Here is a 57,671-nt window from a genome sequence, read left to right as displayed (position 1 = left end):
GCCTCTGAAATGAAAAGTTCGGATTTCGGTGTGACTTTAGCAACCGCAGCCCCCGGGAATGCTTTTTTGATTGCCTGCACTGCAGGGAGTATTTCAACAGCATCTTTCTTTTGTTGTTCCCTTTGTTGAAACTGCTGTTCCAATGTTGACTCACCTTGTTCCTGCGAGATGCTTACGATCCACCGTGTGCCAGTCCAATCACTGAGTTGTGCCGCCGTACGGCTTGCTAAATCACGAGGGGCATGAGTGTTCGGGCGAATTTCGATGCGGCCCGGCTCGAAATGAACCAAATGAACATTTCTGCGCAGATTGCTGCAAATTGACGCCTCTTTTCTTGAATCGAATAGGGCTACAACTTCCTCGAAATTTTTTGGAGAGGCTGATATACGCAACTCATTATTTGCTTTTTTGTCTGGAGCGGGTCCCACAGCCTCTCCCCTAGCTATTGGAAGATTTGGGTTCACATTACTGGTAGGGCTTGCCTTTTCCGCATTAGTTAATGCTGCTCGAGAATCGCCCTCTATCGTCTTTATCAGGGTAGTAGCTGGGGGTAGTTCAGCCGCGTAGGCTAAACGGACCAATACCATTTCAGCGGCTTGTCGGGGCGCCGGGGCATTACTCGCTTCTTTCAGACCTTTAAGTATCATTTGCCAATTCCGTGTGAGCGTTGGCATCTCAACTTTGTTGGCCAGATGGTCGCCACGTAACTGCTCAATTTCAGGTACAGAAGCTGTTTTGCTGATATTCGGATCAATCTTAACCCGTGTGACCCAATAGGTTATGTCGAGAAGGTTTTGCAACACTATTATAGGATCTGCACCATTTTCATGCATTAATGAAAAAGTTTCGAGCGCTATTTTTATTTCGCCTTTCATTAAGGCTTCATATAGATCGTAAATATTGCTGCGATCTACTAAGCCAAGCATTGATTTAACAATATTCCCGGTAAGGACCCCATCGCTAAGCGATATAGCTTGATCAAGAAGTGATAAACTGTCACGGACCGATCCATCCGCTGCATTGGAAATTAATTGCAGGGCAATTGCGTCAGTTTTTATGTTTTCTTTTTTTATAATAATCTGCAGATGCGCATTTAAATCTTCTATGGTTATGCGCTTCAGATCAAACCTTTGGCAGCGTGACAGGACTGTTATTGGTACTTTTCTGATTTCGGTCGTTGCAAATATAAACTTCACATGTTCGGGGGGCTCCTCAAGAGTTTTGAGGAGTGCATTGAAAGCATTTTTTGACAGCATGTGTACTTCATCGATTATATAAATTTTAAATCGGGCTCCGCTTGGCCGGTAGCGAACTCCCTCTATCAACTCGCGAATATCATCAACTCCAGTTCGGCTAGCAGCATCCATCTCTATGACGTCGATATGTCGGTCTTCGGCTATGGCTCTACATGGCTCGCAAACACCACAAGGATCCGCGGTTTCTTTGCCTCCTCCTTCGGGTCTAACGCAATTGAGTGCTTTTGCAATTATGCGTGCCGTGGTGGTTTTGCCAACGCCGCGTACTCCCGTTAACATAAAGGCATGTGCGACGCGTCCAGAAACTATGGAATTTTTTAGGGTTTGCACCATCCCATCCTGGCCGACGAGTTCTTTGAAATTCGATGGCCGGTATTTTCTTGCTAGAACGCGATAGCCTGCGGATTCTTTATTTTCGGAGTTTGTAGGCATTTTGTAAGAACTGCTTCAGATAAGACTTAGTTTCGGTGAAAAAGTGGGAGACCGGACCGATGACCCGAGTCAAACTAGCTACGGCTGCTTCCTTTCGGACCTGACCGGATTGACAAGAGACCCGTCCAACGGCCGGCCACCCACCGCTACTATAGCAGTATACGTCAAGAGTGGAACATACGATCATGCAAAATCTTGAAACATAATCGTTGGCATGTCAGTTTGCTGTTCATGAAGTCTTGGAATTTTTATGATAGGCCTGGTTTTGATAAAGCTGGTCATTTGCGTACTGACAAAGTGTGGCTTGAACGCCAGATTGCTTCGGATTCAAGCCAAATTGTACCAATTTGGCGAAGCCGGAACTTTGTTGCTGACATTGAGAATCCAAGGCTGACTACCGTACCGATGAATAAAAGGATCGTTGATGATAGCCCGGTTATAGTTTTCCTTGGCCTATTTAATGACACGGCGCATTTTGCCGTTGATTTGTCTCATTACGAGAAACCCCCGTTTCGTGACGAGGGTAGATTTGCAGATTTACGGGCTATTGGAACACTTTTACCTCGCGATGAGAGCTCTCTTATGGCATTTGCGCGAGCCCATATGACTTGGCACAAACGTAATAAGTTTTGTGGGTGCTGTGGAGCGGCGACAAAAAGCAAAAATGGAGGGCACGTGCGCGTTTGCACCAACGAAAATTGTAAGACAAGCTGTTTTCCCCGCATTGATCCGGCAGTAATTATGCTGATACATGACGGAGATGACCGTATTGTTTTAGGGCGAAAGAAGACAATGTTGCCCGGTCAGCATTCAATTCTTGCAGGTTTTGTGGAGCCTGGAGAGAGCTTAGAGAATGCAGTTGCACGAGAGGTCTTTGAGGAGGTAGGGATTGAAATTACAGATGTAAATTACCACTCCTCACAACCATGGCCGTTCCCGGCAAATATAATGCTTGGATTCACCGCGCGTGCCACCACTTTCGAGCTGAATGTGGACTATAATGAATTAGAGGGAGGAGCGCGATGGTTCTCTAAAGAATACCTTCGGAATTCGCCAGAGAATGATACCTTCCGTTTGCCAAGAAAGGACTCAATATCCCACCGTTTGATGAGGGAGTGGATGGAGACTTGAACCGATTTTTAAATAATTTAAATGGTTGAGCGAATTTGATACTACCATGTGTATTAAGAGCTCATAAACCGATCAATCAATCCTATTGGAACGGGTTTCCAGCAAAATGGCATTTTAATGTATTAAGTAGGATTTCCCTGATTCTCTCTATATGCAGCTCCGGGATAAACCCCTAAAATTTTTACCTCTCGGCTGAAAAAACTTAATTCTTCCATAGCGAGCCTTACCTTGTCGTCGTCAGGGTGTCCCTCTATGTCTATATAAAACTGAGTGGCAGTGAACTGGCCTCGTACCATATACGACTCTAATTTGGTTACATTAATGTTGTTGGTAGCAAATCCGCCCAGTGCCTTATAGAGTGCTGCTGGAACATTGCGCACTCGGAAGAGGAATGAGGTAACAATAGTTCCCATGCTTGGATCTGGGTCTATTGGAACTTTTGCCATCACGACAAATCGAGTGGTGTTATGCGTTTCATCCTCAATATTATTCTTTAGGATATCTAGTTCATAGATTTCGGCCGCTAGCGCTGATGCTATCACGCCCATGTCAGCTTTTTTAAATTTAGCCAAGTCCATCGCGGCGCCGGCAGTGTCAGCATGAATGACCGTCGTTAGGCCTAGTTCTCGGATTACTTTCCGACATTGGGATAGCGCGTGCACGTGTGAATGTATGGTTTTTATCTGGTCAATTTTTGCCCCCCTGATTGCGAGCAGGTGATGCTGAACACGATGGAAATTCTCAGCAATGATGTGGAGCCCTGAATTGGGGAGGATTTGATGGATATCAGCTACTCTACCGGCGACAGTATTTTCAATCGGTATCATTGCGAGCTTTGCTTGTCCCTCATAAACCGCTTGGAAAGTATCTTCAAATGTTGGACAAGGTAACGGTGTCATATCAGGAAAATTGGCGCGACACGACATGTCGGAAAAAGCACCAGGCGATCCCTGAAAAGCGATCTTATTCTCGGTTTTCATTTTTTTCATCCTGAAAAACTCTACACAGCCATCTCTACAGCTGCAATAAACTGGCTGCACGGTCTAGGTCACTAGGAGTATCGACACCGATGGGGACCGTGTCAACGAGCGCTATATCAATTCGCAAGCCAGCTTCAAGCGCACGTAGTTGCTCCAATGCCTCGCGTTCCTCCAGCACTCCTGAAGGTAGTGTTACGAATTGCTCGAGCGCGGCGCGACGGTAGGCATAGAGCCCTATGTGATGAATGAGAGGGCCATCACCGGCGGGTGCTGTGGCACGGGTGAAATATAAACAACGGCCCACTTTCTTGCCTTTCGGAACAGATGCAATAGCCTTGACAACATTTGGATCGGAGAACTCTGCCTTTCTCTTTATGACAGCGCCAATGGTGGCGATGTCGACTTCTTCATTTGCCAAAGGTAGGAGGCAGGTTTGTATTGCTTTAGTATCTATAGTCGGAAGATCTCCTTGGACATTTATGACAACGTCGTATTTAAGGGCGCGATCATATTCACACAAAGCCGCATGGATTCGATCTGACCCAGACGGAAGCCCAGGGTCTGTGAGTAATGCCTTGCCCCCAGCTCGACATATTACATCAACAATTTCTTGGTCTCCAGCCGCTACTATGACGGGGCCTATTCCAGTTTCTACCGCTCGTTTCCAGACGTGGGTAATCATTGGTTCTCCATGCATTGGAGCAAGCGGTTTGTTAGGAAACCGAGTTGCTGCTAATCGCGCTGGAATTAAAATAATAGGTTTCGTTGTTACCTCCATTTGAATGTTATTGTGTCTAATTTTGTATGAACGGACTATTCAGCAAAATGGATTTGTGTGGCATTATGACGCGAGGTTGACCGAAAGCACCAACTTTGGCATTTAGTCTAATTGATATAAACTAGTGTAGTAAGATTACATCGTTTCGTTAACTAATAATTAAATCACTGCATTTGCAGAAGTTTCATCAATAATGAAGGTTTGAGGTCGATAATGTTTAACGATCCTTTATTCTTTAACAAATTGGCTGCAGCAATAATAGGGGCCGCTCTTATTGCCATGACAGCGGCATTTATCACCAGCTTTATTTACCAGCCCAAGATGCTTGAAAAACAGGCCTACTCAATAGATGGGGGCACAGTCGTAGCCAATATTCCCAAAGGAACCTCAATACCGGCCGGCCCTGAACCAATCATTCCATTACTCGCAAAAGCTAGTGTGAGTTCCGGTCAAAAAGTTGCTAAGAAGTGTACTGCCTGTCACACCTTTGCTAAGGGTGGCAAAAACCGCATTGGACCTAATTTGTGGCAAACCATTGGTAAAAAGCAGGCTGCGGCTACTGGGTATGGTTACTCAAGTGCATTTAAAAAACTTAAGGGTGAGTGGACATACGCTGAGCTAAACAAGTTCCTATGGAAACCAAAAAAATACGTCAAAGGTACTAAGATGAGCTTTGTGGGTTTGAAAAAAGCAAAAGATCGTGCCTCGCTAATAGCCTACATGAGGTCACTGAGTGATAACCCACAGCCGCTCCCGTGATCTGAAACATGCCTCGGTGTCCTTAGCCATGGATGGTTATGAAGAATGACCTCATAAGCCTTGCCGAAGTAGCGTCGGCACTCGCGGATGTGAGTGGTGCTATTCTGCGTAAGTACTTTCGGGCGCCTTTAACCGTTGATCTAAAAGGTGATGAAAGTCCGGTTACAATTGCTGATAGAAGTGCGGAGGAAGCCATAACACAGCGCATTGAAAAAATTTTTCCCGAACACGGTATAATTGGGGAAGAATTTGGAGCAGTTCGCGAGGATGCTTCACACATCTGGGTATTGGACCCTATTGATGGTACGCAATCGTTTATTACGGGCATGCCAATCTTTGGTACATTGATAGCGTTGGTGGTAGAGGGGATTCCTAAGATCGGGGTCATCGACCAGCCTATAATTGGTGAACGTTGGCTTGGCATCAGTGGTATAGGGTCAACTTTTAACGGCAACACGGTAGCTACCAAAACCTTTTCAGAGCTGAGCGAATCCTCCATGTACTCTACACACCCGTCCATGTTTGACGGTACAACTGACGAAGTAAAATTTTCTCGATTGAGCTCAGCGGTTAGGCAAGCGCGGTTTGGTGGGGATTGCTATGCCTACGGGCTGCTTGCGTCTGGATTTGTTGATCTTGTCGTTGAGGCCAAGATGAAACCATACGATTACATGGCTTTAGTTCCGGTGATAGAAGGTGCCGGCGGCACTGTCTGTGATTGGACGGGCAAACCATTGGGAATTGCTTCAGACGGGCACGTCCTCGCGGCAGCGAATATAGAAACCAGAGATGAAGCTCTGCAGTATTTGAACCCATAATTGGATGAAATGATGTTGCTTGAATTCATATCTCCACCCGCTTAAGTCACTGCCATGAAATTTTTTGAATCTGTATCTATCTATCTAATCTCTGCTCTGTTTTTATTTTCGAACTACGGTGTGGGTAATGCATCTGATCACTTGTATCGTGGACACGGCATTGCGATGCACGGAAAATTGAAATACCCAGATAATTTCAGGAATTTTGAATATGTGAATCCAGGAGCTCCAAAAGGGGGTACAGTGCGTCTTGGCTCTATCGGTGGATACGATACTTTTAATACCTTCATTATAAAAGGTCGGAAGGCGGCAGGTTTAAATAGAATATATGATACTTTGATGGAAAGCTCAGCTGACGAACCATTTTCTATGTATGGGTTGTTAGCTGAGTCTATTGAAGTCCCAAAAGATAGGTCTTGGGCTATTTTTACTTTGCGTAAGGGAGCCTATTGGCACGATGGGCGTCCTATCTCTGCGGCTGACTTGATTTGGAGTTTCAACTTCCTTTTGACTAAAGGGCACCCCTATTATCGGTTTTACTATGGCAACGTTTCAAAGGTAGAAAAAATTGGCAAACGGCGAGTTAAATTTTCGTTTGAGCCAGGAAAGAACAGAGAGTTGCCCTTGATTTTGGGACAGTTACAGGTTTTCCCAAAGCATTATTGGGAAAATCGTGACCCAACCAAAACAACGCTGAGTCCGCCACTCGGCAGTGGTCCATATAAAATTAAAAGTTACGAGCCTAATCGTTCAATTACCTACGAAAGAGTAGAGAATTATTGGGGGCGGGAATTGCCCGTAAACCGAGGTCGTCACAATTTCAGGCAGATTGTTTATGAATATTTTCGAGACGGCACGGTCGCATTAGAGGCGTTCAAAGCGGGTCGGTTTGACTTTCGGCAAGAAAATTCATCAAAGGCTTGGGCAACCGGTTATAAGATCCCTGCGTTGAGGAAAGGTTTTTTAATGAAGCGTTCCTTTAAGCATGAACGTACACAAGGAATGCAGGGATTTGTTTTCAATACGCGCCGTCAAGTCTTCAATGACCGCAGGGTTCGAGAAGCTCTAAGCTATGCCTTCGATTTTGAATGGTCCAACAAAACCCTGTTTTACGGTCAATATAAGCGTACACAGAGCTTTTTCGCTAATTCTGAGTTGTCTGCGTTAGGCACGCCCTCGGCAGAAGAACTTGTTATACTAGAACCATATCGTACGGAATTACCCCAGGAAGTTTTTAGTTCTTCCTACACTGCTCCTGAAACCGATGGATCAGGGAACAACCGCGATAATCTTCGAAAGGCTCGCAATCTATTAAAAAGGGCGGGTTGGAAATTTGATAGGGGTCTGCGGAGACTTGTTCACCAAGAGTCTGGCCAACCACTCGAATTTGAGATCCTTCTGGTAAGCCCCCTATTTGAAAGGATAGCTCTGCCGTTCAAGAAAAACTTAAAAAAGCTCGGTATAGTCGCGCATGTGCGAACTGTGGACTCAGCGCAGTATCAGAAACGCACCCAGAGTTTCGATTTTGATATGGTTGTCACAACTTGGGGGCAGAGCTCTTCGCCTGGCAACGAGCAGCGGATGTATTGGACATCTAACGCTGCAGGCAGAATTGGCAGTCGTAACCTTTCTGGGCTTAAGAATAATGTTGTAGATGAGTTGGTCGAAGGATTGATTGCAGCGTCAGACCGAAAAAAACTTGTCGCTCATAGCCACGCCTTGGATAGGGTTTTACTCTGGCAGCATTTAGTAATACCGCACTGGCACACTGATAACGACCGGATCGTCTATTGGAACAGGTTTGGTATGCCGGTAAGAACACCTAAGAACGGCATAGTTTTTTCTGCATGGTGGATTGATCCGAAGAAGGATTTGACACTACGCCGCGCAGGCTATGGTGCTACGATGAGGGAGGGGCGCTAGGAAGCGCTTATTCGTAGTGATGCTAGGCTACATCATTCGCCGACTTCTCCTAATCATCCCAACCCTTTTTGGAATAATGCTTATCAATTTTGCAATCGTGCATGTAGCTCCGGGCGGCCCGGTGGAGCAGATGATAGCTGAAATACAGGGAACAGCAGTCTCGGCCACAGCTAAGTTTGCAGGTGATACATCGCCAGAATCAGGAAGAGACATGCAAGGGGCCACGGGCCAAACTGGTTCAATTGAGAATAAATATCGGGGTGCACAGGGGCTTGATCCAGCTTTCATAAAACAGCTTGAAAAGCAGTTTGGCTTTGATAGACCGGCGTACGAGCGGTTTCTTTTTATGATAGGGAATTATATTACCTTCGACTTCGGCAATAGCTACTTCCTTGACCAGAGCGTCACGTCTTTGGTGATTGAAAAGATGCCGGTATCAATTTCTCTGGGCTTATGGAGCGCACTTCTAATTTATTTGATATCAATCCCGCTTGGTATAGCCAAGGCTGTACGGGATGGCAGTCGTTTCGATGTTTTGTCCAGTACTGCGGTAATCGTTGGGAATGCTGTGCCAGGTTTTTTGTTTGCAATCTTACTTGTCGTGCTATTTGCGGGTGGTCGTTACCTCGACTGGTTTCCGCTACGTGGTCTTGTTTCAACTGATTGGCGTGAGCTTTCGACTCTTGCTTTAATAGGCGATTACCTCTGGCACATGGCACTCCCTATATTTTCTCTCGTCATCGGTGGTTTTGCGGGGCTCACAATGTTGACGAAGAATTCTTTTCTAGATCAAATAAATCAACAATATGTAATCACAGCGCGGGCAAAGGGGTTGACAGAAAAACATGTTCTTTATGGTCATATTTTTCGGAATGCTATGTTGATTGTCATTGCTGGTTTTCCAAGCGCTTTTATAGGAATCCTTTTCACCGGCTCTTTGCTTATAGAAGTAATATTTTCACTTGATGGGCTCGGGCTATTAGGGTTTGAGGCAGCTGTTAACCGAGACTATCCAGTCCTCTTCGGCACGCTTTATTTCTTTACTTTGATAGGTCTCGTTCTTCAGTTGGTAAGCGACCTCGTTTACACCGTTGTTGACCCTCGTATTGACTTCGAAGGTAGAAAGATATGAGTGGCTGAAATGGCGAACTCTTTAGAAGTATCGGAGGTTAGGAATTTAAGAGTCACACCTCTTATGCAACGGCGATTGAATAATTTTCGCAAAAACAAGAGGGGTTTCTGGTCTCTGTGGATATTCCTCTTTTTATTTGTGGTTTCATTATTTGCTGAATTTATTGCAAATGACCGACCGGTAGTTATTTGGTTTAAGAGTGATGTTTATTTTCCTATTTTTGAATTCTATTCGGAGACAGATTTTGGTGGCGATTTTGAGACCGAGGCCGATTATACGGATGTGCATGTACAGAAGTTAATAGAGGCTCATGGTTGGATGATTTGGCCTCCTGTCCGCTACAGTTACGATAGCCATATCACAGATTTGGCTGGCCCTGCACCTTCTCCACCTTCCACACAAAATTGGTTAGGAACGGACGATCAGGCACGAGATGTCTTTTCTAGAATGATTTATGGGTTTCGAATATCAGTGCTATTCGGGTTGGCTCTTACGATTTTCAGCTCCTTGATTGGAATAGCTGTTGGAGCGATACAGGGCTATTTTGGAGGATTGATAGATCTCATAGGCCAACGGGTGATAGAAATTTGGGTCGGATTACCTATGCTTTACATGTTAATTATATTAGCGAGTGTTGTGCAGCCAAATTTCTGGTGGCTATTAGGGTTGATGCTTTTATTCAGTTGGCCTGGGCTTGTGGGTGTAGTACGAGCAGAGTTTCTTAGAGGGCGTAATTTCGAATATGTAAAAGCAGCACGGGCTCTTGGTCAGTCGAACCGGGTAATTATAACACAGCATGTGATGCCTAACGCTATGGTTGCAACTTTAACATTCTTGCCGTTTATTACTTCGGGCTCGGTAATCACATTGACATCTCTGGACTTTCTTGGATTTGGTTTGCCGCCAGGGTCACCTTCATTGGGCGAACTGCTTAAGCAAGGTAAAGATAATCTTTTTGCCCCATGGTTAGGTATCACGGCCTTCATCGTTATTTCGGTTATGTTATCTTTATTAGTCTTTATCGGTGAGGCAGTGCGCGACGCCTTCGATCCTAGAAAAGGTTGATACTGTGTGCCAGAGAACACTCCTTCACGTAAGCAACTTAGCAGTATCCTTCCGATCTCCAGACGGCGATATACAAGCGGTGAAGGGGGTTTCTTTTAGTGTCAACAAAGGGGAAACCGTTGCGCTAGTTGGGGAATCGGGATCTGGAAAATCTGTGATTGCGCTCTCAATTTTACAACTACTTTCCTATACAACGGCATATCATCCGGCAGGTTCTATTAAATTCAAGGGTGATGAGCTTCTTGGTGCCGGTAGTAACATATTGGAGCGGGTTCGTGGCAACAGAATAACAATGATCTTCCAAGAGCCGATGACAGCACTTAACCCACTCCATACCATCGAAAAACAGATAGCAGAGTCCTTAATTCAACATAAATATTATCTCAAGAATCAGCTTCGCAAACGTGTGATTGAGTTGCTTAATGAGGTAGGTATTCAGAACGCGGATCAGCGGCTGGGTGCTTTTCCGCACGAACTATCAGGAGGCCAGCGGCAGCGAGTAATGATTGCAATGGCACTCGCGAACGAACCCGATCTATTAATCGCAGATGAGCCAACCACTGCGTTAGATGTTACATTACAGGCCCAAATTCTCGAATTACTAAAAAACTTGCAGCGCAAGTTTGGGATGGCGCTCCTTTTCATCACCCATGACCTCGGTGTTGTTGAGAAAATTTCCGACAGGGTTTGCGTAATGGAGAAGGGGTCGATTGTAGAGTCCGGCAACACACAAAAAGTTTTTTCGACTCCGGCACATGCTTACACCAAACGATTGCTCGATGCCGAACCCAAGGGGTCCAAGCCTGCAGTGGACGCTAAAGCGCCAGTGTTATTGGAATGCAAAGAGATTAAGGTTTGGTTTCCGATAAGAAAGGGTTTGTTACGCGGCATTGTGGATTATGTGCGCGCTGTTGATGGTATGAACATCAAGATTCATGAAGGGGAGACAGTTGGTATTGTTGGTGAATCAGGGTCTGGGAAGACCACTCTGGGTATGGCCCTGCTTAAGTTGCAGGATAGTGAGGGCATTCTTAGATTTGATGGGGAAGACTTGCAAAATCTTAAAGCGAATGGGATGCGTCCCTACAGACGGCAGATGCAAGTTGTTTTTCAAGATCCATTCGGTAGCTTGAGCCCGCGGATGACCGTTGGCCAGATTGTTGAGGAAGGCTTGCGCATCCATGAAATTGGGAAAAATAAACGCGACCGTGACGACTTAGTCGTTAACGTTCTGAAAGAAGTGGGTATTCAACCGGGAAATCGAAATCGTTATCCCCACGAATTTTCTGGAGGCCAGCGTCAGCGTATTGCTATCGCGCGGGCATTGGTCTTAAGGCCGCGGTTTATCGTATTAGATGAACCTACATCGGCTCTTGACCGTTCGGTCCAGGCTCAAATTGTAAACCTTCTTCGTACGTTACAAGTCAGACATAAACTCGCCTATCTATTTATAAGTCACGACCTTAAAGTAGTAAAAGCTCTTGCTGACAGAGTGATAGTCATGCGGCACGGAAAATTAGTGGAAGAAGGTCATTCATCCCGTATGTTTGAGGCTCCGCGAGATCCTTACACTCGAAAACTTATCATGGCAGCTTTTCAAAATAAAAACAGTAGCGAGTTTTTGGAAACAAACCTAAAGAAATAGGCTGGTAGTAATGGCATTAATATTTTTCTCAAAGGATGACGTTGATAGATACGAGCCTTGGAAAAAAGCCCTTAAGGAAGTGCTGCCCGATCTTGACGTGCGGCCTTGGCAACAGCCCGGTAATATCGGTGAAATTGAATTTGCGTTAGTTTGGAAGCCACCTCCAGGGATGTTGGCGACATTCCCGAACCTTAGGGCTGTGTTCTCTGTTGGTGCCGGAGTTGATTCTCTCCTTAATGATCCAGAATTACCGGCAGAAGTTCCTGTATGTCGAATGGTGGATGAGTCGCTTACCCAAGGAATGGTTGAATATTCAATCCTTCATGTATTGAGGCATCATCGAAACCAGACACTTTTGGAAACAAATCAGCGCGCAGCCAAATGGATTACCTTTCCTTCGCCACTTGCTTCAGAGCGTAGGGTTGGGATTATGGGACTTGGTGCCATCGGAGGGCCAACTGCTAAAGCAATATCGGGGTTGGGTTTCGAGACCATAGGGTGGTCTCGAAACCCAAAAGAATTAGTCGGCGTAGAGTGTATGCATGGAGAAGAGGGTATTAAAGACTTTCTGAGCGGCACTGAGATTGTAGTTTGCTTGCTTCCACTCACGTCTGAGACTGAGGATATCCTTAATAAGGATTTATTCGCGCAATTACCAATGGGAGCATCTCTAATAAATGCGGGCCGCGGAGGTCAACAGATTGAGGAGGATATACTGGAGGCACTCGATAATGGCCAACTGAGCCACGTAACGCTTGACGTATTTCGCAATGAACCGTTGCCTCCTGATCATCCATTTTGGAATCATCCAAAGGTTACTGTCACGCCACATAACGCAGCGGTTACTCAACCAAAAACAGCAGCCAAACTTCTGGCTATCAATATCAACCGTTTAAATGCATCTCAACCACTTATAAATGTTGTTGATACGTCGGTTGGTTATTAATAGACGTCAGGATAAGGTGATTTTTAGCTATCGATGCGAAAATAAGAGTCTAGGAAATTTTATTTGAGGGCTTTTTTAAAGCCCCTTTGTGTAACATTCTGGTCTACTTCATTCCGCCACTAGAGGAAGAAACTTACTTCGAGTATTTCTTCTCAAGCATTGCATACACCGCACGTAAACCCATTGCCTCACCACCAACTGGCCTTCCGATACGTTTGATAGGGTTCCATCCATAAATATCAAAATGTGCCCAAGCGATATTTTCGCTTACAAATTCCTCTAAAAAAAGTGCTGCGGTTATGGCGCCAGCGAAGCGACTTTGCCCCGCATTATTTATGTCAGCAATTTTGCTGTCAAGGAAACGTCGATATGGTTTCCAAAGGGGAAGCCGCCAAACCGGATCATCACATTGATCTGCTCCGGCTTCTATATCCTTAGCAAGTGTATCATTGTTACTAAACATAACAGCTAGGTCTGGGCCAAGTGCAATGCGGGCAGCGCCAGTGAGAGTAGCAAAATTTATCACAATATCCGGTTTTTCAGCACTTGCTTCAGTTAGTGCGTCTCCAAGAATCAGTCTCCCCTCTGCATCAGTGTTTCCAATCTCAACGGACATGCCGTCGCGTGTTTTGAGCACATCCATAGGCCGAAATGCATCACCGGAGACGCTATTTTCTACTGCCGGAATTAGGATGCGCAGGCGAATATTTAATCGGTTAGCCATTATAAGTTGACCAAGGCCGAGTGCATGAGCCGCCCCTCCCATGTCCTTTTTCATCATGAGCATTCCACTCGAAGGCTTGAGATCAAGACCTCCAGTATCGAAACATACCCCTTTACCAACAAGCGTAACCTTTGGCCAGTCTGGCTTCCCCCACGTAATATCGATAAGCCTTGGTGCACGCGTTGATGCTCGGCCAACCGCGTGAACCATTGGATAATTATCCCTCAAAAGATCGTTTCCTGTGATTACCTTGCATACGGCATTAAAACGATCAGCTGTATCTTTTGCACAAGCTGCCAACTCGCCCGGTCCCATATCAGATGCTGGTGTATTGATGAGATCTCTTGTCAGATAAATGGCCTGCGCCGTATTTGAAATGGTCGTCAATGTCGGTGAGGCTGCAACGGCTAACTTGGATATAGGTTTCTTTGATTGTCTGTAGCGATTGAATGCGTAGCTGCCTAGGGCCCAACCAAGAGTTGCATTATCTAGGTCGGTATCATTTGGTTTCCCGCCAATAGAGTAGGTAGCAGACGCTAAATGTTCTGCGGCCTCACCCCAAGACCAAATATCATTTTTCCCTTCAGTCCCCAAAAGTGCACCTAACGGTTTACCTCCGTCCTCAGGTGGAAGTATGAGAGACTTACCAAGGTCAGCATAAAATCCGGTCTTTTTTACCCAATTTGCCAATTGGCCAGATTGAGAGGCCAGCCAATCACTGAAAGTGTCCTTAGTGACGGGGGTTATTTCAACCGGTTGTTCTTGCGCCTCAGTTGTAAAACAATCTAAAAAAACCAATCTAACCTCGTTAAATTTAAAAAATTCATTTGCTCTTTTTATAATTTACTCGTGCTGAGAGCTTACGGCAATAATGAGCTAGCCGTGCCATGCAGAAACTATATCATTAACTTTTTGTGCGGGATCATCCGCCCGCATAACACTTCCCATAACAGCAACCCCCGCAGCGCCTCCCTTGCGAAGTTGGGCAACGTTTGAGGGTTTTATTCCACCAAGAGCTAGTGTAGGCATTGGCAGTGAACGCGCGATTTCCTTGAAACCTTTCACACCTATTGCAGGTCCGTATCCGGGCTTGCTGGCTGTATTAAATACGGGGCTTACAGTGACATAGTCGGCCCCTATTGCGGCTTTCCCTTCGATAATATTGTGAACAGAAACTCCGATTAATGATTGCTGGCCCACCTGTAGTCGAAGGGAACGGAAATCATATTTTTTTTGCGGCAGGTGGACGCCTGCCGCATCCTCCAAATTAGCGGCCTTTACGTCGGCATTGATTGTAACCACCGCGCCGAAAGGCTTTGCTTGCCGATTAATATCAGACAATAATTTTTGGCAAGTTTTTGGGCCAATATTTTTCTCTCGAATCATAACCCATCGACAGCCACCTTCAAAAGCAGCAGCGACCACGTCAACCAGTGGGCAAGTGGCCTGACTCTGATCGGTGATTAGTAACAAAGGTGGAGAAGGCAAATTCACGTACTTATTAAGCCATCTTCGGGGCTGGAAGCCTGGGCATAACGTTTTCTCGGTATCCTCCCAGCGCTGTATGCTAAACGCCCGGCACTAACTGCTTGCCTCATAGCCTTGGCCATCATTATGGGATTATGAGCTCGCGAAATGGCCGAAGCGAGCAGCACGCCGTCGCAGCCGAGTTCCATTGCCAAAGCTGCGTCAGAGGCAGTCCCGATGCCGGCGTCCACGATCACCGGGATGGAGACTGAGCTACGAATTATCTCAATATTATAGGGATTTAAGATCCCCATTCCTGATCCTATAGGTGCACCAAGAGGCATAACAGCGGCACACCCAAGATCCGCAAGTTTTTTGCAAGTGACCGGATCATCGGTGCAATAAGGCAGCACCGTAAAATCAGCGCGAATTAAATCTGATGCTGCGGTCAACAGATGTTCAGCATCAGGATACAGCGTGTCTCGATCGCCTATTACCTCGAGTTTAACCCAATTTGTACCAAGCGCTTCCCGGGCCAGTTCAGCGGTGAGCACTGCGTCTTTTGCAGTGTAGCAACCTGCGGTATTGGGTAGTATAGAATAATCATCTTCGAGAAGATCCAGTATATTTTCTCCTGCACCACTAAGGTCGACCCTGCGAATTGCAACAGTGACAATATCTGCACCACTACCCTCAATTGATTCGAGCATTACCTGGTTATTGGGGAAACCAGAACTGCCAATAAGTAATCGTGAAGAGAAATCTCTTCCTGCAATCTTAAATTTTTCATGATCATGCGTACCCATTATTTAACCTCCGGGCGCAGGTTGGACGATTTCGACGGAGTCACCGGTCTTGACTTTTGTGACAGACCAGCTTTGGCGGGGGATAACACTTCCATTTATGGCAACTGCTACAAATTTTGCCGTAGGATTTATCGATTCAGTCATAAGAAGATCGACCACAGTGGCTGCCCCAATCTTCCGTTTTTCTCCATTTATAGTTATTTTTTTACTCATCTTAGGCACCTCATGCAGCATGCGGGGTTCTGTTTTTAGCTTTTCTGAATCGTTCAATCCCAAAGGGTTCAATCTCTTTCGGCAAGTCCCCCGTCAATATCAACTGGCTTATAGTTTTAGCTGTAATTGGTGCGAGTAAAATTCCATTACGATGATGGCCCGTAGCAATAATTAGTCCCTCAACCGACGTTGGGCCGAGTATAGGTGCGTCGTCGCGGCTAGTAGGCCGATGGCCGGTCCACATTTCGTCAATCTCGAGTTCGTCTATTCCTGGCAAAGCCTCCCAGCTTTCTCTTAGGAGATGCAGAATACCTCCTGCGGTAAGTTCCGCATTAAAATCTTTTTCTTCCACCGTTGCGCCAATCAGTAGCCTTCCATCGTTTCGTGGAACCATATAGATACCCTTAGGTGCCCAAAGGACATGCCTTAAAAGTGGTTTATTGGGATCCATTCTTAATGCAAGCATCTGGCCTTTTAGCGGTCTGACAGGGGGCAGATCCGCTTTCGCTAACCCTCGAATTGTACGCGACCAAGCACCAGCAGCCAATACAACATATTGGGCTGGTATTTCCTCACCATTTGAGTGAACACCGCGAACGCTTCCATTTTCCGTTACAATCGAATCTACTTCACTGTAAATCTTTAGATCTCCCCCTGCCCTGACGAAGGCTATCCTAAGCGCATTAACGAGATCTCTGTTATCTACTTGATGATCTAAGGGGCTGAATATTGCACTATTTATTTTGGGTGAGAGAAAAGGCTCTTTTTCCCGGGCTTCAGAGCCACTCAACCAATTCGTATCTAAACCGAGGCCAGCCTGTAATTTATAATTGAACTCTAGGTCTGCAGCGTCATCACGGTCAAGCGCTACTATGATTGTACCTTCATCACGATAGCCAATGGACACCCCGGTTGCTTCTTCCAACCTATTTCTAAATTCGGGCCAATATTCTTGGGATTTTAAATTGAGGCTGAGAAGCGCTTGTTCGCCTGGCTCGGCTTCTGCGCGCGCAGCCAACATGCCAGCGGCCGCCCAAGTGGCCCCCCTGCCAGGCTCAGATTTTTCAAAAATAGTTACTTTCGCTCCTGCTTCAGCAAGTTGCCAACCGATGCTGAGGCCACACACACCTGCGCCAATTATGACTACCGTGTTTCTCAAGCTGTTTTCACAATTTATATTAGACACAACAACTCCCTGCACTGGCATTAGGCCACATCAGGTTGTATGGGTATGCTCTCAGCCGACGCAAGTTTACGCCAGCACCCCAGTAAGAGACATTAAGATTTTAGAATAGCGCTTGGGGACGGTGAATTTCAAGACTCTATATCTAATGGGTTCCTAAGTCGAAATCATTCTTCGTAAATAGAGATATGAGCGTAAGTCCTTCTGCTGCTAAGGTGTGCTCAGCGCCTGCTAACCTATCAACAATAGTTATAACTGTTTCCACAAATGCGCCGTTTTTACGCACTGCTTCTACTGCTTGCAAAGCAGAGCCGCCCGTGGTGGTAACGTCTTCAAACACGATAGCTGTATTACCTTCACTTAGATACCCATCTACTTTTTGGTCGGTTCCATGCCCCTTTGCTTTTTTTCGGACGAAGAAGCTGGGTATTGGTTTTTCCGGATAACTTCTCAAACTGAGCTGTGAAACGATTGGCACTGCGCCCATCTCCAGCCCACCGATGCAGTCTAGTTTGTGGTTTCTGATTTCTTTCCACAATGTATCAGTTAACAGGGTTGCTCCTTCAGGATCTAGCATCGTTTTCTTCATGTCAAAGAAGGTGTTACTCTTATGTCCCGAGGCGAGTGTAAAGTTTCCCGATGTAAGCAATGATTTTTTTGCGATAATATCGCGCAACCTATTTTTTTCGGGATTCTCTAACGACATACCGTTTAGCTCCTTGCTAATCTGTGAGTATAGTAATTTTAGCTCGTTTTAAATTTCTGTGCAGCCTTCTATTAACCCGGAATTTCAATCACGAGGTGTGCGTCGATAAGAGATAATAGAAGTATCATGCGGCTTTAACAAATTATGCGTAATGAGCATTAAGTGCCTCTGAAGCACCATAGATTGGAGTGTGTCCTCTTAACAAAATCTGAGTTGAACGTTCATAGGCTGCGCTGGGCATATTTATAGTTCCATCATTGGAGATGCTGCCTTCAATAGTGGCTTTCAGAATACCGGCAGGGTTGGCCATTTTAATTTCATGAAGACTATTGTCGTTTGTGAGTGGCTTTACTCCATGCACAATTTTATTAGCAACAGTCCCCGGAATTAAACATCCGGCAGCGAGGCACGCTCCGCCGGTTACCGCGAGCGATTTGTGGCAGGCCTGCGGAGTAAAGTACCGGACACTCAGACTTGCTCCGCGATCACTTTCATGCGTGTTAGCATGACCTATAATACAAGCTTTTGGTATTGTTTCACTGACTGCTAGCTCTTCCGGTTTGAGGGTAACGCCGTCTGCATTCTTTAATTTCATTGCTAGACCTGCAGCTACCCAAAGGTCTTGCATCTTGTCCATAAATATTTTGTCGGCATCCAGTTCGGCTGGATCTTCCTGAGCTGTTTTGCCAAAATCAGATGCACTGGCTATCACCATTGGTACTGCTAAGTCGACACAGGATACTTCTAGGCCATTAAAAACATCTATGGCATTACCCGTTGGCAGTAAAGCTCCGGTTTTTGAGCCTGCAGGCTTGAGCAAGGCCAGCTGCACCCCCGGCCATTTTCCCATAACACCGGGGATCTCCGCATCTGTTGCCATTGGTTGTCCTGGTTCGGGCATGTCAATCAAGGCATGGGTAACTACACCGGTGTTTGTATTGTATATGCGAACACGCGATCGCCCCGATTGAACTTTAATCAATCCAATTTCCTGAGCGAATATTGGCAATGTTGAAGACATATTTCCGCAATTGACACTCCAGTCTATAGCTGCTTTTCCTGGCGCGAGTTGAGCTAAGGTGCTATCGATGTCAGCATCATCGCGATCTGAGCGTCCGACTATGAACACTTTACAACTTTGCGGAATGCCTCTTCCAAGGCCGGTTATTTGCCTGTCGCCATGCACCTCCCCTTTTTGTGGTACGCCCATAAGGTGGCGTATTAATTCTTCGCGTAGCGGCTGACTCTCAGGAAGATGATCTTTGAAAAGAACGATGCCTGTCGAGGTGCCGCCCCTCATATGGTAAACAGGAATTTCTAGAACCCCAGCGAGAAAACGAGGCGCCATACCCAGACAATGTACCTTTTCATTAAACATCTAATTCTCCATCTCTCAAGGGATTTGTTTAGTAAAGTTAGCTTGTGAATCGAGGCATGTCCAAGCCAACACCTACCAAGTGTCCAAATAGATCGTAGATTTTGTCGACGGTGAGCTGAGGAAGAGGTGGCGATAAGATTGATGACAGATTAGCTCTGAGATGCTCTATGTTGCCAGTACCGAAGAGCAATACATCCACGCCTGGTTCGTGGCGGACAAACCTATACGCTGCGTCTATGATGCTTTTCGCGCCGCCTTCAACCATTAGGAAATCCAGTGGTTCGCCCAAAGCGAGGGCCGGGTCAATCTTCCCCTCTGCAGCAAGTGTTTTAAGTGTTTCCTTTAAATATTCTCTATCCGAAAAAATACTTCTAACAGCGTACATAAGAAGTGTTCCAACACCTTTTTTTTGTGTCAGGGGAAAGATTGTATTTCGTGCTTGTTGACACATTAAATGGTAGGCCACCATACAAACTTCCCAAATATCTTCCTCCAGCGCTTTTTCGATCACTGTGTGGTGGGGATCACAGGTTGCCGATTCAGTTAGCCCAAGGTGTTTGATTTTACCTTTTTCTTTTTCTTTGAGCAGTGCAGGAGCAAGTTCATTTAAGCTGTAGTCGTACTCCTCTGGTCTAACGCCATGTAAATTTAGCACGTCAACGTAATCTGTGTTGAGTCGTTTAAGAGAAGAATTAAGCCTGAAAATAACTTCGTCGGCAGTGAGACAGCCATCGGAATTCCTAATTGTGGACTTGGTGGCAAGTACAATTTTATCCCGTGAAAACGATTTTATTGCTTCACCTACGATTTGGTCGGAACCATAGTTTTCAGCTGTATCTATAAAATTGATGCCAAGATCAATTGCTTCGTGAAGGATCGCGATCGATTGCCCGGTCGTTCTACCAGTCTTGATTCCCAAGCGACTATTTCCGCCGGTGCCGATACCCGCAACACTTACCTTGAGTCCGGTTTTTCCAAGATTAGTATATTCCATGGCAAAGTGTTCCTAGGCCGAATTTAGGATGCATAAATATTTTCAATTTGTTATCTCAAGCGTCAGGACGAGATGTTGTGGCAAATGATTGATGCTGTTCGATTTCCTTCATCCAGACATCTAAGCGCGGGTGTTTAACTCGCCAATTATCCTCTGCACCACGCCAATCAGCATAGGAAAGAGCACAGGCGACAGTTAATGCACCCATATGTTTTTTACCTTCAAGCTCAGAAACAATCTGATCCAATGCTCTATATAATCGATTCGAGCGGTCGGTCTCCTTTTTGAGAATAGTGGGCGATTGCTCAGACGCATCCAGTCTATTCTGACTGCTGCGAGCAAACAAAGAGTCCATCAAAACGGATCCTATTGACTCCATTGTTTGACAAGAAAGGCGTTCTGCAGGATCTTTTGGATATAGCATTCCGTCCGAGATATCATTCATGTGCTGAGCAATCAATATGCATTCCGAAAGCCCAATACCATTATCTAACAAAAGAGTTGGAGCCTTGCCCGATGGGTGTGCAGATAAAAGAGTGTCTAGATTTTCGGGGATAGGCGACACATCAATTTCCTCGCACTGATTACGGTACCCTGCTTCAATAATTGCTATTCTTGCACGTCGACTATACGGGGATGTTGGTGTCATAAATAACTTCATATCAGATATCACCTTGCTAATTTAAAATTAAAAATTTTATCACGTTAAGGTATTCGTTTTCGATTAGACTTTAATTGATCTATGAATCAAACCCGTACAAAACCCCGGCATTAGTCGATAAAACCAGTTGGCGCGTCTCTCTATCTTTTATCCAATCAAAAATTGGATCTATGCAGTCGGCACTCTCTGGCACGCCAGGAAATGGGAACTTGGGATGTGGCCAATTAAGGGCAAAAAGCAAGCGGTCAGGTCGGGTTTTCGTTAGTTTTTTTGCTCTCGCCTTAAGATCTTCATAGAATGGTGGGCCGGATAATGAATTCAGATAAAGGGCCGAGAGACGTACCCATATGTTTTCACAAACCTGCAAAAGTTTCAGTAATTCGCAGAAATTTTTCCCGGCGTCACCTTCTTTGGGATCGGTTCTGCCAAAATGATCGAATATAATAGGGCATGGAAGCCGGGAGAGCATTTTGCCGTAGTCCAGAATAAAGTTGGGGTTTTTATCTTGCAGTTGTAATACCCATCCAAATGGTGCGATTTTTTTTGCAATCCCCTGCACCTGATCTAAGGTTATGTCATTATTAGAGCTTGATACTCGCACCCCTCTTATGCCTTTCACGTGTAGGCGTCGAATCTCCGCATGCTCAATCTCGGGAGAAACTACAGCAGTCCCACGTGCGAATTTCTGGCCCAGCAATTCTATGGCATCCAAAGTTATCGAGTTGTCTGTGCCATACATGGAAGAATGCACAATAACACAGCGTTCAATCCCTAGCCTTTTAAGCATTGCCTTATAGGCATCGACCGTTGCCATCCGTTTATTTTCTACCGTCCTTGGATACTGCTCAAGCGGCCCGTAAATGTGTGAATGGGTATCGCATGTTTTTGACGGTGTTTTAAAAAGAGGTGCTCTACCAGTATCTTCTGTAAAATCAATATCAGTCACCCGATTATTCCTGTTTTGATGAACTCGTCTTTGAGCGCTTCTTTGACTGTGAACCGCGGTTCGAATCCTAGATCATCCCGAAGTCTTTTGGTTACCACATGTCCGCCTCCCCTGAGGGAGGGGCCAGTGAAATTTACGGCGCCCGGGTTTGGCGCAAGGCACCTAATCATTTGGGAGTACTCTTTGTAGCTTAAGCAATTTTCATCGGGACCAGCGACATTATAGACAGGGAAAGAAGGTTTTGGGTGGCGCAGAGCAGCGATTGTGGCACCGACTGCATCATCAATGTAAGTATATTGTGTACATTCTTCACCTGAAAGAAAGTCTATGTCTATGTCTTCCCCTGATACAATTTTTTTAATACGATCGCGAGCAGCGGCCATTCCTTCGCCTTTTACCTTGGAGGGGCCTATAACGCCCGAGTATCTCAGAGCAAGAAAAGATAAATTATTTTGTTTTGCGAAACGATTTCCTAATATTTCACAATAGTATTTTCCAGCTCCATAGACTGATTTTGCGCCAGGGTCCATTGTTTCCTCGAACGGACCTATACCACCACCATACACCGCAATTGAGCTAGCAAAAATAAAACGGTCAACGCCTGCTACAACTGCCTCTTCTAAAATATTTATAGTAGCCGCTATGTTGACGGCATTAGCTTGTAGGGGGTTTTTTTCACAATCTCCTATTAACATCGCTGCAAGATGTACAATTTGGGTAGGTTTCGCTGACACAATCGTTGCCCTCACATGATTCGGGTTCGTTATATCGCAGCAATAATAATCGATTTTATTCTCTAGATTATATAAATCATTAGACGTAGGGGGATGCCTCGCAGCGATAGCCACAGGCTCACCTTGATCAAAAAGGTTTTTTGCCAACCCGGTTCCAATAGAGCCTGTCCCACCGAAAATGAGAATAGTCATAATAACTTTTATCATATCTATTGTTAAAGATTATACTTAACGAACTGGTTCCCAAACTATCGCAAGCCTCTATACTCAGCAAACCAAAATACGAGACACATAGGAGCAAATATAATGGCAATTAAACCGATACGTGTTGGTCTGATCGGCGCTGGTGGTAATATGAAGAGCCGCCATATTCCGGGTTTTAAAAAAATTGATGGTGTCATCCTCGCTGCCGTTTCAAATCGGTCGTATGCCTCTGGGAAGAAAATTGCTGATGAGTTTGACATACAGAAAGTTTGTCATGATTGGATTGAAATAATCGAGGATGAAACGATTGATGCGGTTTGCATTGGCACCTGGCCGTATATGCATGAGACACTCACGGTTGGGGCGTTGGATCATGGTAAGCATGTTTTATGCGAGGCGCGAATGGCAATGAATTCGGCTGAAGCACATCGGATGCTTAAAGTGTCTATGGATTATCCACGCCAAGTGGCGCAAATCGTACCATCACCGCGTACCTTCGCCATTGATCGAACCATTATCGAAATGATGGGCAAGGGATACATCGGGGATTTGATTTCTGTAGACGCGAGGGTTAACACCGGTAGCACGTTTCCCAAAGATGACTCACCAATGCATTGGCGTTTCTCGCGAGAGTTCTCCGGCAACAATATCATGGCCATGGGGATTCTGTATGAGGCAATGATGCGTTGGGTCGGCACAGCAAGATCTGTTCAGGCGCTTGGCCAATCGGTGATCAAGCATCGCATCGGCTCCGATAAGAGTCGCGTGCAAATGACCATACCTGACCATGTGGATTGCATCTGCGAAATGGAGCAGGGCGGTACCATGCGTTACAGCATTTCATCCGTGCTCGGCCATTCGCCTATGAGTATCGAATGCCATATCTTCGGCACCGAAGGTACAATCTCCGTGCTTGAAAAACATGGTGGCAAGCTGGAGGTCTATGCTGGCAAGCGAAAGGATAAAACTGTCAAGCGGGTAAATATCCCCAAATCGAAGCAAGGTTATTGGCGCGTCGAAGAAGAATTCATCAATGCAATTCGCGGCAAGGAAGAAGTCAAACTCACCGACTTTACAACGGCGACTAAATATATGGAATGGACTGACGCGGTCACACTTTCCATGCGTCGCGGCGAGAAAATCTATTTGCCGCTGGCAGATCGGGACTAAACAAAAAAGGTCAATGACGGGAATACCTGGGGTGCATAAATGCCCCTCCTGCACTATATCTAGAAAAGCATGGGTCCTAGGCGACAGCTGTGGCGTTCGTGAGTAAAGGAGAGTCACTGCCCGGTATTAGGATCATCCCGTGACGGTAATGACGCATCCCGGTTTGCCATATGTAAGCACTGAGTTGTCTGATCTATGTTCAAATGCCGGGTTAATTTTGCCCAGAAATATTGAGGCTTGTTTAGGCTCTAAGTTAGGGCAGTAGCGGCTAGTCTTAATAAATGTTCAGGTTTCAAGGGCACCATGACCATAAAAAGATTAGATGATAAAAATGAAAGTTTATTGAATTGACTATTATTAGATTTTGCGATGATCTAGTACATTTAAGCAGACCAATTGCGTGGAGAATGTTATGAGCGATACCTTGCCGCTTTCGGGCGTCCGCGTTGTCGATTTCACCCATGTCATCTCTGGGCCGTTTTGCACTATGATGTTGGCTCATATGGGTGCCGACGTGGTTAAAGTAGAGCGTCCCGATATAGGTGATTCGCTTCGAAATATACCGGGATATGAAGGCCGAGAGGAGCACCCGGATTATTTTAATTCAGTAAATAATACCAAGCGTAGTGTCGCGCTCGATTTGAAAAACCCGGATCAGCATGCAGCTGCCGTTGATTTGATATGTAATGCGGATGTGGTGGTGGAAAATTTCAAGCCCGGAACGGCGGACCGGATAGGTCTCGGCTACGAAGTGCTGAAAAAGATCAACTCAAAGCTGATTTATTGTTCCATTTCCGGTTTTGGGCAAACCGGCCCCTATGCCCAGAGGCCTGCTATCGATCCCATTATTCAGGCAGTCTCCGGTGTGATGAGTGTGACAGGTGAGCAAGATGGTCCACCCATGATGACGGGCTATCCTCTTACTGATACGGTGGCCGGAATGTATGGGGCTTTTGCGGTAGTATCTGCCTTGATAAAGGCGCGCGCGAGTGGGGTTGGCGAGCACCTGGATGTGAGTATGCAGGGTGCTATGCTTTATGTTCTGGGCTGTCGAATGGCAGAAACTTTGCAAGCTGGAGTCGTCACCGAACGCTCCGGTAACCAAAATCCTTTTCGCGTGCCGTCAGAAGTCTTCCTCTCCAGAGACAGGAGGCCAACTATTCTCCACTGCAGTAATAACAAGCGTTGGGAAGCTTTATGCCGCGCATTGGAAGTCCCCGAATGGGCAGAGAATCCAAAATACGGCACAATGCAGAAACGTCAGAAACATAGAGAGGAAATTCATGCAATGGTGGAGGCCAGATTTGCAGAGCGTGATCAGGCGGACTGGATGGTACGTTTTGATGCTGAGGAGGCTACTTGCATGCATGTACATGATTATCAAGAGGCGCTAGATCACGAGCAGGTAAAGTATCGGTCTCAGTTGACATCACGAGACCATCCTTTAGACGGTAAGGTATGGACTGTCGGAGTACCGTTAATGGATTCTGCTTATAATGAGGCGATTACACGGCCACCGACTTTGGGGGAAAACACCGTTGAAATTTTACAAGAATGGCTGGGTTGGGATGAAACCAAGAGCAAGAATATGCTGCAAAAAAACGGATAAGGGAGGTCACCATGTCAAAACCTAGTAAGGTCCGTATGGCGGAAGATGCTACTGGCAAGCGCACAACCTACGAAGAAATTAAAGTGGGTAAAGATTTGGGCTCGTTTGAATGGAGTGTTACCAAGGCCGATATTGAGCGGCAATGTTTGTTGGATGAGCATTGGCATGAGTGGTTTGTCAGTGACTCCCCATGGGGAGGAGCAGTCGCCCCGCCGCAGATACAGTCTCGTCCGCCACGCTGGCTATTGGGCCGTACGTATAATATTCGTGGTGTCAGTTATAAGCATGATTTTGAATATTTGAAGCCTATCAAGGCGGGCCAGACGCTCACTATTTCGGGTAAAGTTTCCGACAAATATATTAAGCGCAATCGAGAGTTTATGCGTTGGGATACTTTCGCCCATGATGAAGACGGCCAGTTGGTATTTTACGCGTCACGGGTTCAATGCATGGATATTATTGAGCGCGACGCCCCGCGTGAAGGCGTTGGTGTAGATGGCGGCCCAAAGCCGGAACGGATATAGAGGAATCTAATGGCGATTATTACGGAAGATACACCGATCGGATATGCATTACCGCAGGTTTCGCGTAAGCTTGACGTAGGTCTTAACCAAATTAAAACTAACGATGGTCAGTTAGACACTATACACACCGATGCTGAGGCAGCTGCTCGCGAAGGATTAAGTGAGCCGATAGCTATTGGCTCAAGGATTTTCGGTGTTATTCCAAGAATGATGATGATTTGTTTTGATGAAGGTTGGATTGTCGGTGGCAAAGGCTCCGTAGTTACTCGACGCCCTGCTGGTATAAATGATCTTATTACTGCGAAGGGTTATGTAAAAAGTAAAACAGTCGAAACTGAAGAAAAATTGCGTATTGAGTGTGAAGTTTGGGTTGAGACTGACAAGGGGGTCAAGGTTATGGTTGGTCAGTGCAGTGGACTGGTTGCGCGCACTGCACCTTAAAACCCGCGCGACCTCGCTCCGGCGAAGGTTTGTCAGAAGACTAGCGATTATTCTTATTGTTATGGCAAGCACCAACATTTTGCCGGCTGTGAGCCGAATGCTGATGTTGAAGAGTAACGCAAGCGGACAGTTCAATGCCGCGCCCTGGAGCATTTAACATTTGATGTCGCAACCAACAGTGCGTCGAAGGTACCCCCATTAACAATCAACAAAGAAAGATCGTAGTTTTTTGAGCCGCCCAGTATAAAAAATAAACCTCGGCTACTTTTTTAAATCTATGTAATCCAAATCAGTCCTTTGGTGCTGGGACTGTGCGAATGTAGGGTAGAGGCCCGCCCCAGCCATCGGGGTATTTCTTTTTTGCCTCAGCGTCGGAAAGCGCCGGTACTATAATCACATCTTCACCTTGACTCCAGTTAACGGGTGTTGCGACTTGGTGCTTTGCAGTGAGCTGTATTGAGTCAAGGGCGCGAAGGATTTCATCAAAATTTCGTCCAGTACTCATCGGATAGGTCAAGGCAAGTTTAATAATTTTATCTGGTCCTATAACGAATACTGTGCGCACTGTCTGGTTGTCGGCGGCAGTCCGTCCCTCTGAAGTTGCTCCTGTGTCACTTGGGAGCATGCCAAATGCTTTTGCCACCTTAAGCTCTTTGTCTCCAATCAATGGGTAGTTTGGAGCATGGCCGGTTGCAGTTTTAATGTCTTTTGACCATGTGATATGATCATCAATTGGATCAATGCTCAAACCGATAATTTTACAGTTACGCTTATCAAACTCCGGTTTGAGACCAGCCATATATCCAAGCTCTGTTGTACAAACTGGGGTAAAATCTTTCGGGTGAGAAAATATAACAGCATATCCATCCCCAATCCATTCATGGAAATGGATAACTCCCTCTGTAGTCTCGATTTCAAAATCGGGTGCAATATCACCAATCGTTAATAACGCCATAAAAATTACCTCTAGAGCAATAAAAGACCATCGTAATTAAGCAGGATGTTATTAAAGTATAAGGTTACCCTAAATTTAGCAAAAATAAAGTGGTATCAATATAAAATAACATAATAACTTTCCGGTTTATTAAAGGGTTTATTTTATTTGTAAGGCCAGATTAAAAGTTTGCCACGGGTCAATAAGAAATGATCTTTTGGTGTGAAAAGAAAAACATGGGTGAGGATTATGGGGGCTATGTTTCTGTATTTTGCGGGTTATTGCCATCCCGTGGAAAAGGAGTGAGGCAATGGAAGCCGTATCGCTGAATATAAATTTAGGAACAACATTAAATGCATCAATCAAGTTTCTTAGTGATTTTGATAGAAAACCAAAGGTGATTATACCAGAAGAGGGACATGGTGTGGTTGAGCGCACCGGGGATTTCGAGGAGCGTTTGACCTTACTCACCGATGGTAGAGACGTTGCAGAACAATTTACGCTCGACCGAAATGGATTCTCATTTCATCGATTTAAGACTAAAATAGAAGACTTTTTAAACGAAACACAAGTACGTGAAGTTTACTATCGAGAGGTCCAATCATTTATAAGATCAATTACTGGAGCAAAAAAAGTACACGTATTTGACCACACCATTCGAATTGAAGAAGAAAACAAGCGCAATTCGCAATCGGTGAGGGCACCGGTAGAGGTTGCCCACAACGATTATACGGAAAAGTCCGGCCCGCAGCGTGTGCGAGATTTATTCGAAAAAGAAGAAGCGGAAGATTGGTTGCAACAGCGTTATGCTGTGATAAATGTTTGGCGGTCAATAAATGAGCCGGTAATCACCAAGCCGCTCGCGCTTTCCGATGCATCTACAATGCCGTCGGGTGATTTCATTGCGACTGACCTCGTTTACGCAGACCGTTTGGGTGAAATTTTCCAATTAAGATATAGTGCTGAACAACGTTGGTATTATTTTTCCAACATGACCCGCGACGAGGCTCTCTTGATTAAATGCTTTGATTCTGCAATTGACGGCCGTGCTCGCTTTACTGCTCACACCGCATTCACTAATCCAAACGCTCAGGAAAATAGCCCACCTCGTGAGAGTATTGAAGTGCGAACCCTAGTCGCATTTTAGGCTATCAAGCTAATATTCTTTGGTATGTTTAAACGGTGCCTGTCGAATTAAAAACTATTAATGCTTTATCTTAAAAAGTATCCTAATTATCCGAAGAGGTGATAATTAAACCGTCAGCTATTGTGACGCCATGCCCTTCTTCGTGCACAATTACCGGATTAAGATCAATTTCTGCAATAATGTCAGAAAAGTCGGAACCGAAGTGGCTCAATTTGACCATTAATTCGGCGAGCGCAATTTTATCAGAAGCCAACCGACCTCGCACGCCGTCTAGGATTGCGCTGCCCTTGAGTTGCGAAAGTGCTCTAAGCGCTTCATTTATCGAAATTGGCGTCGGTAAAATAACTCTATCTCGGAGCACTTCAACAAAAAGACCCCCTAGCCCAACCAACATCATCATTCCGAAAACGTCATCGTGTTTAAGGCCTAAGATGAACTCGACTCCATCGTTTGCCATCGGTCTTACAAGAACCCCATCCAGATCTGCACGTGGGCAATGTTGCTTGGCAGATGCGAGGATTTTACAAAAAGCATCCTCAATTTCGTTTTTTGTTTCAAGGTTTAAGATAACTCCACCCACATCCGACTTATGTGGGATGTTGGGTGACTGCAATTTCAATGCAACGGGCCCTGAGATTCCTTCGGCAATTGCAACAGCATCTTCAGTGGACTTTGCTAAACCTCCACCTCCGAGGTCTATGTCATAATGGCCTAGTATTTTACCGGTTTTGTACTCTGTCAAGACTCCACATTGATCAGCGCATGCTTTTCGAACGGCGTGCTCCCGAGCAGCGTCTGAAGTCCGGATGTCTGGAACCGCGAGGAATGCCTCCCGCAAAATCTTATAGTCTGCCATCTCTCTGACAGTTCTTGCACAGTTCGGCATATTCGTAAAAAAGGGATAGCCTGCTTTATTAAACATTATGGTGGACTCGGAAGACGGCAGTGTATAAGAGCACACCATAATTGGTTTTTTTGCCTCCTGTGCTACTCTTGCCAAATCATCGCCTTCACTTGAGAAAGAATGGGCATGCCGAGCTGAAGTGACGATGATTATAGAATCAACTTCTGGAGACTGTGAAACCCACTCTCCTAAAACACTGTAGCCGATTTTACGAATAGACCCCGCAGTTGCATCTACTGGATTTTGTGAGGTGGCGTAATGAGGTAAATGGGAGTCAATTCGATTACGCGTTGCATCATCGAGTAACGGAACTTCAAGGCCTATAGCGGTGCATGTCTCCGCCATCCAACCAGCCGATCCGCCAGACCCGGAACAAATACCTACTCTTTTGCCTAGCGGTAGACGATTGCCAAAATGAGAGAACCCTGCCGCAATATCGCACATCTCTTCGCGGTCTTTGCCTTCTATAATACCGTATCGTTGGAACATCGCTTTGTAAGCATCATAAGCTCCAGTCATTGCTCCGGTGTGAGATTGGGCCGCTCGGCGGCCGGCCTCTGATTTTCCAATTTTTGTCAGTATAATTGGCTTGCCGGCGCGAAGAGCCTTCTCTGCGGTTTGTTTGAATAGATCAGGTGTTTTCACATCCTCAAGGAACAACAAGAAAGCATCAGTCTTCCCCTCATCGAGAAGGTAATCCACAAAATGAAAGGTCTCAAGCGCGGCTTCATTTCCTGTGGTAATCACGTAGCTGAAAGGAAGCTCTTTTGGGCGACCCTGATCATAGAGACCAAACCCTGAGCCACCACTCTGAGCAATGGCAGCTACAAATCCACTTTTTCGATAATCAGGGGTCAAACTGATACTAGGTTCCGCGACTGCAGGGCTAAAGGTGGGACAAAGAGATTTTAATGTGTTGGCAAAACCCTCGGAGTTCGGGCCGCTTATAGCCATGTCGAACTTAATTGCTATTTCGTTTATTTTTTTTTGGAGGTTTTTACCCTTACGGTCTCCACCTTCAGCAAAACCTGATGTTATAATTTGTGCTGCTTTTACACCAGAATTGCCGCAACGTTCCAATTCCTCCAGAATGAACTCTGCTGGAATGATTATAAGAGCAAGATCAATCTGTTCGGGCACTGATTCTACTGAACTGAAGGCCTTTAACCCTTGGACTTGCTGGGCACTTCTACTAATCGGATAAATCTTCCCTCTGTAGGGGTGACTCAGTAAAACTTCCATAGCACGTCCGCGAATAATAGACTTATCATTCGAAGCCCCAATCACAGCTACGGTTGTTGGATTGAGTAGAGCATTTATATCGGGCATCGTTCTCGCTTAACGAAGTCCTAAACCACGAGCGATGATCCCCCGCAGCACCTCAGTTGTGCCGCCCTGTATGGTGAGTTTTGGAGCAACCTGAATGCCGTAGTTCAGCAATGCGTCGAATGAGGCGCGATTGCCATCTCCTGGGGGCACGAAGGTTGCCAAGTCACGCGCTTTTGCTGGGAGCTCCTGTTCCCAAATTGTACCGAGGTCTTTTACAAGAGAACCTTGGATCGTAGGTTCTTCGCCAGCTTGCAACATACCATTAACCGAAACTGACATGCGCCTAAGTGTATGTAGTCCGGCAACCAAACGACCCAGACCCTCGGCCGCTCGAGCGTCTGGCTGTTTCCCGAGTACCTGCGCTAATTCAAATAAAACATATGATGTTTCTAGAAACCGCTCGGGGCCGCTGCGCTCGTAGGCAAGTTCACTCGTTGCTTGCTTCCAAGCTCCGTCAATCTCGCCCAAAACATATTGGTCCGGGATAAAGGTATCTTCAAAAACTACCTCATTAAATTCGTGTTGGCCACGGAGATTTACCACCGGGTTAATTTTGATATTGTTGAAGTTTTTTAAATCAACAAGGAAGTTTGTTAAGCCATGGCGACGGTTTTCTTTCGTGCACGGTGAAGTTCGAAATAATGCAATCATATAGTCTGCCAAGTGAGCGTAACTGGTCCAAATCTTACTCCCATTGATAAGCCACCCACCGTCGGTTTTGGTTGCTTTCACTCGTGCAGCAAAAAGATCTGAACCATTTGATGGCTCACTCATACCGATGCAAAAGGTACATTCTCCTGCGGCTATCCGGGGTAAAATGTCTGCTTTAATATCCTCGTCTGCTAACTTTAGGATAATAGGCCCACTCTGACGGTCTGCGGTGAAATGCCCACGTACAGGCGCATTGGCAACCCGCATTTCTTCTGTGACCACGTAACGTTCAAGGAAGGTGCGCTCATGGCCGCCATATTTTTTGGGCCATGACATTCCAATCCAGCCTTTAGCTCCAACTTTACGGCTAAATTCTTTATTAAAAATTCCTCCCATTGCATTTTCTCGTCGATCAAATGTGCCGGCTGCTTCCTCCTTGTGAAGAAAGTCGCGCACCTCATGGCGCAAATCCTGACATATTTTTGGAAGTCGAATAGGATCGAATCGTATATTCACAGACATAGCATGTTCCTCACAATCATTATTTAGCGGGCGGCGATGGTGGGCCATAACTGATCAGCCCCATTTGCCGCTACAAATTCTCCGAGGGCGACAGCCCAGACACTTTCACCACCAAAGTCATCACGCCAACTCCAAAGTCTTTGGGTGTAGCGGTGTAAAATATGTTCAGTTGTGTATCCGATAGCGCCGTGGACTTGATGCCCAATGGCTGCCCCCTTTCCTGCTGCTTCTCCAGCCCGTATTTTGGCACTTGCAATTTCAAGAAAACCTGCATCATTAAAACCGTCCCCACTATTTATCGTGTCCGCTGCAGAAGAAGCTGCTGAAACTGCTGCGGCCGCCTCTCCAGCAAGCTGGGCCAGATTATGCTGCACCGCTTGAAACTTTGATATGGGGCGCCCGAAGGCTTCTCTATCTTTTGAATATTGAACGGCAATATTGAGAATATGTTGCAGGGCTCCCCCCATTTCCGAACATCGGATCGCTGCACCCATGCGTAATAAATGATCTCGTGTGAGTTTTGTTTCCGCGCATTGGACCGGCGTTACTCGATTGAAGTCAATTGTGTCGCGAGGTTCTGAAGCATGGCTGTCATGTTGTTGAAGGATGCAGTCTTCGCGATTCACTAATGCTAAGAAGGACTGGCCATTTCTTTCCGCAAGCACAACAACTTGTGCAACATCGCGCCCAAATGGAATCTGATGGGTGATACCTGTAAGTGTATCGTTGTCATTGAGTGTGACAGTGTCGTGTTGGTTGACTGGAGCAATGCTCAACATGCCATCAGGAACATTAAGGCCTGTCTCCGATAATAGCCAACCGGCCAATAGCGTTTCGGCGATTGGCACGGGAATGGCAAACTGCCCTGCAATACGAAGTATCTCAAATCCGTCAGCTACATTAGCTCCCACACCATTAAATTGCTCCGGAACCCATGCTCGGGTTAAGCCATTTCCTTCCAACGCACTCCATAGAGTTGCCTTCCATTTTTCGTCTTTCGAGTTATTGATAGTTTGAGGGTCGCAAAGATCGTTAAGAATTTTTGCGGTGGTATTGATGATAATATTATCCGATCCGGTCATTGCGTTGGATTTCCCTTTTTGCTACCGCCCACACAACAAGGGCGGTGCGACTGAAGACCAAAGTTATATACAAACTACATTTAACAACTTTTTCATAAATTTACGCAAATCGATATTTTTCTGCAATGGTGTGTCTTAGAATTCATGTCAGTCGTTCTGGCAGAAAAATTCTGCATCTCTGTAGATCAAAAAAAGCATCAGGAACAGACAGATATATAAAATTGTTGACAATAATGCACCATAAGCTTAGCTAGGCTAAATCCGATGAAAGTAAATTCGAAACTCAAGTTAATCAGGCCGACGTCACTGGCCAGTGTGGTGCAGGCGGAAATCGAGCGTCGCATTGTAGACGGTGAAGTTGCTCCTGGTGACCGCATAAATGAAAATTCAATGGCCGCTGAAATGGGTATTAGTCGCGGACCGATCAGGGAAGCTTGTAGCGCACTTGTTAAAGCTGGATTGCTCGAATTCATTGTTAATCGCGGTTGTTTTGTGCGCGTCGTATCAACGCATGAAGCAAGAGATCTTTATGTCTTAAGAGCCTCATTGATGAGGTTAGCGGGTCAATTGCTTGCCGCGCGCATTACCGACCAAGAGATTAAAGTGCTAAGTAAAATGGTGGAGGAAATGGCAATAGCGGCCGCTATTGAAGACTTTCAGGGGTACTATAGTGTTAACCGAACTTTTCATGATTCAATTGTTGAATTCGTCAACAATAAGCGTCTACGCGAAATATGTAACGGCCTCGACAAGGAGCTACACCTCTATCGTACTCAAAGTATTTCCCGCAGTTTGAAGGAGTCCGATCGGGAGCATAAAGAAATAATGGCAGCTCTCGCATCCCGTGACTCAGAGAAAGCTGGAGAAGCTTTAGCGTCTCATATCCATAATAGTATGGCTAGATTTTTTTCGGTCACTACCTCTGGCCGTGTGGCAACAATATCTGCAGCTGTAACAGGAGCAAAAATATGAAATTTGGCAATTTTCTTTTTCCTCAATGCCCAGACCCAGAAAGTGACGAGCGTGTCATTGACGAAACTGTAATGGAAGCGAAGCTCTGTGACGAATTGGGTATGGACTCAGTTTGGTTAGCAGAACACCACTTTGATGGTAACTGCGCATATGTGGATCCAATAAGCTTTGCTGCTGCGATTGCGGCAACTACAGAACAAATTAAAATAGGGTTTGCTGTTGCTCAGATGTCATTGCATCATCCTATACGGCTAGCTGAGCAGATTTCTATGATCGATAACCTGAGTAAAGGCCGATTAATTGTTGGTCTGGGGCGTGGCACAGCATACAATATTTATGATTATCTAGGGTTTGGGATAGATCCTGATGAAGCCTATGAGCGCTTGTTGGAGGCAGAAGAAATCATGGTCAAGGCCTGGACAACTGAAGATTTTAGTTTCAAAGGAAAATATTGGGATATTTGGTTGCCCGCACTTAGACCGAGGGTTTATTCTAAGCCTCATCCTTTCATGATACGTGCATGTTCCGGTGAAGAGGCGATGCTAGGCCAAGCCCGTGAGGGCAAGCCTTTCCTCATGAATGTACAATCTGTCGATGTTATCCAGCAGCGCATGGATCTTTACAGATCAACCATGGCGGAGGCAGGTTATGATGATGCCCGTATACAAACTTGCGTTGATCAAACGTGGATTTGGAAAAATATTTTCGTTGCCGATACAGATGAGGAAGCCGAGCGAATTGGCCTTCCTCTATTTGAAGGACAGCGCGATCACCGTATGGCTATGCGGAAAGAGGTATATGAGGCTCGTGGCCTAACTCTCGATAAAAGCATGGAAACAGGTGCAGCACCCAAAAAGGCTGCTGCCCGTAATGTTACTAAACACAGTTTACTTTGTGGTTCGCCGGCCACAGTAGCAGAGCAAGTCGCAGAAATTGATGCTGTCGGTGTTGGGGGCCTTATTCTGCAGTTCCGTTTGGGGGCAGCGTCACATGATGTTGTTGAGAATAGCATTCGACTATTCATGGATAAGGTTGCTCCTGAAATAGGACAAAAAAAGGCGGCCTAATAATGGTTGATCTTGGTGCGAAAGGTGCCGGAGAAAGGTTCGACCCAATAACACTTGAAATATTTTGGAGTAGGCTCATTTCAATTGCAGATGAGTCCGCGGCAGCCTTACTTAGAACATCTTTTTCAACCATCGTTCGAGAATCAAATGACTTTGGCACCGTTTTGATGGACGCCAATGGCGATTCACTCAGCGAAAATACGGGGGGTATACCGTCTTTCGCTGGAATTCTTCCTGTAACACTTAAACATTTCCTTGCCAAATTTCCCCAGGCAACATGGAAACCCGGAGATTGTGTGATAACCAATGACCCTTGGTTGGCCACTGGTCACTTGCCCGATATTACAATGGTAATGCCAGTCTTTTGGAATGGTCAGTTGGTTGGTTTCTCGGGTTCAATTGCTCATTCTCCTGATATTGGAGGTTCGTTATGGTCTGCAGATTGTCGCGAACTTTTCGAAGAGGGTCTTTGTATCCCACCACTTAAGTTTTTGAAAGAAGGAGAGCTTAATAAGGACGTTGAAGAGATGATTGTTTGCAACGTGCGGCTGCCCGAGCAAGTACTGGGCGATCTCAACGCACAGGTCACAGCGAACCAGGTCTGTGGGCGCCGTCTCATAGAATTTTTGGAGGATTCCGGACTGGATGATCTTTCCCTTCTTTCAAAATCTTTGCTTACCCGAGCAGAAACGGCTATGCGAAACGCTATTGAAGAAGTGCCGGATGGAAGCTACCACGCTTCCCTTGATGCGGATGGGTTTGACGAGGATGAAACTCACATCGAGTGCGCAGTTACTGTGAAGGGCTCTAGTATCGAGATTGATTACAGCGGAACATCAAAACAAATCAATCGCGGCCTCAACACAGTTATGAATTACACACACGCATATTCTGCATATCCAATCAAATGTGCACTTGACCCACTCACGCCTAGAAATGAGGGATCATACCGTCCAATTAGCGTTGTGGCTCCAGAGGGATCGATTCTAAACCCTACTCGTCCTGCACCATGTAATGCTCGCCAACTTACCGGCCATATGTTGGCCGGAGTGATTTACGCAGCATTGGCACAAGCTGTTCCATCCAAAGTTATTGCGGACAGTGGCAGCGCACCGAGTATGCGTGCAATTTTTAGTGGTCTGAACCCGAAGGGTAATAGGTTCACACAAATTTTATTTGCTAGCGGCGGGATGGGCGCACGTCCAACAAAAGATGGAATTTCAACAATTGCATTTCCAACAAATGCAGGTGCTGGCAGTATTGAGGCGTTTGAAAGTGTGGCTCCCTTGATTGTTTGGCAGAAAGAGTTTCGTGCAGACTCAGGAGGTGCTGGCACGTATCGTGGTGGTTTGGGGCAAGTGTGTGAAATAGAATCGCGCGCACTCGAGCCATTGCAGCTCTCTTTATTATCAGATCGATGGCGCCATCCAGCAGTCGGCATTTTGGGTGGGCTGGAGGGGGCAAAAAGCCATATAAGCTTTAGTGATGGAACGGTACCTCATCAAAAATCACGCACAGTAATAGAGCCGGGCATAAGACTAAAAATGATATACGCTGGCGGTGGAGGCTACGGAGATCCCACGCAACGTGAACGTGGACGAGTGTGTGAAGACGTAAAAAATGGTTATGTCACTGCTGCGGCAGCTAGGCGTCTTTATGGGGAAGGCGGATGAAAAAACGCATTCGCATCGGTGTTGATGTTGGGGGCACCTTTACTGATTTCGTTCTTGTTGATGAGGAACGCGATCAGATTTTTACAGGCAAGCAGTTGACCACACCTTCAGATCCTAGCGCTGCAATCCTAGATGGTGTGGGCCGTCTGCTATCAGACGCAGGAGTGTCTCCAGCGGCCGTAGACAATATCGTGCATGGAACTACCTTAATCACAAATACGATTATTGAGCGGACCGGTGCAAAAGTTGGGTTGGTAAGTACCCTTGGGCATCGTGACACTCTCGAAATGGCCAAAGAGATCCGTTACGACCTGTATGATCTGTTCATTGAGTCACCACCTTCGCTAGTGCCAAGGTTTCTCCGGGAGAGTGTTGCGGAACGTATTTCGGCAGATGGAGAAATTCTGCTTGAGTTTGATGAAGAGGGATTTAAGAATTCCTTGAGAAAACTTGTGCAGGAAGAAAACATAGAGGCATTAGCTATTTGCCTCATGCACTCGTATCGCAATCCAGTCCATGAGCGGTTAGCAAAGAAGATTGTCAGTAAACTGTACAAAGATTTGCCTATCACACTTTCGTCCGATGTGGCGCCGGAGATTCGTGAATTTGAGCGGGCGAGTACTGCGTGTGCTAACGCATATGTACAACCGTTAATGCAGAGTTACCTAAAGAAGCTTGAGAAGAGATTAAATGCGCTAGGACATGATGGCACCCTCTATATCATGTTGTCTGGGGGAGGGATTACTACAGTAAGGGATGCTGAGGCATACCCCATTCGGTTGATTGAATCAGGTCCTGCTGCAGGTGCAATGGCAGCATCGTATTACAGTACACTAACAGATACTAAGAATCTGATATCGTATGATATGGGTGGTACCACTGCCAAAATGTGCCTCATTGATAACAACAGGCCTGACCGAAAATATGACTTTGAGGCCGGCCGAGTTCGTCGTTTTGCTAAAGGGTCGGGTTTACCACTGAAAGTGTCAGTGGTGGATATGATTGAAATTGGTGCAGGAGGGGGTAGTTTGGCATCTGTAGATCAGATGGGATTACTGAAGGTAGGGCCACGTAGTGCCGGTTCCCAGCCAGGTCCAGTTTGTTATGGGCTAGGTGGCAAAGATCCTGCAGTGACTGATGCGGATTTATACTTAGGCTATTTAAATCCGGACTATTTTTTGGGTGGTCAGATGACACTCAATTTGGAGAGAGTAGAAAAATCAATAGAAGAAACATTAGCAAAGCCGTTAGGACTAACTGTTTTGGAGGCGGCTGTTGGTATTCATAATGTTGTAAATGAAAATATGGCTGCCGCAACACGAATGCACCTTGCTGAAAAAGGCCGTGACCCACGTAAATACGATATGATCGCATTCGGTGGTGCCGGACCTGTTCACGCTTGCCATATGGCGCGTTTGCTCAAATTAGATAATGTTATTGTGCCATTGGGGGCGGGCGTTACGTCCGCTTTAGGGTTTTTAGTAGCTGCACCCGCTGTTGATTATGTTCGCAGCTACGTAGCGCGATTAGAACAAATAAACTGGGAATATTTAAATCAGTTGTTCTGCGATATGGAGGATGAGGCGAGGTCACTCCTAATAGAAGCTGGCGCAGCTAACGAAGATATTACGTTCGAACGTAACGCCGACATGCGGCATGTGGGGCAAGGTTTTGAAATTCCAGTTCCAGTTCCAGACGGTAAATTATCTGGGTCACATATCGACGAATTGCGTCTTAATTTTTTTGATAGTTATAGGAACCTTTTTGAGCGAACTGTCACCGATATTGCGATCGAAACTATGAGTTGGAGGCTTGCGGCGACTGCGTCAATACCAAAAATTGCTCTCAACTTTAAGGGGCAGAAAGGGTCCGTGGATAACAAACTAAAGGGCCAGCGGTCAGTTTTCTTCTCTGAAACGGGTTTTGCTCCTTGTAACGTTTATAATCGGTATGCTTTTTTTGAAGGGGATACTGTAGAGGGGCCTGCGATTATTGAAGAGCGAGAGTCCACGACTGTTATGCCGCCTGGAACACGAGCTAGAATTGATGAGAGTTTAAATTTACGGATAGAGTTAAATGCTTGAAGTTAAGCGCCATTTAATTCATGAAATAGCAAAATTCAAAATAGTTTGGAGCGTTAAAAGAGCTCAAAGAAAATATGGTGGCGCCCATGCAAAGCCTGGATGAAGGTGCATTGAATTTATTATTTTACGGGGCCCGAACGGCCCGAAATTGGCAAAAAAAAGAGGTCGCCAAAGAGGTTTTATATAAACTGCACAGCCTTTTCGTAATGGGGCCAACCTCAAATAATGCACAACCGGCGCGAGTACTTTACATTAAAAGTAAAGAAGCCAAGTCTCGCCTCTGGCCTTGCCTCTCAAAAGGAAATTTGGAAAAAAGTATGGCTGCTCCTGTAACTGCAATTATCGGATATGACCTTAAATTTTATACCAAATTAGATGAACTATCAGGTTTACCGGGGAGCGGTGCCCGGTTTGTAAAAAATCCATCCACAGTGGAGCCTTTCGCATTTCGTAATTGTTCACTACAAGGAGGGTATTTCATCATAGCAGCTCGCGCCCTTGGTCTAGATGTGGGACCAATGTCAGGGTTTGATAACTTGGCGGTTGATAGTGAATTTTTTGCTGGAACAAACATTAAATCTAATTTTCTTTGTAACATTGGATTTGGGGATTTTACCAAAACCCAGCCTCGGCCGCGTCGAGTAAGTTTCGAGGAAATATCGGACGTCATTTGAGGATCGATATTTTTGGAGGCTTGCGTTGGTGTCTGAGCTTCATTAGCGTAGAGAATCATCAAGAAAATTTGTTTTAGGGAGTAATTTAAAATGCACTGGACTAAACGCCGCGAAAAATTTCGCGCTTACCTTGAGGGAGATAAATGTTATCACCCTGGTTCTGTTTATGATGCCATTTCTGCGCGTATGGCTGAAGACATAGGATTTGAAGTTGGCATGTTTGCTGGCTCGGTAGGGTCATTATCGGTTTTAGGGTTGCCGGATGATATAGTCCTCACACTGAGTGAATTTGCCGGCCAGGCTTATCGTATAAATCGCGCAGGGCAACTGCCTCTTATAGTTGATGCAGATCACGGTTATGGGAATGCGCTTAATGTTAAACGCACTGTGGAAGAGCTCGAAACGGCCGGAGTTGCCATGCTTACTATTGAGGATACAGAGCTTCCTAAAGCTTTTGGCACAGTAGGAACTACGAAACTAATTTCTGTTGAGGAGGGTGTCGGCAAAATGAGGGCTGCCTTAGAGGGAAGGCAAGATCCGTTGTTGGTCGTTGCAGGACGCTCTAGTGCTGCCGGTGTAAATGGCATTGAAGACGCGATCAAACGCACCAAGGCCTATGAGGAAGCGGGTGTTGATTGTATGTTTCTCGCTGGAATTGAGACGCGAAGCGAGGTAGAAGCCATTTCAGCGGAAGTAAGCATACCGCTTATGCTTGGCAGTACGCCAGACGAAATACGTGATCTAGAATTTTTGGGAAGTCAAAGAGTACGCTTTGCTCTTCAGGGCCATAAACCAATCATGGCATCCATTAAGGCGACCTTTGAGACACTTAAACAGCTTAGAAACGGTGTTGATCCAAAGGATTTAGATGGAGCGTCGGCTGAACTCTTAGCCAAATTTACTTGTGCAGACAATTTCAAGCGCTTGAAAAAAGAGTATCTCGGTTAGGTTTTAAGCATCCTCCACGCTGCGTTCGATACTTGTTTTAAGTTAGGATGGGGAGACACCTAGACGGCATTTCGTGCCTTCTCTCCGAGGTTCACGTATTATCTTCATGCAAAGTGGTTAATTGACAGTCGCTAGTGATTGATCGCCTTATACCTTCGCAGCATGGGTGGTAGATTTCTGCAACTGATGTTTATTCGTCTATTTTGCCATATAGCTATAAGCAAGAAAAAACGCTCTTCGGAAGGCTAGTATGAAAAAAGATGTTGCAAACGACGATAGTGACAGATTACCCCAACTTATTTTTTCGATGGTGAGCCGGGGGCTGCTTTTATTTCCAAGTCATTTGATGAGAAATCGGCCCTCAAATAAAAGTAAAAGCGAACAACAAATGTTTTAATTAACTGCCACTATCTGGTAAAAAACGCACGTTCTAAGGATACATTTCCTAAAATAACTGGGTACTACTGGCACTATGAGCAAATTTATTTTCGTGTAAATGCAAGGCAATTAAACCTTTATGTGATTTTTGCTAACACCAGGTAATGGCACGGCCGTAGGATAAAAGGGGCTAAAAGATAACTTCGACTAACGAGGGTCCATCTACATCTATTGCACGTTCAAAAGCCTGACAAAGGTCTTGAGAATCCTCCACCCTTGTGGCTTCAACACCTAAACTGTGGGCAAACCCAACCCAATCGATCACGGGTCGGTTAAGACTTAGCATACCAGTAGCAGTAGGGCCTGGTGTGCCTGCGCCAACACCGGCCAGTTCACCGACTAGGATATTGTAAGAGCGGTTAGCAAAAATCAGAGTTGTTATATCCAGTCCCTCTCGTGCTTGGGTCCACAGGGCTTGGGGGCAGTACATGCCGCTTCCGTCGCTTTCAAGACAAATAACTTTTCGATCAGGACAAGCAACCGCGGCGCCTATGGCCATAGGCAAACCTAATCCAATTGAGCCCCCACAATTTTGAAGCCAGTCATGTGGGTGTGCCCCAGAGGTGTAAGGGAAAAAATTTCGCCCCGTAGTGATACTTTCATCCACAACAATAGCATTTTCAGGCAGTAGTGCACCTATTGCGGCTGCAATGGTGTCAATGGTTATTGGACCCCTTGGTTTTTGTGGCTTATCAAGACATTGTAATTCCGGTTGTACATGATCGGCATCCAGTGCATTGGCAAGCGCCACGAGTGCCCCCAAACAATCTTGTCCAGGGGATGCTAAAGTTTCTATTTGGCAGTTTTCAGGGGTTAGTTGGCTAGGCAAGTGGGGGTAGGCAAAGAAGCCGACAGGTTCAGAGGCTCCCACGAGCAGGACTTGACTAAAAATGCTTAAAGTTTCGAGCGCTTGGGGTACTGGGTATGGGATGCGATCTACCGACAGTCGGCCAGCTCCTCGTTGTATTCTTGCATTCATGCCTTCGGCCATCACGCTTACCCCAGTCTTCGCTTTAATTTTTGCAACTGTTTGTAGCGGGGCCTCTCTCAATGCATCGGCTCCAAGTAGAATAAGTGTTCTATGATCCCCACCGATAAATTTTGCGGCATTCTCTATTACGGCATCCTCTACTTGTTCTGGTGCAGAAATTTTTGGGAGTATGCCGACGACGCCATCTCCATTCCAGGCGGTGTCGGCCGGTAAAATCAAAGTGGCAACCTGCCCTGGTGGCGCGCTCGCAGCTGCAATTGCTTCAGCGCCGTCCGGTCCGACTGTTCTAGATGTGGTTGCAGCTTTAACCCAAGCTGAGACTGGTTTGGCCAACCCCACAATATCAGAGGTAAGAGGCGCATTGTGCTTGAGGTGGTGTATTGCGTGGTCGCCTACTATGTTAACAACCGAGGAACGGGCCTTTTTCGCATTATGAAGGTTCGCAATTCCATTGGCGAGACCTGGCCCAAGATGAAGCAAGGTAGCTGCCGGTTTTTCAGCCATGCGCGCGTATCCGTCAGCGGCACCTGTAGCAACACCTTCAAAGAGGCATAAGACGCATCGCATGCCTTCTATTTTATCAAGCGCAGCCACGTAATGCATTTCGGAAGTGCCAGGGTTGGCGAAAGACACATCGACACCACCGCGCAGCAATGTTGAAACAAGACTCTCGGCTCCGTTCATAGGTACCACCTTCATTGGGTTAAAGAAAACTGAGGCTAAGCTTCACGCCTCAATATAGGCTATTTAGGCAAGCCAAAACAGCTTTTGGTAAGAGGTGCTTGCAAGCATAGTTTAAGTGTCCACTGTGCAAGGAACACTTATTTTGCGGTGCAGAAGAGTTAATTTTATAAGATTAACGAAATTATGGACCTTACGGAAACTACGTCAGCGCTTCTTGGTTTTTTTGAAGCAGTGTGACAAATACTTCATCGTGTCCCAACAATCACGCCATTTCCTGCGCTACGAAAACGGTTTTCCAGACGCCACATAATATTTCCGCGGCAAAATTTGTTTTGTATGCAGTTCTAGTTAAAAACTATCAAAACAGGAACGATGTACGGCTTTTAAATGACGTGAACCTAGCATCTTAAAACAGATTGTTTGGGAGGGTGCAGGATTTTGCAGACAAACAGGGAATGAGGTTGTCAGTATTTAGGATGTTCAACGATGAGAAGATCAGCAACCACGCTTTCGAGTGCGACGACAGCGTCTTTAATCTCGCCACCGAACTTATTTCGTTTTGACACGTGTCTCAAGTGGTCGGCAATTATTTGGAGTGAAGCTGCTGAAGTCTTTATAGTCCTATTTTTAGGCATGTATTTATTCCTTGTTAGAGCGATATGAAAACTAAATTTTTAGGTGCGGCCTACGGATGGTGATGCTCTATGAAACGTTCAATTTTTTGCATGACCCACCTGTGCCTTTTTTCTGCCTCGTGATCGCCACGTTTCTGTGCCATTCCCGCTTCCCAATTAACGGAAGAATAAAATCCTATTAATTCATCCTCAGACATCTTACGTCCCATCCCCTGTGCCTCCAAAAATGTGCTGGCTACACCTTGGTTGCCAGCAGTTAATCTGACATGCTTCGATCAGGATTTTATGACCTGATCGGGAGCGGGTCAGGTGACTGCTTAGAAAAAATTAGACCAGTAACACTGAACCCAAGCGCGAATAACAAATGAAAAATCAGTAATTCGCCGAAGTACATCCAAACTCCGACCATGAGGCAAAAAAGCATTGTCCACATAACGCTTAACCATGCCATCAACTGAAAACGCTGCGCAGGAGGGAGCTTCCAGAGCGGGTTATATTGGTCATTCATCAAAGCATTGTATGAAGACACTAATTTCATATTAATTATACGCATCATAACCTATAAACGTTTTACATCAGGATTTAGATCACTCTCCCCAGTTAGGTTAAGTAATTTTGACGGAAAGGCGATACCGAAGAGATGCGGTTTCGTATAAAAGCCCTTATATAAAGGGTACATATTACTCAGCCGCTTGAGGTTGACTGAAATGATGTTGGGTCAACTCTTGAACGCAAATGTGGCGTTTTTACAAAAACTGAAGAACCTGATGAATAACAATTTATCACTCAACATTTTGTATAAAATTACCCACCATTTTGAGATTCTTATAAACACTTACTGTGTGCATAACAATTTTGTGAGGTTAGCATTCAAAAAGGTTGGTTTAGGGTTTGGGTGTTTGCACGATTTTCTGCTACACCTTTAGGCTCATATTGGACAATTATTAGCACTCCGAATGAATGTCGCGACTTAATCAAATCCATGCTTTAAATAGGCGCCTTTTACGCGCTCGATTTTTAGCAGAGCCCTTACTAGCCGTTATGGGAGAGGATGACTGGTCTAGCACTCCCATATCCAAATCAGCAAAACTCAGAAGCCAAAACGGCACCTTTATTTACATCGATGTGCCAATTAGTTGGCTAGAATTACTGATAAAAATTGATGATCAACTCATACGGTCCGGCACCAAGTTCAAGACTGATATTGTTTCAATCTCAATAAGTGAAAATATTATACAATATGAAATCGGAGCAATATCGCCGCGGCACATGGACATAGCGCCACCTCATCTGGCGGCGAATGATACTACGTGAGGTGAAGCATTAGCAGTGGCAATGGTTGGAAACAAATCACAGGTAACAGTGCGTAGATTAATATACGGGCTCGGCGTCGCAGGGCTGGTACCATTTTGTTTGTTAGGACTTTTCCCGAACTTTGCAAAAATATCGTTTGAACCTTTATCGGGACTTGTAGTTTACGGAGCTCTAATTCTGTCGTTCCTTGGTGGGGCCGTTTGGGGGTTATCACTTCACTCGGTCGAAACATTTCCACGAAAATACCCTTTCCTAATCATTGCAGTAGCGCCGTCTCTTCTCGGTTGGGTATGTGTGTTTTTACCCATAAGATATGGGGTTTTCGCTTTAATTTGTTTTTTCACGTTGATGCTATTAATAGATTTTGCTCTTTATCGTGTCGGTCAAATTGAGAGCTGGTATATAAAATTTCGCCTTTACCTAACAATTGCTGTTATTAGCATTCTCGCAACTGCTACTTTTGGTTGATCTGATCTCCATTAATGACCACACTTTGCTGTGATAGTTGTGAGCCGGTATCTTTATGAATGATTATGCTCCATTGAAATCACTATGTTATCTATATGGTTTTTTGCTGGTGTTTCTTTTGGCAGGGTGTAATCAGATCCCTGTCGGTTTAGAGGCCGTCACGCCCTTCGATGTTCAGCGTTACAAAGGTCACTGGTATGAAGTTATGCGACTTGACAACAGGTTTGAGCGCGGCCTCAGCCATGTGACAGCAACTTACGACTTGCGCAACGACGGGACGGTAAGCGTGTTAAACCGCGGTTTTAATAGTGCCAATTGTGAATGGGAGGAAGCCAGGGGAGTCGCTGTTTTTCAGGAAAAAAAAACTGTTGGTAGCCTTTCAGTTTCCTTCTTTTGGCCTTTTAGTGGTGGCTATCACGTCATTGGTCTTGACCGTAAGAACTACCACTTTGCTCTTGTTTCGGGGTCATCCCGAAACTACTTATGGATCCTTTCTAGGGAACCAATTTTGGCAGCGGGTATACGACAAAAGCTTATCGAGAAAGCGCGGAAACTTGGGTTCCCTGTCAGTGAGTTGGTCATGGTGGAGCATGGCGATCGACAGTGTAAAAACCGCTCAGGGCCCAAGGCTTAGTTACCTTCGATTAGTACCTCGGGCCAGGCCCTCAATGCACGCCTTGATCTACGCTGCAAGTAATGACGTATAAATTAATAATGCGTGTGACTACCGGTTGGAGAAAAAAATGATACAAACTGAAGTTAACAAAAACCCTGCAGTCACTCTCTTTTATGATGGTGGATGTCCGATGTGTGATGCTGAGATAACGTTATATAAAAAAATGGATAAAAGTCAGTGTATGCATTTCATTGATATCACGGATCCATCTGCTGATATGCCGCCCGATTTGGACAAAAAAACCGCCTTGTCTCGGTTCCATGTTCTTACCCGGGATAAAAGACTGTTATCTGGTGTACTAGCCTTCTCGGAAGTTTGGAAGCAGTTGCCGCGTTGGCGGTGGGCGGGTTCTGTTGCTTCGCAGCCTGTTATCCGGGAAATTCTTGAAGTGGGATACAAGGTTTTTTTGAAATATGTTCGGCCATTTATGGCTTATTTCATAAGGGGTCTCCGTAAAGGTGTTAATTCCACAAGCACCTCTCGTTAAAACACATAATTAATTCCGGCAGGTACCTCTGTCGAAATAAAGGTTTTTGGAACTAGAAAAGGTTTGCTCTAACAATGGCCACAGTACTATGGTTTCGTCAGGATTTGAGACTAAGCGACAATTCAGCTCTCGACGCCGCCATTTCTCGGGGCGGTCCAATCGTACCACTTTTCATTTTCGATCATTCAGGAAAGCATGAATGGTCGCTAGGCGGTGCCTCGCGTTGGTGGCTTCATCATTCTCTTAAACGGCTTTCTGACGAGATAAAAGAACGCGGTAATAAACTCATCATAAGGTCAGGGGATACAACCTCTGTAGTGGGTGAGATTCTTAAAGAAACAGGCGCAACTTCCATCTTTTGGAACCGGTGTTACGAACCTCGGAGTATAAAAAGAGATAAAAAGCTCAAGCAATCGCTTATCAAAGAAGGCATAGATGTGCGCAGTTTCAACTCGAGTTTATTGCACGAACCTTGGGAGGTCGCTACACAAAAGGGTGACCCATATAAGGTTTTCACACCTTTTTGGAGGGCATCACGAGCACTTGGCGAGCCTTCACGCCCTTCCTGTGCACCAGCTTCTATCCCTGCGTTGGATTGGGCAATAAAAAGCTGCGATCTGAATACATTGCAGTTGTTGCCAAAGAAGGTTGACTGGGCTCACAGATTTCGGGACCGTTGGAATCCGGGAGAGAAAGGTGCTCTGACTCGTTTGAATGAGTTTACGGAGGGGAATACTAGTGATTATGGGGACATGCGCAACTTACCCTCAATAGCAGGAACTTCACGACTATCGCCGCACTTACATTTTGGCGAGCTAGGGCCACGCCAGGTTTGGCACGCCATCACTTCCAATACGCTTATAGACACTGATGGTGTTATGTCAAAAGGTGTTGAAACTTTCCTCTCAGAAATTGGTTGGCGGGAATTTTCATATCATTTGCTTTATTATTTTCCAGAGCTGCCCTCCACACCACTCCGAAAAGAGTTTGAGAGGTTTCCCTGGGCTGACAGTTTGTCTTCTAGAACAGCATGGGAATGCGGGAAGACGGGATACCCAATAGTAGACGCTGGTATGCGGGAGCTCTGGAGTACTGGATGGATGCACAATCGCGTCCGGATGATTGTTGCGTCTTTTCTGGTCAAAGATTTATTGATTGATTGGCGATGTGGTGCAAGATGGTTCTGGGATACACTTGTTGATGCGGATCTCGCTAGCAACTCAGCAAGCTGGCAATGGGTAGCCGGTTGTGGTGCTGACGCAGCACCTTACTTTCGAATCTTTAATCCTACTACGCAGGCGAAGAGGTTTGACGCCGACGGCAGTTACGTGCGGCAATGGTTGCCGGAGATATCGGGCCTTCCAAACAAGTTGATACACACTCCATGGCTTGCCAAACCTATTGAGCTGTCTGATGCAGGTATTTCGTTGGGTAGTAGCTACCCAAACCCAATTGTGGATCATTCAGAAGCAAGAAACCGCGCTTTAGATTCTTATAAATCGCTCAAAAGTGTGTGAGGAAGCCATTAATAGAGTTCTATTTTGAAAGAGAATTTAGATATATGATAGTGGTATCCATGCGCATGCAAAAACATTGCAGCGTAATGTCGAGGAGCCTGATTCTTAAAACCTTGAGTGTTAAAATTCGGTATGTTTAAAAGTACTGAAAGATTTTAAGCTCCGGGAGCTAAATATTAATATTACTAATCACTTGGTGCCATTATAACAAGAGATGAGCAGATCATCATTTTTGAAGGGGGCCATAGCTCTTATTATACTATCAGGTTGTAACATGGAAATTGTATCGTGACGTCAATGGAAAAGGTTTTGCTGGTTGATGATGAGGAAAAATTATTAGCCGGATTAAGCCGCCAACTCCGTGGAAAATTTGACATCGTAACTGCCAGTGGCGGTGACGCGGCCGTGGGGATGTTGAAGAGGGAAAGAAATATCGCTGTCATAGTGTGTGATATGCGTATGCCAGGGATGACTGGCGTTCAGGTGCTAAAAGAATTTAGCAAAAAATCGCCGACAACCTCGCGTATTATACTTACCGGTTTTGCCTCTCAAGAATGTGCGGTTGATTCAATTAATCAAGGACACGTCTTTAAGTTCATCAATAAGCCGTGCACAATGGAGGTGTTGGCCAGCGGCATTCAAGAGGGTCTCGAACACCATCGACTATTAATTAAGGAAAAAAATCTTCTTGAGCAGGCGTTAGCAGGTTCAGTTAAATTATTGGCTGATGTTGTTTCACTGAAAGACCAATCTGCGGCAGAAAGTTCACGAAAGTTGAGCGTTTGGGCAAATTTACTATTACCGCACATACCTGAGGCAAATAAGAGTGAACTCGATTTTTCTATAATGCTTGCACCTCTGGGGCGCATGTTTGTGCCGGCAGAGGTGTTGGTGCGTCAATCTAAGGGCGAATCGCTGTCAGAAAAAGATTTAGCAATTTTAGCTAAAGCACCTGAAATAGGTAGCAACTTGCTTCGCAATATTCCGCGAATGGAGACAATAAGTAAGACCATCTTATATCAAGATAAGAACTTTGATGGCACAGGTTTTCCAGATGACAGGACCTTTGGGGAAAATATTCCAGTTATTGCCAGATTACTACATCTATTAAATGCTCTTCTAGATCTGATTGGTGATGATGATCTTACAAACGAACACTTTGATCAATTATCACAGCAAGACGGTAAATTTGATTTAGAATTATTAGAATTAGCGCGAAAGCACTTATTTGATGGAGGGGAAACCTCTTCCGAAGAAAAAGAGATACAAGCCAAGGTTGAAGAGGTTCCAGAGCCTCAAGAGGAGGAGGACACTGGCCCCGAGACAGAAATTGTCAGAACTGCTACGCTGCGAGAAGGGAAGCAGCTTGCGACTGATCTTCTCAATACAGAGGGATCACTTGTACTCGCAGAGGGTACTATCCTTACACAGGAGCAGGTCGAGAAAATCCGTTTGATGTACGATCAAGAGAAGTTGCCCCTCCGCGTTGAAATAATTGTCCCTGGTTAGGCAAGATTAACTTTAAATGAGTCATATTTAACTCACCTCTGCTTTTCTGGAATTTATTTTGGTCTCTGCAGCGATATAGCCGTACCAGTCGGTAGAGGATCGGTATCACCGTAGCATCAAAGGATGTCTGCAATCCTTTTCTTGTGTCTTTAACAATATCAAGAAAGTCATAGTGTTCTCTTGGCAGCTTGCGTGGGATTGAAATATTATATTCTTCTACAATCTGACCCGGTTTTCCGACTATCAACAGAACATGACCATTTAGGTAAACGGCTTCTGCGATGTCGTGAGTTACAAACTTATTAGGCCCAAGATTAAATCCGCAAGGGATGGGAGTTTTGAAACAGAAGTGAATATGATTTTATTTAATTGCTGTTACAAGTGTCCTAGCCAAAGGGTCAAGCAAACAAGTCACAAAATCTTTCTTGCGAATTTTTTATGAATTTTGGGTACATATCCGCGTGACGACTGCAGTAGATAACAATTGCTATGTTTGCATAATTATATAAATTTGTCTTTGCTTCATCTTGTCATTGAGAAATACACGCACCTAAAACATTGGATATTACCCAAGATAAAAAAACTCTTAGGCCGAGGCGTAGTTTTATTTTCGCTCCTGGCTTACACCCGGATATGTATTTTAAGGCGAAAACACTGGGCGCTGACATCGTCTGTATTGAACTCGAAGATGGAATCGCTCCCAAAGATAAAAGTCTAGCACGCGAACGCGCCATTGCATTATTTGCAGAACCACATGCCGCGCATGGTGTCGAGAGTATTGTGCGCATAAACTGCGTTCGTGAAGCACATGGGCATGCTGATATATCAGCAGTGCTTGCAACCGATACGCCACCGCCAGCTCTCATGTTGCCAAAAGTTCAAACGCCGGATGAAATTTTATGGTTAGATAATCTTTTGACCGAACGTGGCCACAATACTCGCTTGCATGTCATCATTGAAACAAATGCCGGGCTTGAAGCCGCTCATGATATTGCCCTGGCGAGTTCTCGTATTGATGCCTTATTTTTTGGAGGCGTAGATATGGCGGCAGAACTGCGTTGTATAAATGCATGGGAGCCCCTACTGTACGCGCGCTCACGCGTAGTCCATGCGGCAGCCAGTGCTGGCATTGACGTAATTGACGTCCCATATCTTGATCTAAATGACCTCGATGGGATGAAGCGAGAGGCTATCTTGGCACGCGATCTCGGATTTAGTGGTAAGGGATGTATTCATCCTAAACAAATTTCAATTTTGAACGAAGTATTTACACCGGACAAAAAGCAAGTCGACTATGCGCAACGGGTGGTCGATGCGTTTGATAAAGCAAATACAGGGCTAGTTGTTATAGATGGCAAATTGATTGAGAAGCCAGTACTCAGAGAAATGCGGAGAATCTTGGAGATTGAGGCACGAGCTTCAAAATAAACACGGGAAAAACTTAAACAAATCATTTTGGGTAAATTTCTGAACTTCGATCATGTTAAAACTCAAGAATGCCGGCGCCTCAACCCTCGATAGCGAGAAAAGGCCCCATGTTATCCTCTCTGATTTAAGATTTTTTTATGGTTGGGATGAGGGGTAATGTGTTGTTTTACACAGATTACAAAAACCGGCGATGGCCAAAAGTAATGGCGGAGGGAGGGGGATTCGAACCCCCGACACGTTTCCGTGAACACGATTTCCAGTCGTGCGCCTTAAGCCACTCGGCCATCCCTCCGTTAAAGGAAACGAGAACCTAAACGAGCCTTTCGTTTCAGGCAAGCTTAGGTGTGAAAGAACTCGTAGGATATGGTTATTTGTGTTAAGTAAAAACCGTAAGGTTGTTCATATAGAAGCTGTAAATGGGGATCGTTTGGTAAGGTTAATAGGACAGTTTTGTATCCTTGTTGGCTTATTCTTTGCACTTTTAGGCATAGGTTTATGGGGAGTTGGTGCGGATATAACTTTACCCGCGGGAAAAATATGGTTCGAACTTGATAGAGCTTCGCTTTCGATTTTTCAGTCCTTTGTTCAACGATACATTAACCCAGAGCTTTGGAACGTTTTAGTGGTTTCTCTGTTACTGCGACCGACATGGGAGGCTATTTCGATAATTGTCATATTTCTGGCATTGTTGGGCGGTGGCCTTGTCTCTCTCGGCCGTCGGAAGCGGACTACCCTAAGGTGATATGAAACCAATTTTCTTTCTTACGCCTTCTGGAGTAATGCCTTGATCTCGCAGTGACCTTAAAGTTTGACTTTTGCTACGCTTTGCAAGCCTTTTCCCGTCTTCCCCTTTGATAATTCGGTGATGTTTATAAATTGTTTCGGGCAGGCCTATTAGCTCCTGGAGAAGGCGTTGTATATGGGACGCAGGTAACAGATCTTCCCCACGTGTAACAATTGTAACTCCCTGCTCGGCATCATCGACAGTTACAGCAAGATGGTAGCTTGTAGGAACTTCTTTGCGGCCAAGAATAACGTCTCCACTGATATTAGGGTTGACGGGTATTATCCCCCGAGCCAGATCAATAATTTCTAAAGGGCCGGCTCGTGACCCGGCCCGTTGAGCGTTCAGACGCAGAGAATATGGTTTTCCGGCTGAAATATTTTTTTCTCGCTGGGTTCTCTCAAGGTTTCGGCAAGTGCCCGGATAATGAGGACCATCAGGCCCGTGGGGCGCATTTACAGCACGTTCTAACTCGATTTGTATTTCACGTCGCGAACAGAAACACGGATATACTAAGTCCGCTTCTATGAGTTTTTCTAAGACTTCTCGATAAATCTTGAACCGTGCTGATTGTTTTAAGAGGGGGCCGCTCCATGAAAGCCCAAGCCATTCGAGATCTTCACATATTGCTCTTACAAATTTGGGTCTACATCGACCCTGGTCAATATCTTCGATTCGCAGAACAAAACTTCCTTTTGTCTTTCGTGCAATATTTTCTGCAAATATAGCGCTGTATGCATGGCCAAGGTGCAGGTAACCGGTTGGACTCGGGGCAAAGCGTGTTGTGGCGGGTGATAAGAAATCAGTTCTTTTAATCATGGGTCTGGAGATATTCCTCTTGATTGTTTAAATCATTAACGATGACCCCTGACATAATCAAACATGGTTTGGACGAGCTTGCTGCACGCGATTCTGATGTGGATTATGTTATCAGACAAATTGGTTATCCTCCTCCCCAAGAGAGGCCGCCTGGTTTTGCCGCGCTTGTAAACATCATTGCTGGCCAACAAGTCGCAAGTGCAGCAGCCACCGCCATACGAAATCGTTTAGATACCGTTGTCAACCCGATGGCGCCGGATAAAATGCTCGCCGTAGATAACGAGGTCTTGCGTGCTACTGGCTTGAGCGGCCGCAAGATTGAGTATGTCAAAGGTCTCGCCGAGCAGATTTGCAACGGACAACTTGACTTAGATTGTTTGGCTGAAAAAAGTGATGCGGATGTGGTGAAGATTTTAACTTCAGTACGAGGTCTTGGTCGCTGGAGTGCGGAAATGTATTTGTTGTTTTCACTCAAAAGGCCAGACATTTGGCCAGCCGAAGACCTCGCTATCTCTGAGTCACTGCGTGAGTTGAAATCGCTCAATGTACGCCCGAATAGGGAACAGTCTGAGTTTCTTGTCGAACATTGGAGGCCTTGGAGGGGTGTTGCGGCCTTATTACTTTGGTACTATTACAGCCAGAAAGATTAAGGAGTTGATATGGAATTGAGTGAGACCGTAAAAATGGATGGGCCACGGGTTGGCCCTTTGTCAGGCAAAAAAGCCCGGCAGTTGATTATTTTACTCCATGGTGTTGGCGCTGACGGTCAAGATCTTATAGGGTTAGCTCCTCCGCTTTCGCAAGCCTTTCCGGATGCTTCTTTTGTTTCACCAAATGCTCCCTACGACTGCGATATGGCAATAAACGGATATCAATGGTTTAGCCTCAAAGACCGATCACCTGAGGCTATTTTATCAGAAGTGAAGGTGACTGCTCCTATTCTTAATGCATTTATAGACGAAGAAATGGTCAGGTGTGGAGTAACTGCAAAACAAACCGCGCTCTTGGGGTTTAGCCAGGGCACCATGATGAGTTTATATGTGGCTCCTCGCAGAGAACAAGCATTGGCAGGTGTAGTTGGTTTTTCCGGGCGGTTAATTGCCCCCGACTTATTGAAAAAGGAGATCAAGTCTCGCCCACCCACCTTGTTGGTGCACGGTGACGCTGATGAAGTGGTTCCAGTTGAGTCCATTTTTCAAGCCAAAGAAGGACTCTCTAGTTCTGGCATTGATGTCACGGCCGTATCTCGGCCAGGCTTAGGGCATGGGATTGATCCAGATGGTATCAACCATGCGGTCACCTTTTTGAACAGTTGCTTTGACTCTTAATTAGACTGCTGTCTACCGGTCATAAGCGTACCAATTACAGACTATCTGCACTCGTGTGTCCTTGCAGATAGATCTATTTTACTGTAGTTGGTAAATAGCTTAGGCATTCGGTGAGAATGGTCAATAGGGGAAAGTAGAAATGCCGGCGTCACCTCAGTCCTGTCCAGCGCTTGTCTTGAATGCAGATTATCGTCCACTGAGTTACTTTCCTTTATCTCTGTGGTCATGGCAAGAATCGGTTAAGGCGGTGGTTACAGATCGAGTAAATGTAGTTTCTGAATATGAAACGACCGTATGTTCTCCATCATTTAAGGTATGCTTGCCGAGTGTTATTTCTTTAAAAGAGTATGTGCCTCAAATGCGCAAAGTGGCCTTTACACGCTTCAATGTCTTTTTGCGAGATCGTTTTACTTGTCAATATTGTGAAAAGGAGTTTTCCGCTCAGGAATTAACCTTTGACCACGTCATTCCAAAATCGCGGGGTGGAAAGTCAAAGTGGGAAAATATCGTTGCGGCTTGTAGTCCTTGCAATCTTCGGAAGGGAGGAAGGACAATCCAGGAATCCGCTATGCGTCCATACCGTAAACCGTTTGAACCTAATATGTGGCAGTTACAAGAGAACGGGCGGGCTTTCCCGCCAAATTTTTTACACGATAGTTGGGGTGACTTTCTTTACTGGGATAGTGAGCTGGAAGAAGGTTAGACCGTGAAGTTTAGAACCTTTCGGAAAGCCATATTGCCAGTCGAGACGCAGATCTGGCTAAGTTAGTTAGAAGTGGGTAGGCAGGAGCCCCTTCCGCATCATGATCAAGTGCTGTATCACGATGTTCAAGCTCTTCAACACGAAATTCTTCGATGGTATCTATAAGATCAATATCTTCCGGCCCTAATCGTTTTGCTTGGTCAGCGTAATGTTCATCAATTACCTCCTCTACCCCAACGGTACAAGCCATAGCCGCCCTTTCGCCAAAAACAGCACTGCAATATCCTAAAAGATAGCCTGCTACATGCCAGAACGGTATAAGTATTGAGGGCCTGACTTGGTGATTTGGGAGTATCTCCTGAAAGCGTTCTCGGTGTCGGATTTCTTGATCTGCCATGTGACGGATGACGTCCGCTTTAGGACTTTCTTTAAGAACAGCCAATTGACCCGCATAGATGCGCACCGCGCCATACTCACCAGCATGATCAACCCTAATCATGCGTGCACGATCCAAGGTAGGTTCCGGATCGCCAGGAAGGTAAAGAGGCTGATTGGTCGAGTGGTTGTTTTTGAGCATCAATTTAACTTTCTCACCCCTAATACCAATACAGAAACCCCAAGCCCAATAGATAGAATTAAATTATAAAATGCCAAGCTAAATCCAAAAAGTGACCATGGCACTTTGTCGCAACTTGTTATCAGGGTAACATTTCCACTTGCGCGCAGCTCAGAGAGTGTGTTCGGAAGCGCCCCATTGTTAGTGCATGTGCTTGGCCCACTCCACCAGTCGTATTCGATCCCAACGTGATACAACGCTATCACTCCACTGATTATAATCGAGAAGCCCGCGAGACTTATTAATCGTGATATCAAAAGATATGACAAGTATGGAAGACGCGTACTAATAGAAAGCAAGAACGCCGCCCACCAGGGCCAGCGTTGATAAATGCAAAGCTCACAAGGTTCCAAGCCAAAAAAATACTCGAGGCTATATACGCTGCCCAAAACAACGATACAGGCAATTATTACAACTGTACAAATAAAGTTGTGCTTTTCGATTAGAATGGACAGGTGCTCCCGTTACTAGATTCAAAAAGTATTTTAAAAACTATAAATCCACCCAAAAGAAGGGCAACAAATATTGCTGTTAGCAGGCCGAGCTTCGATTCTATGAAAGCGCGAATTTGTGCACCAAACTTCCATAATAATCCCGCAATGATTAAAAATCGGGCACCCCTGCTGATAAAAGAAACGATAAGAAAGGTTACGACATCGTGCTGTGCTAATCCACTCGCTACTGTTATCACTTTATATGGGATTGGACTGAACCCTCCAATTCCAACAACCCATCCCCCGTATATCTGATAGCAGTCATGGAATACATTATACTTACTCCCATAGTTGGGGAATATTTGTATAATTGGCTCGACGATGCTTTCATAAGCAAAATATCCCATCCCATAGCCAATTAAGCCTCCAAACACAGAGGCCAACGTTGCAACAATAACAATCCTCCATGCTTGCGCACGTGCAGCCAATACCATTGGGATAATAAGAACATCGGGCGGAATTGGGAAAAATACACTTTCAATTAGAGCTATACCTGCAAGCCACCAGATTGCACGTGGATGGGCAGCAAGTTGCATTGTCCGGTCGTAGAGGTAGCGCAGCATCTTAAACTTTCTAATTCAAGTCAGATTTGATAGATGTAATAACTGAATTCCAATTTCCAGGGGAAAGTTGCCTATAGAGCCGAGCACTGGGATACCAAGGCGTGTCTTTACGCCTTGTCAACCATCTCCAATCTGGCGAGTACGGCAACATTATCCAGACAGGGCTGCCAAGTGCCCCGGCAAGGTGAGCAATCGCAGTATCAACACTCACGACAAGTTCTAATTGGCTTATTATCGCAGCCATATCTGCGAATGAGTGACACTGATTCGAAGGATCTATCATCTCCGTAGCTTTCTGAGGCATAGGTTCTTTTTGTAACGATACCCATTCTATCTTTTCTAATTCGAAGAGTGGTGCCAGCTCATCAAACGGGCAGGAACGATTGTGGTCATTATCGTGATTTGGATTACCATACCATGCAATTCCAATCCTTCTTATTCCACTTTTTTTATTGGGCAAAAGTACTTTGGGTTCAGGGGGAACGGAAAGATAAGAAATAGAGGTAGGCAGATTTTCGAACCTTTCTTTTCTTTTGTAAGGAATGCTCATCAGTTGTGTTTGAAAGTCACATTTGGGCAGTGGATCAGATGGTCCAAGGACTGTAATATTTGGACTCAGTGTGGATAAAAGCTTCTGTAAGCTGGTTTGCACTTGCAATATTATACGCGCTCCCTCCAATTCAAGAATAGATGCATACCTCGAGAATTGGATAGTATCGCCGGCGCCTTGTTCTCCCAATAACAATATGCTTTTCCCAAAAAGCGGACCACCCTGCCATTCGGGAGATCTCGGGGATAAAGTTGGGGGTTGCTTTTTGCGTCGCCACTCGTATTCCGCCCACCCTTGCTCATATTCACCAGCTAACAGCAACGTCATAGCCAGGTTCCAATGAAGCTCAGGATTATTCGGTTCTAAATCAACGGCTCTCTGATGCGCTTCCCATGCTTCGGCTAATTTGTTTTGAGCTTGGTATGCATTCCCAAGGTTACTCCAAGCTTTTGCGCAATCTGGAGCCTCATTCAGGGCGAGAGTAAGCTTTGCAATTGCCTCATCTGTTCTATTCAGCTTTGTGAGGGTGACACCTAAATCGGTTAGGATAAGAGGATCGCCGGGCATGAGTTCAGCCGCTTTCAATAACATAACTAACGATTTTTCAAAATTCTTATCCTCCTGAAGTGCAACACCGAGGTTTGTTAATGCCCCTACATGGCGTGGATCAACTGATAGGATAGTCTCATAGGACTTTATGGCACATGCTCTTCTCTCAAGGTGGTGCAGTGCAACACCAATATTAAGTTGAACGTTGAGGTGCGTCATCTGATCGGTGACTTTCTTCTTTAAAGCTGAACGATAATGCTCAATTGCTTCAGTCCAGAAACCCAGCGTAAAACAGGCGTCCCCCAGCGCTGTTAGAACAACAAAATCTTCTTTGCCAAGGGCTGTGAGCCTTGGCACTGCTTCTCTTAGGCATCTCACCGCTTTGCCGACATCTCCAGCGTCCCCGCAAGCAATTCCCAATTCTGCGAGAAAATCAGCCCGGAGCGGGTCTAGCTCGACGGCTTTTTCTAATTTTTCTATGGCAAAACGCAATTGCCCAGATTGCT

At 45.5% G+C, this 57,671-nt stretch carries 56 protein-coding genes, 1 tRNA gene, 1 other RNA gene and 1 riboswitch (2 of these 59 cut by a window edge); of the genes, 30 read left to right on the top strand and 28 right to left on the bottom strand.

Annotated elements, in window-relative coordinates; genetic code table 11:
- Both VX941_03440 and ffs read right to left on the bottom strand, forming a co-directional pair.
- Positions 1-1,688, bottom strand: the 5' portion of a protein-coding gene (locus VX941_03440; protein ID MEE2932458.1) for a DNA polymerase III subunit gamma/tau. The gene continues 46 nt to the left of window position 1, outside the view; the window shows 1,688 of its 1,734 coding nt (coding positions 1-1,688); the start codon lies at positions 1,686-1,688; its stop codon lies off the left edge, out of view.
- Positions 1,689-1,731: 43 nt separating this feature from the next.
- Positions 1,732-1,829, bottom strand: an RNA gene (ffs, locus tag VX941_03435) — signal recognition particle sRNA small type.
- Positions 1,830-1,919: 90 nt separating this feature from the next.
- On the opposite strand from ffs, the gene nudC reads away from it, so the two are divergent.
- Positions 1,920-2,819 (top strand): NAD(+) diphosphatase, encoded by a 900-nt coding sequence (gene nudC, locus VX941_03430; protein MEE2932457.1) that lies wholly within the window; start codon positions 1,920-1,922, stop codon positions 2,817-2,819.
- Between the two features lie 122 nt (positions 2,820-2,941).
- On the opposite strand, the gene VX941_03425 is transcribed toward nudC, so the two are convergent.
- Entirely contained in the window at positions 2,942-3,799 is an 858-nt protein-coding gene (locus VX941_03425) for a prephenate dehydratase (GenBank protein ID MEE2932456.1), read from the bottom strand.
- Between the two features lie 34 nt (positions 3,800-3,833).
- Positions 3,834-4,577: a 3-deoxy-manno-octulosonate cytidylyltransferase gene (locus VX941_03420; protein ID MEE2932455.1), complete on the bottom strand. Its 744-nt coding sequence runs from the start codon at positions 4,575-4,577 to the stop codon at positions 3,834-3,836.
- 213 nt (positions 4,578-4,790) lie between these two features.
- On the opposite strand from VX941_03420, the gene VX941_03415 reads away from it, so the two are divergent.
- Genes VX941_03415 through VX941_03385 form a run of 7 tightly spaced genes read left to right on the top strand, consistent with a single transcriptional unit; the run spans position 4,791 to position 12,865 of the window.
- Positions 4,791-5,336, top strand: a complete 546-nt coding sequence (locus VX941_03415) for a cytochrome c family protein (GenBank protein MEE2932454.1) — start codon at positions 4,791-4,793, stop codon at positions 5,334-5,336.
- 38 nt (positions 5,337-5,374) lie between these two features.
- The gene (hisN, locus tag VX941_03410) at positions 5,375-6,154 is read left to right on the top strand and encodes a histidinol-phosphatase (protein MEE2932453.1); all 780 of its coding nucleotides are present in this window, start codon (positions 5,375-5,377) and stop codon (positions 6,152-6,154) included.
- Between the two features lie 54 nt (positions 6,155-6,208).
- The gene (locus VX941_03405) at positions 6,209-8,077 is read left to right on the top strand and encodes an extracellular solute-binding protein (protein MEE2932452.1); all 1,869 of its coding nucleotides are present in this window, start codon (positions 6,209-6,211) and stop codon (positions 8,075-8,077) included.
- Between the two features lie 19 nt (positions 8,078-8,096).
- The gene (locus VX941_03400; GenBank protein MEE2932451.1) at positions 8,097-9,209 is read left to right on the top strand and encodes a microcin C ABC transporter permease YejB; all 1,113 of its coding nucleotides are present in this window, start codon (positions 8,097-8,099) and stop codon (positions 9,207-9,209) included.
- Positions 9,210-9,218: 9 nt separating this feature from the next.
- The gene (locus VX941_03395; protein ID MEE2932450.1) at positions 9,219-10,274 is read left to right on the top strand and encodes an ABC transporter permease; all 1,056 of its coding nucleotides are present in this window, start codon (positions 9,219-9,221) and stop codon (positions 10,272-10,274) included.
- Between the two features lie 4 nt (positions 10,275-10,278).
- Positions 10,279-11,919 carry an ABC transporter ATP-binding protein gene (locus VX941_03390; GenBank protein MEE2932449.1) on the top strand — a complete coding sequence of 547 codons (1,641 nt, stop codon included), beginning with the start codon at positions 10,279-10,281 and terminating at the stop codon, positions 11,917-11,919.
- A gap of 10 nt (positions 11,920-11,929) precedes the next feature.
- Positions 11,930-12,865, top strand: a complete 936-nt coding sequence (locus VX941_03385; GenBank protein MEE2932448.1) for a glyoxylate/hydroxypyruvate reductase A — start codon at positions 11,930-11,932, stop codon at positions 12,863-12,865.
- 133 nt (positions 12,866-12,998) lie between these two features.
- Here VX941_03385 and VX941_03380 read toward each other — a convergent pair whose 3' ends face one another.
- From VX941_03380 to VX941_03330, 11 genes are all read right to left on the bottom strand, one after another.
- The gene (locus tag VX941_03380) at positions 12,999-14,387 is read right to left on the bottom strand and encodes a leucyl aminopeptidase family protein (GenBank protein MEE2932447.1); all 1,389 of its coding nucleotides are present in this window, start codon (positions 14,385-14,387) and stop codon (positions 12,999-13,001) included.
- A gap of 78 nt (positions 14,388-14,465) precedes the next feature.
- Entirely contained in the window at positions 14,466-15,083 is a 618-nt protein-coding gene (locus tag VX941_03375; protein ID MEE2932446.1) for a thiamine phosphate synthase, read from the bottom strand.
- Positions 15,080-15,862, bottom strand: coding sequence for a thiazole synthase (locus VX941_03370; GenBank protein ID MEE2932445.1), 783 nt, complete (start codon positions 15,860-15,862; stop codon positions 15,080-15,082). Before VX941_03370 ends, VX941_03375 begins: the two co-directional genes overlap by 4 nt.
- 3 nt (positions 15,863-15,865) lie before the next feature.
- Entirely contained in the window at positions 15,866-16,075 is a 210-nt protein-coding gene (gene thiS / locus VX941_03365; protein ID MEE2932444.1) for a sulfur carrier protein ThiS, read from the bottom strand.
- A 10-nt stretch (positions 16,076-16,085) separates the two neighbouring features.
- A complete protein-coding gene (gene thiO / locus VX941_03360) occupies positions 16,086-17,261 on the bottom strand; it encodes a glycine oxidase ThiO (GenBank protein MEE2932443.1) in 1,176 nt (391 codons plus the stop codon).
- A riboswitch (TPP riboswitch) is annotated at positions 17,251-17,353 on the bottom strand. It overlaps the preceding gene by 11 nt.
- Before the next feature lie 50 nt (positions 17,354-17,403).
- Positions 17,404-17,964: an orotate phosphoribosyltransferase gene (gene pyrE / locus VX941_03355; GenBank protein MEE2932442.1), complete on the bottom strand. Its 561-nt coding sequence runs from the start codon at positions 17,962-17,964 to the stop codon at positions 17,404-17,406.
- 142 nt (positions 17,965-18,106) lie between these two features.
- On the bottom strand, positions 18,107-19,342 hold the full coding sequence (locus VX941_03350) for a PrpF domain-containing protein (GenBank protein ID MEE2932441.1): 1,236 nt from the start codon (positions 19,340-19,342) through the stop codon (positions 18,107-18,109).
- A gap of 37 nt (positions 19,343-19,379) precedes the next feature.
- The gene (locus tag VX941_03345; protein ID MEE2932440.1) at positions 19,380-20,336 is read right to left on the bottom strand and encodes an aldo/keto reductase; all 957 of its coding nucleotides are present in this window, start codon (positions 20,334-20,336) and stop codon (positions 19,380-19,382) included.
- A 55-nt stretch (positions 20,337-20,391) separates the two neighbouring features.
- On the bottom strand, positions 20,392-20,997 hold the full coding sequence (locus tag VX941_03340) for a glutathione S-transferase family protein (GenBank protein MEE2932439.1): 606 nt from the start codon (positions 20,995-20,997) through the stop codon (positions 20,392-20,394).
- A gap of 79 nt (positions 20,998-21,076) precedes the next feature.
- Complete coding sequence (locus VX941_03335; protein ID MEE2932438.1) at positions 21,077-21,943, bottom strand: amidohydrolase family protein; 867 nt, start codon at positions 21,941-21,943, stop codon at positions 21,077-21,079.
- Positions 21,940-22,869, bottom strand: a complete 930-nt coding sequence (locus VX941_03330) for an NAD(P)-dependent oxidoreductase (GenBank protein MEE2932437.1) — start codon at positions 22,867-22,869, stop codon at positions 21,940-21,942. Before VX941_03330 ends, VX941_03335 begins: the two co-directional genes overlap by 4 nt.
- A 114-nt stretch (positions 22,870-22,983) precedes the next feature.
- Between VX941_03330 and VX941_03325 the strand changes: the two genes are divergently transcribed.
- From VX941_03325 to VX941_03310, 4 genes are all read left to right on the top strand, one after another.
- Positions 22,984-24,051: a Gfo/Idh/MocA family oxidoreductase gene (locus VX941_03325; GenBank protein ID MEE2932436.1), complete on the top strand. Its 1,068-nt coding sequence runs from the start codon at positions 22,984-22,986 to the stop codon at positions 24,049-24,051.
- Between the two features lie 412 nt (positions 24,052-24,463).
- Entirely contained in the window at positions 24,464-25,660 is a 1,197-nt protein-coding gene (locus VX941_03320; protein MEE2932435.1) for a CoA transferase, read from the top strand.
- Between the two features lie 11 nt (positions 25,661-25,671).
- Positions 25,672-26,184, top strand: coding sequence for a MaoC family dehydratase (locus VX941_03315; protein MEE2932434.1), 513 nt, complete (start codon positions 25,672-25,674; stop codon positions 26,182-26,184).
- A 9-nt stretch (positions 26,185-26,193) separates the two neighbouring features.
- The gene (locus VX941_03310) at positions 26,194-26,625 is read left to right on the top strand and encodes a hypothetical protein (protein MEE2932433.1); all 432 of its coding nucleotides are present in this window, start codon (positions 26,194-26,196) and stop codon (positions 26,623-26,625) included.
- Between the two features lie 289 nt (positions 26,626-26,914).
- On the opposite strand, the gene VX941_03305 is transcribed toward VX941_03310, so the two are convergent.
- Positions 26,915-27,580: a peroxiredoxin gene (locus VX941_03305; protein MEE2932432.1), complete on the bottom strand. Its 666-nt coding sequence runs from the start codon at positions 27,578-27,580 to the stop codon at positions 26,915-26,917.
- Between the two features lie 289 nt (positions 27,581-27,869).
- Here VX941_03305 and VX941_03300 point away from each other — a divergent pair, with 289 nt between their 5' ends.
- Positions 27,870-28,706 carry a CmcJ/NvfI family oxidoreductase gene (locus VX941_03300; GenBank protein ID MEE2932431.1) on the top strand — a complete coding sequence of 279 codons (837 nt, stop codon included), beginning with the start codon at positions 27,870-27,872 and terminating at the stop codon, positions 28,704-28,706.
- An 82-nt stretch (positions 28,707-28,788) separates the two neighbouring features.
- Here the strand turns inward: VX941_03300 and VX941_03295 are convergent, their stop codons facing one another.
- From VX941_03295 to VX941_03285, 3 genes are read right to left on the bottom strand one after another with little or no spacing between them, the layout of a single operon-like run.
- Positions 28,789-30,939, bottom strand: coding sequence for an acetate--CoA ligase family protein (locus tag VX941_03295; GenBank protein MEE2932430.1), 2,151 nt, complete (start codon positions 30,937-30,939; stop codon positions 28,789-28,791).
- A gap of 9 nt (positions 30,940-30,948) precedes the next feature.
- Positions 30,949-32,112, bottom strand: a complete 1,164-nt coding sequence (locus VX941_03290; protein MEE2932429.1) for an acyl-CoA dehydrogenase family protein — start codon at positions 32,110-32,112, stop codon at positions 30,949-30,951.
- 23 nt (positions 32,113-32,135) lie between these two features.
- The gene (locus VX941_03285; protein ID MEE2932428.1) at positions 32,136-33,194 is read right to left on the bottom strand and encodes an acyl-CoA dehydrogenase family protein; all 1,059 of its coding nucleotides are present in this window, start codon (positions 33,192-33,194) and stop codon (positions 32,136-32,138) included.
- Between the two features lie 264 nt (positions 33,195-33,458).
- Between VX941_03285 and VX941_03280 the strand changes: the two genes are divergently transcribed.
- From VX941_03280 to VX941_03255, 6 genes are all read left to right on the top strand, one after another.
- A complete protein-coding gene (locus tag VX941_03280; protein MEE2932427.1) occupies positions 33,459-34,166 on the top strand; it encodes an FCD domain-containing protein in 708 nt (235 codons plus the stop codon).
- The gene (locus VX941_03275) at positions 34,163-35,233 is read left to right on the top strand and encodes an LLM class flavin-dependent oxidoreductase (GenBank protein ID MEE2932426.1); all 1,071 of its coding nucleotides are present in this window, start codon (positions 34,163-34,165) and stop codon (positions 35,231-35,233) included. Before VX941_03280 ends, VX941_03275 begins: the two co-directional genes overlap by 4 nt.
- 2 nt (positions 35,234-35,235) lie before the next feature.
- Positions 35,236-36,906, top strand: a complete 1,671-nt coding sequence (locus VX941_03270) for a hydantoinase B/oxoprolinase family protein (protein ID MEE2932425.1) — start codon at positions 35,236-35,238, stop codon at positions 36,904-36,906.
- Positions 36,903-38,990, top strand: coding sequence for a hydantoinase/oxoprolinase family protein (locus VX941_03265; GenBank protein ID MEE2932424.1), 2,088 nt, complete (start codon positions 36,903-36,905; stop codon positions 38,988-38,990). The genes VX941_03270 and VX941_03265 overlap by 4 nt, the downstream gene beginning before the upstream one ends.
- 86 nt (positions 38,991-39,076) lie before the next feature.
- Positions 39,077-39,664 (top strand): malonic semialdehyde reductase, encoded by a 588-nt coding sequence (locus VX941_03260; protein ID MEE2932423.1) that lies wholly within the window; start codon positions 39,077-39,079, stop codon positions 39,662-39,664.
- Positions 39,665-39,754: 90 nt separating this feature from the next.
- The gene (locus VX941_03255; GenBank protein ID MEE2932422.1) at positions 39,755-40,612 is read left to right on the top strand and encodes an isocitrate lyase/PEP mutase family protein; all 858 of its coding nucleotides are present in this window, start codon (positions 39,755-39,757) and stop codon (positions 40,610-40,612) included.
- A 568-nt stretch (positions 40,613-41,180) separates the two neighbouring features.
- Here the strand turns inward: VX941_03255 and VX941_03250 are convergent.
- The 3 genes from VX941_03250 to VX941_03240 form a co-directional block, all read right to left on the bottom strand.
- Positions 41,181-42,725 carry an acetolactate synthase large subunit gene (locus tag VX941_03250; GenBank protein MEE2932421.1) on the bottom strand — a complete coding sequence of 515 codons (1,545 nt, stop codon included), beginning with the start codon at positions 42,723-42,725 and terminating at the stop codon, positions 41,181-41,183.
- Positions 42,726-43,189: 464 nt separating this feature from the next.
- On the bottom strand, positions 43,190-43,360 hold the full coding sequence (locus VX941_03245) for a hypothetical protein (GenBank protein ID MEE2932420.1): 171 nt from the start codon (positions 43,358-43,360) through the stop codon (positions 43,190-43,192).
- Positions 43,361-43,410: 50 nt separating this feature from the next.
- Complete coding sequence (locus tag VX941_03240; protein MEE2932419.1) at positions 43,411-43,569, bottom strand: hypothetical protein; 159 nt, start codon at positions 43,567-43,569, stop codon at positions 43,411-43,413.
- Positions 43,570-44,320: 751 nt separating this feature from the next.
- On the opposite strand from VX941_03240, the gene VX941_03235 reads away from it, so the two are divergent.
- The 7 genes from VX941_03235 (at position 44,321) to VX941_03205 (ending at position 50,759) form a co-directional block, all read left to right on the top strand.
- Positions 44,321-44,674, top strand: a complete 354-nt coding sequence (locus VX941_03235; protein MEE2932418.1) for a hypothetical protein — start codon at positions 44,321-44,323, stop codon at positions 44,672-44,674.
- Between the two features lie 21 nt (positions 44,675-44,695).
- Positions 44,696-45,142: a DUF3429 domain-containing protein gene (locus tag VX941_03230; GenBank protein MEE2932417.1), complete on the top strand. Its 447-nt coding sequence runs from the start codon at positions 44,696-44,698 to the stop codon at positions 45,140-45,142.
- 55 nt (positions 45,143-45,197) lie between these two features.
- Complete coding sequence (locus tag VX941_03225; GenBank protein MEE2932416.1) at positions 45,198-45,776, top strand: lipocalin family protein; 579 nt, start codon at positions 45,198-45,200, stop codon at positions 45,774-45,776.
- A 109-nt stretch (positions 45,777-45,885) separates the two neighbouring features.
- On the top strand, positions 45,886-46,305 hold the full coding sequence (locus VX941_03220; GenBank protein MEE2932415.1) for a DUF393 domain-containing protein: 420 nt from the start codon (positions 45,886-45,888) through the stop codon (positions 46,303-46,305).
- Between the two features lie 74 nt (positions 46,306-46,379).
- Positions 46,380-47,822 carry a deoxyribodipyrimidine photo-lyase gene (locus VX941_03215; protein ID MEE2932414.1) on the top strand — a complete coding sequence of 481 codons (1,443 nt, stop codon included), beginning with the start codon at positions 46,380-46,382 and terminating at the stop codon, positions 47,820-47,822.
- A 297-nt stretch (positions 47,823-48,119) separates the two neighbouring features.
- A complete protein-coding gene (locus VX941_03210; GenBank protein ID MEE2932413.1) occupies positions 48,120-49,331 on the top strand; it encodes an HD domain-containing phosphohydrolase in 1,212 nt (403 codons plus the stop codon).
- 558 nt (positions 49,332-49,889) lie between these two features.
- Positions 49,890-50,759: a CoA ester lyase gene (locus VX941_03205; protein ID MEE2932412.1), complete on the top strand. Its 870-nt coding sequence runs from the start codon at positions 49,890-49,892 to the stop codon at positions 50,757-50,759.
- 204 nt (positions 50,760-50,963) lie between these two features.
- Here the strand turns inward: VX941_03205 and VX941_03200 are convergent.
- Positions 50,964-51,051: transfer RNA gene (locus tag VX941_03200), tRNA-Ser, on the bottom strand.
- Positions 51,052-51,132: 81 nt separating this feature from the next.
- On the opposite strand from VX941_03200, the gene VX941_03195 reads away from it, so the two are divergent.
- Complete coding sequence (locus VX941_03195) at positions 51,133-51,501, top strand: hypothetical protein (protein ID MEE2932411.1); 369 nt, start codon at positions 51,133-51,135, stop codon at positions 51,499-51,501.
- Here the strand turns inward: VX941_03195 and gluQRS are convergent.
- Positions 51,493-52,362: a tRNA glutamyl-Q(34) synthetase GluQRS gene (gene gluQRS / locus VX941_03190; protein ID MEE2932410.1), complete on the bottom strand. Its 870-nt coding sequence runs from the start codon at positions 52,360-52,362 to the stop codon at positions 51,493-51,495. The two genes, VX941_03195 and gluQRS, sit on opposite strands and share 9 nt — an antisense overlap.
- Positions 52,363-52,385: 23 nt before the next feature.
- Between gluQRS and VX941_03185 the strand changes: the two genes are divergently transcribed.
- The 3 genes from VX941_03185 to VX941_03175 all read left to right on the top strand — a co-directional run bounded on the left by VX941_03185 (position 52,386) and on the right by VX941_03175 (position 54,393).
- Positions 52,386-53,012, top strand: a complete 627-nt coding sequence (locus tag VX941_03185; GenBank protein ID MEE2932409.1) for a DNA-3-methyladenine glycosylase 2 family protein — start codon at positions 52,386-52,388, stop codon at positions 53,010-53,012.
- Positions 53,013-53,021: 9 nt separating this feature from the next.
- Positions 53,022-53,690: a dienelactone hydrolase family protein gene (locus tag VX941_03180; protein MEE2932408.1), complete on the top strand. Its 669-nt coding sequence runs from the start codon at positions 53,022-53,024 to the stop codon at positions 53,688-53,690.
- Between the two features lie 139 nt (positions 53,691-53,829).
- A complete protein-coding gene (locus tag VX941_03175) occupies positions 53,830-54,393 on the top strand; it encodes an HNH endonuclease (protein ID MEE2932407.1) in 564 nt (187 codons plus the stop codon).
- Positions 54,394-54,403: 10 nt separating this feature from the next.
- On the opposite strand, the gene VX941_03170 is transcribed toward VX941_03175, so the two are convergent.
- The 4 genes in view from VX941_03170 to VX941_03155 are tightly spaced (at most 17 nt apart) and all read right to left on the bottom strand, a layout consistent with a single transcriptional unit that may run on beyond the window.
- Positions 54,404-54,970, bottom strand: coding sequence for a demethoxyubiquinone hydroxylase family protein (locus VX941_03170; protein MEE2932406.1), 567 nt, complete (start codon positions 54,968-54,970; stop codon positions 54,404-54,406).
- The gene (locus VX941_03165) at positions 54,970-55,434 is read right to left on the bottom strand and encodes a disulfide bond formation protein B (protein ID MEE2932405.1); all 465 of its coding nucleotides are present in this window, start codon (positions 55,432-55,434) and stop codon (positions 54,970-54,972) included. The genes VX941_03170 and VX941_03165 overlap by 1 nt, the downstream gene beginning before the upstream one ends.
- A gap of 17 nt (positions 55,435-55,451) precedes the next feature.
- Positions 55,452-56,066 (bottom strand): YqaA family protein, encoded by a 615-nt coding sequence (locus VX941_03160; protein MEE2932404.1) that lies wholly within the window; start codon positions 56,064-56,066, stop codon positions 55,452-55,454.
- Between the two features lie 10 nt (positions 56,067-56,076).
- On the bottom strand, positions 56,077-57,671 hold the 3' portion of the coding sequence (locus tag VX941_03155; GenBank protein ID MEE2932403.1) for a tetratricopeptide repeat protein. 175 nt of this gene lie beyond the right edge of the window; the window shows 1,595 of its 1,770 coding nt (coding positions 176-1,770); its start codon lies beyond the right edge, outside the window — the gene reads right to left on this strand; the stop codon is at positions 56,077-56,079.

Source organism: Pseudomonadota bacterium (genome assembly GCA_036339585.1).
Classification (GTDB): domain Bacteria; phylum Pseudomonadota; class Alphaproteobacteria; order UBA8366; family UBA8366; genus UBA8366.
The sequence above is the reverse complement of the archived record's forward strand: the minus strand, read 5'-3'. Positions and strand labels throughout refer to the sequence as shown.

Excerpts from the sequence above, each read along its gene's own strand:
- VX941_03340 (MEE2932439.1), bottom strand. The coding sequence starts at position 20,997 with ATGAAGTTATTTATGACACCAACATCCCCGTATAGTCGACGTGCAAGA.
- VX941_03275 (MEE2932426.1), top strand. The coding sequence starts at position 34,163 with ATGAAATTTGGCAATTTTCTTTTTCCTCAATGCCCAGACCCAGAAAGT.
- VX941_03325 (MEE2932436.1), top strand. The coding sequence starts at position 22,984 with ATGGCAATTAAACCGATACGTGTTGGTCTGATCGGCGCTGGTGGTAAT.
- VX941_03370 (MEE2932445.1), bottom strand. The coding sequence starts at position 15,862 with ATGGGTACGCATGATCATGAAAAATTTAAGATTGCAGGAAGAGATTTC.
- VX941_03405 (MEE2932452.1), top strand. The coding sequence starts at position 6,209 with ATGAAATTTTTTGAATCTGTATCTATCTATCTAATCTCTGCTCTGTTT.
- VX941_03255 (MEE2932422.1), top strand. The coding sequence starts at position 39,755 with ATGCACTGGACTAAACGCCGCGAAAAATTTCGCGCTTACCTTGAGGGA.
- pyrE (MEE2932442.1), bottom strand. The coding sequence starts at position 17,964 with ATGTCGTTAGAGAATCCCGAAAAAAATAGGTTGCGCGATATTATCGCA.
- VX941_03220 (MEE2932415.1), top strand. The coding sequence starts at position 45,886 with ATGATACAAACTGAAGTTAACAAAAACCCTGCAGTCACTCTCTTTTAT.
- VX941_03230 (MEE2932417.1), top strand. The coding sequence starts at position 44,696 with ATGGTTGGAAACAAATCACAGGTAACAGTGCGTAGATTAATATACGGG.
- VX941_03175 (MEE2932407.1), top strand. The coding sequence starts at position 53,830 with ATGCCGGCGTCACCTCAGTCCTGTCCAGCGCTTGTCTTGAATGCAGAT.
- VX941_03265 (MEE2932424.1), top strand. The coding sequence starts at position 36,903 with ATGAAAAAACGCATTCGCATCGGTGTTGATGTTGGGGGCACCTTTACT.
- VX941_03310 (MEE2932433.1), top strand. The coding sequence starts at position 26,194 with ATGGCGATTATTACGGAAGATACACCGATCGGATATGCATTACCGCAG.
- VX941_03400 (MEE2932451.1), top strand. The coding sequence starts at position 8,097 with ATGCTAGGCTACATCATTCGCCGACTTCTCCTAATCATCCCAACCCTT.
- VX941_03290 (MEE2932429.1), bottom strand. The coding sequence starts at position 32,112 with ATGTCTGTGAATATACGATTCGATCCTATTCGACTTCCAAAAATATGT.
- VX941_03315 (MEE2932434.1), top strand. The coding sequence starts at position 25,672 with ATGTCAAAACCTAGTAAGGTCCGTATGGCGGAAGATGCTACTGGCAAG.
- hisN (MEE2932453.1), top strand. The coding sequence starts at position 5,375 with ATGAAGAATGACCTCATAAGCCTTGCCGAAGTAGCGTCGGCACTCGCG.
- VX941_03225 (MEE2932416.1), top strand. The coding sequence starts at position 45,198 with ATGAATGATTATGCTCCATTGAAATCACTATGTTATCTATATGGTTTT.
- nudC (MEE2932457.1), top strand. The coding sequence starts at position 1,920 with ATGAAGTCTTGGAATTTTTATGATAGGCCTGGTTTTGATAAAGCTGGT.
- VX941_03215 (MEE2932414.1), top strand. The coding sequence starts at position 46,380 with ATGGCCACAGTACTATGGTTTCGTCAGGATTTGAGACTAAGCGACAAT.
- VX941_03210 (MEE2932413.1), top strand. The coding sequence starts at position 48,120 with ATGGAAAAGGTTTTGCTGGTTGATGATGAGGAAAAATTATTAGCCGGA.
- VX941_03270 (MEE2932425.1), top strand. The coding sequence starts at position 35,236 with ATGGTTGATCTTGGTGCGAAAGGTGCCGGAGAAAGGTTCGACCCAATA.
- VX941_03160 (MEE2932404.1), bottom strand. The coding sequence starts at position 56,066 with ATGCTGCGCTACCTCTACGACCGGACAATGCAACTTGCTGCCCATCCA.
- VX941_03330 (MEE2932437.1), bottom strand. The coding sequence starts at position 22,869 with ATGACTATTCTCATTTTCGGTGGGACAGGCTCTATTGGAACCGGGTTG.
- VX941_03415 (MEE2932454.1), top strand. The coding sequence starts at position 4,791 with ATGTTTAACGATCCTTTATTCTTTAACAAATTGGCTGCAGCAATAATA.
- thiS (MEE2932444.1), bottom strand. The coding sequence starts at position 16,075 with ATGAGTAAAAAAATAACTATAAATGGAGAAAAACGGAAGATTGGGGCA.
- VX941_03300 (MEE2932431.1), top strand. The coding sequence starts at position 27,870 with ATGGAAGCCGTATCGCTGAATATAAATTTAGGAACAACATTAAATGCA.
- VX941_03295 (MEE2932430.1), bottom strand. The coding sequence starts at position 30,939 with ATGCCCGATATAAATGCTCTACTCAATCCAACAACCGTAGCTGTGATT.
- VX941_03305 (MEE2932432.1), bottom strand. The coding sequence starts at position 27,580 with ATGGCGTTATTAACGATTGGTGATATTGCACCCGATTTTGAAATCGAG.
- VX941_03180 (MEE2932408.1), top strand. The coding sequence starts at position 53,022 with ATGGAATTGAGTGAGACCGTAAAAATGGATGGGCCACGGGTTGGCCCT.
- VX941_03250 (MEE2932421.1), bottom strand. The coding sequence starts at position 42,725 with ATGAACGGAGCCGAGAGTCTTGTTTCAACATTGCTGCGCGGTGGTGTC.
- VX941_03420 (MEE2932455.1), bottom strand. The coding sequence starts at position 4,577 with ATGGAGGTAACAACGAAACCTATTATTTTAATTCCAGCGCGATTAGCA.
- VX941_03245 (MEE2932420.1), bottom strand. The coding sequence starts at position 43,360 with ATGCCTAAAAATAGGACTATAAAGACTTCAGCAGCTTCACTCCAAATA.
- VX941_03285 (MEE2932428.1), bottom strand. The coding sequence starts at position 33,194 with ATGACCGGATCGGATAATATTATCATCAATACCACCGCAAAAATTCTT.
- VX941_03235 (MEE2932418.1), top strand. The coding sequence starts at position 44,321 with ATGTCGCGACTTAATCAAATCCATGCTTTAAATAGGCGCCTTTTACGC.
- VX941_03395 (MEE2932450.1), top strand. The coding sequence starts at position 9,219 with ATGGCGAACTCTTTAGAAGTATCGGAGGTTAGGAATTTAAGAGTCACA.
- VX941_03170 (MEE2932406.1), bottom strand. The coding sequence starts at position 54,970 with ATGCTCAAAAACAACCACTCGACCAATCAGCCTCTTTACCTTCCTGGC.
- VX941_03240 (MEE2932419.1), bottom strand. The coding sequence starts at position 43,569 with ATGGGACGTAAGATGTCTGAGGATGAATTAATAGGATTTTATTCTTCC.
- VX941_03350 (MEE2932441.1), bottom strand. The coding sequence starts at position 19,342 with ATGTTTAATGAAAAGGTACATTGTCTGGGTATGGCGCCTCGTTTTCTC.
- VX941_03345 (MEE2932440.1), bottom strand. The coding sequence starts at position 20,336 with ATGGAATATACTAATCTTGGAAAAACCGGACTCAAGGTAAGTGTTGCG.
- gluQRS (MEE2932410.1), bottom strand. The coding sequence starts at position 52,362 with ATGATTAAAAGAACTGATTTCTTATCACCCGCCACAACACGCTTTGCC.
- VX941_03280 (MEE2932427.1), top strand. The coding sequence starts at position 33,459 with ATGAAAGTAAATTCGAAACTCAAGTTAATCAGGCCGACGTCACTGGCC.
- VX941_03260 (MEE2932423.1), top strand. The coding sequence starts at position 39,077 with ATGCAAAGCCTGGATGAAGGTGCATTGAATTTATTATTTTACGGGGCC.
- VX941_03320 (MEE2932435.1), top strand. The coding sequence starts at position 24,464 with ATGAGCGATACCTTGCCGCTTTCGGGCGTCCGCGTTGTCGATTTCACC.
- VX941_03385 (MEE2932448.1), top strand. The coding sequence starts at position 11,930 with ATGGCATTAATATTTTTCTCAAAGGATGACGTTGATAGATACGAGCCT.
- VX941_03425 (MEE2932456.1), bottom strand. The coding sequence starts at position 3,799 with ATGAAAACCGAGAATAAGATCGCTTTTCAGGGATCGCCTGGTGCTTTT.